This is a genomic window from Bradyrhizobium jicamae, from assembly GCF_018130695.1.
Lineage (GTDB): Bacteria > Pseudomonadota > Alphaproteobacteria > Rhizobiales > Xanthobacteraceae > Bradyrhizobium > Bradyrhizobium jicamae_B.
The window spans coordinates 230,687-288,357 of sequence record NZ_JAFCJX010000004.1 but is presented as its reverse complement, the minus strand read 5'-3'; the positions used below and the strand labels follow the sequence as shown (position 1 = coordinate 288,357).

Genomic DNA, 57,671 nt, shown 5'->3' with positions numbered 1-57,671 from the left:
CTCGGTATCGCCCACGACCCAGCGTACGGTATCTCCGGCCGCGATCGGTCCTGATCCCGTCAACTGTTCTCCCTCCTCGAGCGCGATATCAGTGATTTGCCCTGGTGCGGCGTAAATCTGGTAGAGCGCTCCAGGACTGTAGGCGTAGATTTGGGCTGCGTTGAAATATCCCCGCTTGCGTGGTTCGACCCGGGCCGCACTGTTTGCCGTTTCAACCCGGCTCACCGGCTCAACGTCTTCTTTTCCGCCCGATTTGCCGCCGAGAGAGGGCTTCCAGAGAGGTGGAACGTGAAGCGGTCGCGATCTATCGTCGAGAGCAACGGGCGTCGCCGGCAGCGGAGGAACTTCAGCGTCATAGCTAATCTCCGGCGGAATGTAGGTCGCGCACCCACCGAGCGCGGACGAACAAAGCAAAAGAGCGGATAGGATCGCCCGCTTCGAGCTCACGAACGCGGGCGAAGCCGAATTGAACCTGCTTTGCTGGAAGGCACGTTTCGGATGAACGTCAGACGGCGTCTTGATCACTGACCCAACTCCTTTGACCAGCTGATAGCGTGGACGTAGACGCCAAGGGGATTCTTGCGCAGGCGCTCGGCGTCGCGTGGTGTCTCGATCACGATCGAGAGAATTGCAGTCCAGCGCTCCGTCGAGCTCAACGAGCCGTTGTCGTAGATGCGCTGAGTCCAGGCGACCCGAAAGCTCTCGGAAGATGCGCGAATGACGCTCGATACGTCCACTGAGATTTGAGCCTTGCCCAGCCTGGCAAAGGGGTCATTGTTGCGTGCATATTCATTGAGCGCAGCCGCGCCACGATCCGTCGTAAAATCATAGGCCCGGAGCCAATTCTGGCGCAGAACGATGCCGTCGGCCGGCAGGCCTCTGACATCCTGGATGAAGCGCGCCAGATGGTAGGCGATCTGAGCGTCAGTAGGTTGATAGTCGATGTTGGCCGGTGCAATCCTTTGGGCCTGGCCGAGATGGTCGACCTCGACCACCCAGGGTGTGATCGAGCCTTGGCTCGATTGCCAAACAAGGCTACCTGCGAGACCGGCTGATAACATTAAGCAGCCGAACGCCATCAAGCGCCAGTTCTTGGCCTGCACGCGGGCAGATCCAATGCGTTCGTCCCAAACCTGCGCTGCTTTCTGATACGGCGTAACCGGCTCGGGCATGCGCCCATAGTGAACGGATGGTCGTCTGAACATCGATTGTTGCCCCTGGTCGAGTGATCGGTTTCAAGTCTTGCGATAGGTGGATTTGAGGCGCGCTGTGCGGCGGAGATGCAGTGGTGCGCCTCAGCGTTCTCCTTCGGACAAATCGACGGAGGAACCGCTGCCACCATGATCGCCCGAGCGGACAGCGTGGCCGGCGGCCGAGACTCCATGCCGAATGGTCTGAGCATGCTTCATGCGGCGAGCCCAATCAGGCTGCCCTTCAGCCGCGGCGCTCGCACCCTGATCGCCCGCTGGGCTACGTCCGAAGGCAGCCGCTGCTCGACGCAATGGACTCGTCGCAGCCGAAGCGCCCGCCTCCGCGACGCCGGCAAGGCCGCCGCTTCGATAGGCGGCTGTTGCTCCGCTTATGACAGCGCCGCCACCGCGCGCGGCGCCTGCAACCGCGCCGCCAGCGAGACCGGCACCGCCAGCGGCAAGTCCCGCGCCCGCCGCAACAATGCCGCCCGCAGCAAGGCCTGTTCCAATCGCGGCGCCTGCGCCGAGTTGAGGTCCGCCCGACACTAGCCCGTTTGCGATACCCGGACCGAAGATGCCGAGGCCCAGCAAGGAAAGCGCTGCGAGCACCAGCGTCATCGCGTCTTCGATCGTTGGCTGGTTGCCGCCAAAGCCAGCCGTGAACTGCGAGAACAGGGTGGAGCCGATGCCGACGATAACGGCCAGGACCAGAACCTTAATTCCGGAGGATATGACGTTGCCCAGAACGCGCTCCGCGGCGAAGGCGGTCTTACCAAACAAGCCAAATGGAATGAGCACGAAACCAGCGAGTGTCGTGAGCTTGAACTCAATCAGGGTAACGAAGAGCTGGATGGCCAGAATGAAGAAGGCGAGCAGTACAACGACCCACGCGAACAAGAGAACGACAATCTGGACGAAATTCTCGAAAAAGCTGATGTAACCCATTAAGTTGGAGATCGAGTCGAGCAGCGGTCGTCCGGCGTCGAGCCCGACCTGCGCGATCTTTCCCGGCCGCAGGAAATCCGATGCAGACAGGCTTGCGCCGGATGCTTTCAGTCCAAGACCTGCAAAGCTTTCGAAGACGATGCGCGCCAGGCTGTTCCAATTGCTGATCAGGTAGGCAAAGACCCCTACGAAGAGCGTTTTCTTGACGAGGCGCGCGATGACTTCCTCGTCCGTTCCCCAACCCCAGAACAACGCTGCGAGCGTAATGTCGATCGCAGCAAGGGTCGTTGCGAGGTATCCGACCTCGCTCCCCAGCAATCCGAATCCGTTGTCGATATAACGCGTGAACGTTTCAAGGAACTGGTCAATGATCCCCGTACCAGTCATGGCTTGCTCGCCTCAGGTGTCGCCGGCAGTGGATATCCTTGCGGGATCCGGCTTTGGTCCTTTGGAACTGGCGTTACGCCGGCGGCGGAATCGTCGTGGCCAGAAGCTGCGGCACCGTATTTCTTGCCAAAGAAGCGACGGCGGTTTTCGGCCCAAACTTGCTTGCAACGCTCATAACCCACCTCTTCCTCCGCAGTGACACTGCGGCAGCGCGCGAGGTCTGAGCTGGTTGCCGCTGTGTTCTGCTCCGCTTTCGTCGGCGGAGGGCCGTCTCCGCCGCGAAGCTGGATCGTGCAGGCAGTGACGACCAGCACGCCAATGGTCGTAAGCAGCGACAACGCCTTGAATGCTCTTACGTCGGTCATCAGTGAAACATCTGCACGTTGGATGATTGATAGCCCTGCCCTGGCGTAAGAAACCGCCGGAGCTGTTCGCGGCCCTGGTCCTGGGCCGCCGCGCGTTGCGCGGCTTCAAGGCTTTGCGCCCTGCCCTGCGCCGTCACGACCGCCGTAAGGTCGGCGAGCTGCTGCGCGTTCAATGCCAGAATCTGATTGCCGGCCTGTGTTGCCTGCAATGCACCGCTAGCGCCTTGGCTTGAGCTAACGAGCGCGGACGTCTGGACGCGGTTGGTATCGAGATTGCCCACGATGCCGGCCTGGACACGAAGCGCGTCTTGCGTTGCGGTATACGAATTCTGCCACCGCGCCTGAGCGTTCGAGATCAGCAATTGGTTTGATTGGCTTTTGGTCGCAGGCGCGTAGCTCGTTGAGAACGCGCGATCGATCTGTTGGACGTCGTAGGCGATCCGCTGGGCCTGGGCCAGCAATTGCTGGGTCCGCTGAATCGATGATTGCAGTTGCTGCAGCGACGAATACGGCAGGTTTGCTAGATTTCTGGCCTGATTGATTAGCATCTGTGCCTCGTTCTGCAACGAGGTGATCTGATTGTTGATCTGCTGGAGCTCCCGCGCGGCAGTCAGGACGTTCTGGACGTAGTTGGTGGGATCGAAGACGATCAGCGCCCGTGCGGGCACCGTGACGCCAAGCAACAGCGCGAAGGCGGCTGTGGTCGTCAATAAGCCAAGACGTCTCATAGCGATTTCTCCAGATTGACGAGATTGGGGATCAGATCCGTCGCCCAAGCGAGGCCACGATGCTGGAGCCAGGCAGGCACGAAGCCGTCGGGTCCATGTTCGGCGATGAGTTGCGTGATGGCGGCCTGGTCTGTCTTGGAAGAGCCCGCGGCAAATGCGAGCGCAACCTCACCAAGGCCAAGTTCGAACATCCGATTGCCCCGACGCGACTGGCAATAGTAGTCTCGCTTTGGCGTGGCCCGGCTCAGAAGTTCGATTTGGCGGTCATTGAGGCCGAAGCGGCGGTAGACGGCAGTGATCTGCGGTTCGATCGCCCGTTCGTTCGGTAGCAACAAGCGCGTTGGGCAGCTTTCGATGATCGCCGGCGCGATCGCGGAGCCGTCGATATCCGACAACGACTGGGTCGCGAAGATGACGGACGCGTTCTTCTTCCGAAGCGTCTTCAGCCATTCCCGGAGTTGCCCCGCAAAATCCTCGTCATCGAGGGCGAGCCAACCCTCGTCCACAATCAGGAGTGTCGGCCGGCCATCGAGACGATCGCCAATCCGATGGAAGAGGTACGCCAGGACGGCCGGCGCAGCACCGGTTCCGATCAAGCCCTCGGTCTCAAACGCCTGGACCGATGCCTCGCCGAGACGTTCGAATTCTGCATCGAGCAGGCGCCCGGACGGACCACCGAGGCAATATGGTTGCAAGGCGCGTTTCAGAGGGTTCGATTGGAGCAGGACTGACAGGCCCGTCAGGGTGCGCTCCTCTCTCGGTGCCGAGGCGAGAGATGTCAGCGCCGACCACAGATGATTTTTAACCTCCGGGGTGATCTCGACCTTTTCCCGTGCCAGGATCGCGCCGATCCATTCCGTCGCCCACCCTCGCTCGACAGGATCGTCGATCCAGGCCAACGGTTGTAGAGCGACGGGGTTATCGTCCCCGTCAGACAATGCTCCGCCGAGATCATGCCAGTCACCGCCCATGGCGAGTGCGGCCGCCCGGATCGAACCGCCGAAGTCGAACGCAAAGACCTGGGAGTGCGGATAACGCCTGAACTGGAGCGCCATCAGAGCGAGCAATACCGACTTGCCCGCACCCGTCGGTCCCACCACGAGGGTATGGCCGACGTCGCCGACGTGGAGCGAGAATCGGAACGGCGTTGATCCTTCCGTCTTGCCGAACAATAGGGGCGGACCCTTGAAGTGCAGATCCCTCGCCTCGCCCGCCCACACGGCCGACATCGGAATCATGTGGGCGAGGTTGAGGGTCGAAACCGGCGGCTGCCGCACATTCGCATAGACATGCCCCGGCAGGCCCCCGAGCCAGGCTTCGACAGCGTTCACCGTCTCGATCATGCAGGTGAAATCGCGGCCCTGAATGACCTTCTCGACCAGGCGCAGCTTTTCATCGGCGGCATTGGGATCGCGATCCCAGACGGTGATGGTCGCCGTGACAAAGGCTTGTCCGATCTGGTCGGATCCCAGTTCCTGCAATGCCGCGTCGGCATCAAGCGCCTTGTTGTGGGCGTCGGTATCGAGCAGCGTCGACGCCTCGTTGGTCATGACCTCCTTGAGAATGGCGCCAATGGATTTTCTCTTGGCGAACCACTGCCGGCGCATCCTGGTCAGCAGCTTGGTGGCATCGGTCTTGTCGAGCATGATCGCCCGGGTCGACCAGCGATACGAGAAGGCGAGGCGATTAAGGTCGTCCAGAATTCCCGGCGTCGTCGCGCCGGGAAAGCCGACAATCGTCAGAACCCGGACGTTGGCTGACCCCAGCATCGGCTCAAGCCCGCCGGTCAGCGGCTGGTCGGCCAACAGCGCATCGATGTACATGGGAATTTCGGGCACGCGAACGCGATGACGTTTGGTCGAGATCGTCGAGTGCAGGTAGGTCAGCGTGTCCTGATCATCGAGCCAGGCACATTCGGGCATGAACCCTTCAACAAGCTGCAGCACGCGATTGGTTTGATCGACAAACCCGCGGAGCACCTCCCGACCATCTGCACCGACGGTACGATCACGGCCCTCATAGAGCAACCGTTCTGCCCTGGCGGCGCCCTCCTCCGGCGGCAGATAGAGGAAAGTCAGGAAATAGCTGGACTCATAATGGGCGCCCGCCTCCTCAAATTGAGCTCTGCGTTCGGCATCGACCAGCGCGGACGCGACATCCGGAAATGTACTCGGAGGATAGGCCCCAGCGAAATGGCGCTGCGCCTCAACAAATACGGCCCACCCGGATCCGAGGCGACGTAGCGCATTGTTCAGACGGCCGGCGACGCCGACAAGTTCAGCCGGCACGGCGCTGTCGAGGTCGGGTCCCCGGAACTTTGCCGTCCGCTGGAACGAGCCGTCCTTGTTCAGGATGATTCCCTCGTCGACCAGGGCTGCCCAGGGCAGGAAATCGGCGAGGCGTGCGCTGGAATGGCGATATTCGGCAAGGTTCATCATGACCGAGAGCTCAGGTGTTGAGATGACCGGGAATGCGCAGATGCCGGCGCACCACGTCGACGAACGCGGGATCGCGCTTGGCGGCCCAGACGGCGGCCATGTGGCCGATGAACCAGAGGACGAGACCCGCGATCCAGAGCCGAAGTCCGAGCCCAAGGGCTGCAGCAAGCGTGCCGTTGACGATCGCAACCGATCGCGGTGCGCCACCCATCAGGATGGGCTCGGTGAGTGCGCGATGAACAGGCACAACAAAGCCCGTGATAGGTTCATCCATCAGATCACCACGCCGCCGCCGAAAGAGAAGAACGACAGGAAGAAGCTTGAGGCCGCAAACGCGATCGACAGACCGAACACGATCTGGATCAGTCTGCGGAAACCGCCGGAGGAGTCCCCGAAGGCGAGCGTGAGTCCGGTCACAACGATGATGATGACGGCGATGATCTTGGCGACCGGCCCTTCCACCGACTGCAGGATCTGATTGAGTGGCTGCTCCCACGGCATGTTCGATCCGGCAGCCCATGCTGGCGCCGCCCCCAAAACCACCGCACCGAACACGGCCAACGGCGCACCTCGAAGAAAGCTAAATTGCTGACGCATGTCAGTCTCCTGCTGTTGAAATGCTGTAGTCACCGGTGGCACCCAGCCCTGAGACGGCGGCGAGCTCAGCGAGGCGGCGGTCAGCGCCGCGCCCCACCAGCACGGCCACGATGTTGATGGTCTCGGCGATCAGGGCGCGCGGAACCGTGATGACGGCTTCCTGGATGAGTTGCTCGAGCCGGCGCAACGCGCCGAGCGCAGTGCCCGCATGGATGGTACCGATGCCGCCGGGATGGCCGGTGCCCCAGGCCTTGAGGAGATCGAGTGCTTCGGCACCTCGGACTTCGCCGATCGGGATGCGGTCAGGACGCAGTCGGAGGGACGAGCGGACGAGATCCGACAGCGTCGCCACGCCGTCCTTGGTCCGCAGCGCAACGAGATTGGGCGCCCTGCACTGCAGCTCGCGGGTGTCCTCGATCAGCACGACGCGATCGGAGGTCTTCGCCACCTCGGCCAGCAGCGCATTGGTCAATGTTGTCTTCCCGGTCGATGTCCCGCCAGCGACAAGGATGTTCTTCCGTGCGGCGACCGCGTCCTGCAGGGTCCTGGCCTGCTCCAAGGTCATGATGCGCCTGGCGACGTAGTCGTCGAGCGTAAACACGGCGACGGCGGGCTTGCGGATCGCAAAGGCCGGTGCTGCAACGACCGGAGGCAAGAGACCTTCGAAGCGCTCGCCAGTCCCGGGCAGTTCGGCCGAGACCCGCGGCGCGCCGGCATGCACCTCCGCGCCCACATGATGCGCGACCAAGCGAACAATGCGCTCGCCATCGGCTGCGGAGATTGTTTCGCCTGTGTCAATCAGGCCATTCGACAACCGGTCAATCCACAGCCGGCCGTCCGGATTGAGCATCACCTCGATGATCGCTTCGTCTTCGAGGTAGCCCGCAATCGCAGAGCCGAGCGCGCTACGCAGCATTCGCGCACCGCGCGAGCTCGCTTCCGATTGAATGGAATGGATTGCCACCGTTCGCCCCACCGAAATGAGGAGCCCAAAGAGCGCCCTCAGATGGGGATCATTAGAAAAGGCACTGATGGACTTGGCGCAACAAGCGGCTTCAGTGATCGTAGACTGGCGTAGAAAAAGAAAGACTGAGAACTGGTGTTTGAGGCCTACTCAATCGTCTCGTAATCGGCGGGCTACAGCTCACCACTCCGCATCGTCATCCGCGGGCAGGAGGACGACCGAATCCTCATACAACCCAACTGACTCGACGGCGCAGAAATCATCCCCCGGCTTGAAGAAGAGGATTGAACTCGTCCACGGAGTGATGGATCGGCGCCCGGGCAGCGCGAACCAGACCAACGCCGCGATCTGCAGTGCTACGTTGAGACCGAAAGCGACCTGATAGGCCTGGAGCGGCCGATGGCCATCATTGGCAGACCATTGGTCCAGGATCAGGCCCGTCGCGTATTGCGCCAGAAACGCGCAACCAAAGTGCAAGACGTTCAAGGCACCATTGGCACGACCAGCGAGTTCCGGAGGAAAGTAATCTGCTATTACCGCGAAGCTGACCACGGTTGCCGTTCCGGCAATTGCGACACCGGACCACGGCAAGATGGACGGCAGAGGCACTCGCAGGATCAAAGCAAGCTCGGCTGCGACAAACAGCACTGCAACCGTCGCTAACACCCTCTCCGCCCTGATTCCTCTTCGTTTGACGTAGTGGACGGTCATCCCGAACAACAGGGCGCCGCAGCTCAAGACGATCGACATTATGAACAGCTGTCTTACGAGACTTGCGCGGTCAAGCCCCTCCACGTCGGTCAACCACGGTGATGCCCAGAGTCCTTGCAGAGACCAGGCTGACCCAATGCAAGTCGCCGATAACGGAGCCATTCGCCAGAACCTTCGATCGCTGAAAACAGAGCTCAGGCTGGTGGACGCTGTTGACAGCGCGATGCTTCGTTCAGGCACTACGACGTAGATGAGAATGGCCGTCGCGCCGGTGGCGGCCGCCAGAATCTCAAAGAGCTGCCGCCACCCCATCCAGGCGAGCAGGTGTTCCACGGGAGCCGTAGCTGTCACCGCTCCTAGCGATCCCAGCATGACCATGCAGCCGTTCAACAAGACAACTCGCTCCCTGGGGAACCAGATGATGATGGACTTCAGTCCAGCAGTCAGCGCTGCAGCAACACCAAACGCGATCATTGCACGCGCGATCAAAAGGGACAGGAAGCCGCTCGATACTGCGAACAGTCCGGCGCCTACTGCTGCGAGCAAGAACAGAACACTCTGGATGCGGCGCGGACCAAAGCGGTCCAACAATATGCCGACGGGGATCTGCGCCGCCGCAAAAACGAGGAAATAGACCGAGGTAAGCAACCCGAGGTCGGCAGCCCCAAGCCCAGCATCCGAGCTGAGATGACTGGCGATCAAAGCGTTGATCGTTCGAAACAGATACGAAAGATAGTATCCAACCGCAAACGGGAAAAATACGCGCGCGGTGAGGCGCCATGCCCCTGAGATCTGCATGCTGGCCCCTCTTGTTGTCAGCTCGTGCAAGCCGATAGCGTGACCAGCTTTTCGTCGGTTCGGCTAAATCGCTGCGGTCGTAGGCTGGCGTAGAAAAAGAAGGGTCGGCGCGTTTGCGCATCCATGACGCTCGGTCAGGATTCGTCGGCCGGTTCCTGACGGCGAATATCTTCTGGAATCTCGCGCAGGAAGCTCTGTCCCTTTTGCAAACGGCGCCCAAGCGCCTCGACAAATCCTTCAAAGCGCTCCCGGCCCTTTGCCTGCGCGGCGGCCTGCGCATCGTTGGGCAATGGCGGCGTAATCGTCAGCCAGAAGCGAATGAAGAGGGCTAAGGTCTCCGCCGTCAAACCAACGTCGCGCTCCAGTCTCTGCATCTGACGCGACAGCCGATCGAGGCGCCGGGCGAACGCTGCCTCCCGCCTGTCCGGTCCATCGGGCGAAAGGAAGGAGGAGACCGCAGCTTCCACGATCGCGGACCGGGAAAGCTTCCTGCGATCGGCGAGCTCCGAGATCTGTTTCAGCAGCTCTGGTGGAAAATAGACATTCATCCGGTCGCGCATTGCCTCAGAGCTCCATACCGTCATTCGGATCCATGACGACTTGACGGGCGACACCGCGCATCTGTTGGCGTATGAGCCGGGACTGGCGGACCGCGTCCTCGTCATCGTCAAGAACGGCAGCGAATTCCTCTGCCGGGGTCGGTTCGGTCGTCTCCTTGGCGATCGCGACGTGGTCGGGAAGTTCGGGCTCACGACGGAGCCCGCTATTCGCCGTGTCTTCCTCGGCTTCCGCGGCTTTGGCGGTTGGATCTCCGGTCGGCATTGGCGTTCCGAGCGCTGACCATCCGTCCGTTCGCGATGATCTGCCGGCGCTCGTCGGATCTGGCGGCGGCAGAACCCGCTCGGTGAACCGCCGATCCTCGTAATAGCGGACCTTCTTGGCCCGGATCGGGGGCGTGCCCGCCACCAAGACGATCTCGTCCATCGGAGGAAGCTGCATGACTTCGCCCGGGGTCAGTAATGGCCTCGCCGTCTCCTGCCGCGAGACCATCAGGTGCCCCAACCATGGGTTCAATCTATGGCCGGCATAGTTTTTCATGGCCCGCATCTCGGTCGCAGTCCCAAGCGCGTCGGATACCCGTTTGGCAGTCCGCTCGTCATTGGTCGCGAAGCTAACCCGGACATGGCAGTTGTCGAGGATCGCGTTGTTCGGCCCGTAGGCCTTCTCGATCTGATTTAGCGACTGCGCGATCAAGAAACTCTTGACGCCGTATCCCGCCATGAAGGCGAGCGCGGACTCGAAGAAATCGAGCCGCCCGAGTGCTGGGAACTCGTCGAGCATCATCAGAACACGATGCCGACGGTCGCGGGCGTGGAGATCCTCGGTCAGACGCCGGCCGATTTGGTTCAGCACCAGGCGGATCAGCGGCTTGGTCCGTGAGATATCCGAGGGTGGCACCACGAGGTAAAGCGTCGTCGGGCGGCTATCTGCGATCAGATCGGCGATCCGCCAGTCGCAGCGGCGGGTCACCTGGGCGACAACAGGATCGCGGTAAAGACCGAGGAACGACATCGCCGTGGACAGAACGCCCGAACGTTCGTTCTCGGATTTGTTGAGGAGCTCGCGCGCGGTCGAGGCGACCACGGGATGCGCACCCTCTTTGCCGAGGTGCGCGGTGGTCATCATTGCCTTCAACGTCGCCTCGATTGGCCGCTTCGGGTCGGACAGAAAGGCCGCCACGCCGGCCAAGGTCTTGTCCGCCTCGGCATAGAGGACATGAAGGATAGCCCCGACCAGCAGCGAATGACTGGTCTTCTCCCAATGGTTTCGCTTGTCGAGCGAGCCTTCGGGGTCGACCAGGACGTCGGCGACGTTCTGCACGTCGCGAACCTCCCATTCCCCGCGTCGGACCTCGATCAGCGGATTGTAAGCTGAGGATTTGGGGTTGGTCGGGTCGAACAACAGGACGCGGCCATGCCGAGAGCGAAAGCCGGCGGTCAGTTGCCAGTTTTCACCCTTGATGTCGTGGACGATGGCCGAACCCGGCCAGGCCAGCAACGAGGGAACGACGAGTCCGACACCTTTGCCGGACCGGGTAGGAGCAAAACACAAGACGTGCTCCGGTCCGTCATGGCGGAGGTAGTCGCGGTCAAGCTTGCCGAGCACCACGCCATCCGGACCAAGAAGTCCGGCCGCCCGGACCTCTTCGGCATCGGCCCAGCGGGCCGAGCCATAGGTCTCGACATTCTTGGCTTCACGCGCGCGCCACACCGACATGCCGATCGCCACCGCGATCGAAATGAAGGTCCCGGATGCCGCAATGAAGGCGCCCTCGACAAAGACCTGAGGCGCATAGGCGTCGTAGACGAACCACCACCAGAAGAAGACTGGCGGATAATAGATCTTGAAGCCCAACAGTTCGAACCAGGGTCGCCCAAGCTCGGGCTGCCAGGCGAGCCGCCATGCCGTCCACTCGGTTGCTCCCCAGATGGCCAGCAAGACGATCAGGCCGACAACGATCACCTGACCCCAGAGGATTTTGGTTCCGGACATTTCGGGCGTCCTTCCGCACTGAATTGGTGAGATAGCTAGAGGCCGAGGTCGCGCTTCCGGCCAAAGCCCCATTCGATGCCACCGCCGTCCTTCACGACGCCGGTGACGTGTTGGCCGAGCCTCTTTTCGAGTTCGTGGGACCAAGGCACGAGCTGGAAACCGAGCCCATTATCAATCATGGCGAAGCGTCCCGAGGTGAGCGTTAGCCGCTGGCGATACGTGCCCGCCACGTGCTCCCCGGAGGCGGCATTCACGCGAGGCAGGCCGGTGTCAGCCGAGACCTTTGCTGCCACCTCGTCCACTTCGCGTCTGCGCAACGAGTCCAAGAGATCGCGCTGCAGGATGATGCGTTGGCCCTGCCGCCGCGCCAGACCCTGCTGGATCAGATGCTCCGTACGGGCTTCCATGGCCTCGCGGGTCTCGCGGCCGAATCCACTCATGGCGAGCGGCATGGGGTCGCGTTCGACCAGCCTGTGATCGAGCCAGGTTGCGCCCCTCGCGGTGACCTGCTCAGCAAGATCGAGATCGGAGCGGATCGCCAGCACTACTGTCGGCCGCGGATCGCCGGCTTGACCGAAGCGTCGGACTTCGACGATGCCGCCGGCCGGCGGAGCATGTTCGAAAGCCGCGACGCCTCGAAAGCGCACGTGGTGCGCCCGTCCGTCTGTTCCGTCGATCAGGGCATAGGCCTCGCCGGTCAGTTCGTCATGCAGTCCATGGTCGACCAGTCGTCCGACAAGCTGGGATGTTGGCTGTCCGCCTTCGATGACGAAGTCGGCAACGCCGCGGGCTTCCCCACGCTCCGTGAAGGCGCGGTGCATGGTCTTGATGATGTCGCCACGCATGCCGAGGTCGCGCAAGCTACGCTCCGCCTCGAGCCCGACCATCCATTCCCCTGACGCGGCGGGTGCGGCAAGGCCCATCTTCTCCAGGTGCTGAAGGCGGCCGACCATCAGGCGCCTGATCTCGGGATCGGACTTGCCGGGATTCTCCGGCCGAAGATCAATGTAGCCGGCCTCATCAGCCGCCAGTCGGATTTCTCGGTCGAGTCGCGTCCATCGTTCAGCTGTGATTTCCCTCTCCAGCGAATTGCGGATCTCGTGCTCGGGCTTTGGCCCCAGCTCGATAGCGACCAGTTCCTCGGCGCGTGAGCGCAGGCCTCGGCTGATGTAGTCGCGGGAGATCACGAGATCCGCCCCTTCCTCATCTACTCCCCGAACAAGAAGATGGACGTGAGGATTGTCGGTATTCCAGTGATCGACCGCCACCCAGTCGAGCCGCGTGCCGAGATCACTCTCCATCTGCCTGGCGAGATCGCGTGTGAAGGCTTTCAGGTTGGTCATTTCGCCGGCATCCTCGGGCGAGACGATGAACCTGAAATGATGCCGGTCGTCCTTGCATCGTTCCGCGAAAGCCGCGCTATCGGCACGGTCGCTGCCGGCATCGAACATCTCCGCCCGCTCGCCCGTCCGGGTCACGCCGTCGCGCTTCAGATATGAGAGGTTGGCGGTCAGTGGTGCTGAACGAAAGGCTCGCCCCTTGTGACGAACCACGCGCGCCTTCACCACGACGCGCCGCGTCGGGCTGAACAATCTGGCGTGGCTGAAGGCGAGGCGCCCGCGGCCAAACGTGGAGCGCCCATAGGCTGCCGAACGCCTGCCCGACCCTGTCTGACCCGAGGTGTGCCCAGCCTTCTTCGCCGCGCGCAGCACCTGGTTGATGAAGCTTTTCTGCTTCGGCGCGCGGGTGCTGCGAATGCGCCCAGGCCGAATACGCAGATCGCTGTCGCCCACGCTCACGCCAGGGCTCCCCAACGATCAAAATCGCACATGGTGCCGAAGACGCCTTTGATTGCATTCATCAAAATGCAAGGCGCGGCACGCGCCCCGACCGACCGGCACGCCAGAACCCAAGCCATGCCAATGGCTTGCGGTTCGACCGGCGAGCCTCTTTTATCTCGCCGTCCTGCCGTCGTTGTCTCCCGGTCGCCGATTCCCGAAAGTGCCGCCGCGACCTGGCAGCCAACTCGCGAAGCCCTTACTGCTTCCAAGCGCTTGCGATAGCGATCGTTACCCGAAGGGCCGAGACACCCGAAGGGTGGCTCGGTGAGGAGCGAAGCGACGAGTAGAGCGCGGGCCGAAGGCATCGCCCGTACGCCATCAGCACATGTCACCTGCTCGGTGAAGCACGCCAAAACTTGCGAACTCGCACACCTGGTCATTGCGATCCTCTCGAATCCGATCGAGCGACGAACACGCCAACAGGCCGGGGGACCATGGGCGAAACATCGGACGCCGAGATTGCGGCCGTGACACCGCTCGACGGCTTAAACGCGAGCAAGCGATCGCGCGCTTTCATGAGATCGGACCGCATGACGAATAGCGTCCCAGCTGCTGATGACTGTCCCCTGGACGTCCACTTCGGCGGCAGTTCGATGGCAAGCAGATTGGCAAGCTTTGCGACGTATGCTCGCGTCTCATCCGGCAGAGGGCCGCCTGCAAGATGCTCTTCATAGCGAGATGGTCCCGCGTTGTAGGCGGCAAACACGCCAGGCGAGCCATAGCGATCGAGCAGTTCGCGCAAGTACGCCGTGCCGGCGGTAATGTTGTCGTGCGGGTCGTAGGGATCATTCCCGAGATTGTAGCGCTCGCGAAGTTCTGCCCACGTCGACGGCATGATTTGCATCAGGCCCATTGCGCCTTTTGGCGATCTGGCGTGCACGTCACCAGCACTCTCGATGCTCTGAACCGATCGAATCCAGTTCGGCGCGATCGCAAAGCGTTGTGAGGCTTCATTGATGAAGCCGGCAAAGGGGTGAGCGGTCTGACTGATCGCCGGCTGGGCGGCTGATCCGCTCTGGGCCAAAGCAGCGCTGTCGAACGCGGTCAGAAGAAACACCAGGGAAACGACAGCACAAACGCGGGTGACCGACCGACTCAAATACGCGGTCTGGCTCGCGCCAGCCTTGCAGACATCGATCGAAACGGAGGACTGATCCCGCAACCGATCGAACTGGGGCACGGCGAGGAGAACGCATCGAATACGCACGATCACTCCTCCCACGTCCACACCGGAATCGCACGGCCGATCACGGTAGATGCCGGAAGCAATCCAAAATACCGGCCGTCAAGAGAGTCGTCCGACTGCCAGTTCATCAGAAACAGCTCGCCGTCGCGGACAACGCGGCAGCCCTGCCATTTCGGCAGCGGCCGGCCGCGTCCGTCGCGATCCCGCGCTTCGCCCATTGCAATGTCGTCGACCGAGATCGTGGACCCGCTTCTGCAGACCGTCTGCCCGGGGAGCGCAAGGACCCGCTTGAGCATGGGGACGCCGATGGGCAGATAGCCGTTAAGGTCAAGAAACGTCGCGAGCGGCTCCGGCGGCTCCACGGCGACCAACTCGGTAACGCGGAAGCGTTCAGCCGGCCGCAGGCGATAGAGACCGACCGGCACGCTTGCAGATGCATTCCAGATGCAGAGTGGAAGCGGCTGCAGGACGAGTGTCATGACGAGCGCGGCAGCGGCACCAAACGTCGCCGCAAGCGTCTTCAAGCGCCCTCTCATCGCATCACCCTCTGCCGGTGAAGCCAAGCCTGGTGGCGCGCCTTCGTGTAGGGGCGCGGGCTTTCGTTGACGGACAGGCGGTTATGAACGTGATGCCAATGATCGGGCGCGACGTCAGCCGGATCGATGCCGAGCGCCTCAACGGCATCGATCATCTGAAGCACTCGCTCGACCTTCGGCCAACCGGAGAGCCGCAGCACAATCTCTCCGCCAGGCGTCACATAAGGGATGGTCGAGCAGCGCTGGCCCGGCGCGATGGCTCGCAGAATATCAATCCGCGAAATGACCGTTCCAAAGTCATTGGACGTCCACCGAACGAAGGCAAAGATGCTGCCGGGCGCAAATGACAGGACGCGACGATGGCGATCGAGCTTTCGCTCCTCAATGATGCGACCGAACCGAATGCGGTTTTCGATGCGCTTCTCGAGCCACAACACTTCCACTTCCGTGAGATCACTCATAGCACCGCTCCCCAACGCTGGAGTTGGCAGCCGTGGGCTTGGGGCTCGGTGGAGAGTGTGTACCGCCTGCAAACGCAAGCTGGCCTGTCGGACTGCCGTTGCCGAGCACCAACGACGCAGGCTTCGGCCCGGTCCGTTAGAAGAAATCCGAAGGATTTCTGGTTAGTAAAGTTAGAGCGGCCGGAAAGCGCGGAGAAACAGGCTCTTAAGCTCGATTCCGGTCCCCGATAGCACGAGGATCGGGTCCCTGATAGCACGAGGGTTGCGGTCCCCGATAGCACGAGCTGATTCACAGGATGTCCTCCGAATTTGGAATGAGACCGCGCCGGCGCAGGCGTGCCGTTAAGGGATGAACAGGCTGAGGGGCGAAGTTCAGCCGCTCGGTGCCGTCAGGATCACGCGTGAGCACGAGCTGGTAGCCGGGCAATGTCTGGCGCTGGACGATCTGGCGAACGTCGTAAGCAAAATGCTTGAGCGGCGAGAGGATGCCGGACTTGGCATGGAGGTGCAGAAGATCAAAACTCCAGCCACCGTCCTGGCGTCCACCGTGCTTGCGCACGAGCCGGTAGAGCCATCGTTCAAGTCCGCCCGTCAGCTCGAAATAAGCGCGATCGATCGTCAGCACGAGCGCATCATCGATGACGCCAGCGTAGAACCAATCCGGCAGGATCAGCTCGAGCCCGAATGGACGGCCATTTGCATCGGCCGTCTCCTTCCACTCGTTGATCCAGGAGAAGCGATGCCGTCGCCGCTCGGCCGGCTGGCGGATCGATGTCAACACGGTCGTTGACTGGAGTCTGTCTAGGCCGGCTTTCAGCCGATCATAGTCCCTCGCGCTTGTCCCGCGCCCGACAAACGTCAGAATCTCATAAGGCGTTGCAGCCATCAGGCGCGACGTCTTCAAGCCGGCATCACGTGCTTCGACGATTTGAGACGCAGCCCAAATCAGAACGTCTGCATCCCAGATGGTCGCCAAGCCGTGTTCCGGAACAGCTTCGACACGAATTGAGATTGCACCGGCACGAAAATCGATCGGCACTACGCGCTTCGTCTTAGCGAGCGAAAAGAACGGGTAAGCCATCAGATCCTGCGCGTCGCGCGGGGCGAGATCGCCGGGCAGCGCCCGAAAGAGCTCAAGCTGGTCACGCTCGGAATGGTGTTTGCGCCGCATGGTCACTGCTCTCGCAAGGCGGTCAGCGGCGTTCCTGGCCCGCATACGGGCGCAGCGCGGGATGCTTCTTGGCAGGCAGCACGGTCCCCTTGCCGGGATCGGATGTCGACGTCTTGGCGCCGCGGTCAGCCCACGCTTTCAGGTCATCGACGGCGTAGACAACACGTCCGCCGATCTTCCGATATGTCGGTCCAGTACCGTACGTGCGGTGCTTCTCGAGCGTGCGACCGGACAGGCCAAGATAGCGCGCGGCCTCAGGCGTACGCAGGAATCGCGGGGGGAGACCGGCCATCGGATCGGGCATTTGAGAACTCCAGGATGACAGCGCACTACGCTTGGCTAGGCCGGCGTGTGTGCGGTCATCATGGAGGAGCAGGATCTCGCAGGGGGATGCCGAATATGGAGGGGGCGATTTTCGGCACCCCTCGGGGACTGCACTACTCGTCCCTGCGCCCAGGCCGCAGAAGTTTGCGGTAACCACCGCGCATCAACGCGAGGCCGCCTTGCACCAGGCGGATTGTTCGATTGCGCAGATCATGCGTCTTCCAGGCGCGATCGGGGATGCGCTTTTTTCCGAACAGCGCCTCGGCGATCGTGCGATAGCTACCGCCGGCGCTGTGAGCATCAAGCGCACGGATCGCGGCGCTCAAGCGTTCGCGTCGGTGTTTCGATAGTTGATGAAATGCAGGCCCCGGCGCGCGTCCATTCATCGCGCGCCACAGCCGCCGGGCTGCATAGGCACGCGCGTCGAAATCGCCGTCGAACGGCAAGTCGGCTGCATATGACGCGCCGAGCACCGGCGGGCCCTTGGACCAGACACGGTGGTCCGCCGAACCGATGCGCAGCACGGCGTGCCAGCCGTCGGCGGCGCGGCGCACCTGACCTGCTGCAAGGTCAAGCAGCGGTTGAGACGCTGAACTGCGATCGGCAGCCCCGGCAACCTTGACCGGAACGACCGCCGCTAGAACCTCAGGCGCCCAAAAGATCGTCTGCTCGTCGAAGGACCTCTGTGGGTCATGGGCGAAAGCAGATACCCCATTTCCTCCTGAATTCCTCGGTCACTTCACCATCTGGGCTGCTTGCGATCATCGCCTCAAAGTCGCGCCCATAGTCCGCATTGCGGCGGAGGCATTCCCAGGCGATGTCGGTGATTTCGGCGTGTTGTAGACTCTTGTAAGATTCCGGCGACCGCCAGTCGAATTCAGGCATTGCTTCCGCCCCATTGCACGCAGCTAACAAGGATTGCGGCGCAATAGGTATGAACGAAGCGGTTGTAGGAAGCCCCTAGTTTGGCACCACGTGGTGCACCGGAATGACCACTGATTGGCAAAAGAAAATAGTTCTGCCTGCAAGTCGGCGGCCGCGATTTTCTTCTATTTCGAGCCGGTGCCGCGCAAGAGGCGCCCTTGCTCGGTCATCCATTTGGCGCGCGCAAGATGACTCTGATATGCGCGCCGCGCACGATCTGGCTCTCGCTCTGGGTCCATATGCAAGACCACTCGAGCAACTTCGCGCCAGTCGGCGCCCTCACCCTCCGCCTGCAGAAGCCGAATGTACGTGACGACGTGCTGTTCGTCATAGGCCGTCGGCGCCGGCTCATTCGGCGCACTGTCCGCAACGTCTGGATCGAGGGATGGCTTCTGCATCATATCCACTTTGGAATGCCAGGAACCTACGCCATGGTCTGGTCGCGAGCTAGACCCACGTTGCCCGGTAGAATCCCGGATTTCTTTTGAATCCGTTCCGGTAAGTACGCGACAAAGATCGGCCGCGCATAGCGTGGTCATCATTAGCACATTTGGATGCGAATAGGAACGATCGTTCCTAGAACGATCGTTCCGGCTCAGTTCCCATATCGCCATGGATCTCAAAGAGATCATGGCTGTGAACCTGCGTCGGAAACGCCACGATCTACAAATGACGCAGGAGGAGCTGGCCGAGCGTGCGGGTTTAAGCGCCCGTTATGTCGGCGCCATCGAGCGCGGCGACGTATCAGCAAGCGTCACCGTCCTCGGGCAAATTGCTGAAGCACTAGGGGTCGAACCCGGAGACCTGCTCAAAAGGGTTGCGCGGCTTAGCAAATCGTAAGCCGCCTCAGGCCTGCGGCGAAGCGCCCCGCCCGGCGGACCGGACGGGGCTTGGTGGGCGCTCTTACTCGCCGTTCTTGCGCGGCCGGGACCACAGGAGCGTGTAGCCCTCTCCGCCTTCGTCGTCGAACAGGTTCGCGTAGATCGGTGCGTTGAAGGAGGGATCGTCGAGCTTGAGCGAGAGGTAATCGCGGCCCTCCTCGGAGCGCTTCGACCAGGCGGCCCCGATCTGGGCACGGCCCACGTAGATGCGGTGGCTGGGAGCGTTGTCGTTGGAGCGATTGGTCTCGGCGACGATGCGGACGCCCTTGGCCTGCAGGCTCAGAGTGACGATCTCGCCCTGGAAATCGTTGCCGACCTTCTTGAAAGAACCGATGTTAGCCATGTCACTTCTCCAGTTGTGTTTCGAGCCCGCGACCACCGCGGCCTCGATGGCGATCTGAAGGCCGAAGACGATCGGCGACGCACCCGCTCGCGGGCCGGAGCGCAGCGGAGGACGCCGGTGCAGCGACTTTCTTGTCTCGCGAGGAATGGGCAAAGCCCAGGGGAAGAAAGTCGCAGCAACGGCGTTGCGGCTCAGACGATCGAGGCGAAGCCGGTCTTCGGCCAGATCAAGCCATCAACGAGGCCACGTGCGTCCGCGTGCTGAACCGCAATCTCGGGAGAAGACGTGGCTTATCTCGGTTTTGATGAACAAGAGGTCGGAACGATTCAGCGCAGAAAGAGAAACAATCTACTGCAAAGGGTGGTATCGCCTCCCAAGAACGGATCGAGGCAACACCGCTCCGCCGCGGCTGCGTGAGCCAGGCCGAAATGCCGGCGGCTTGATCGAGGAGCTCCGAGGAGGACTGCCTCTCCCGCGCTCGGTCTCGACCGTCCCCCGTTTCAGCGCGCCGATCTACGTTTTCGACGATGAAGGCGATAAACGGACATCCCTCGGGCCTTCCGGCCGTAAGAACTGGTTAGGATGGACTCTCCGCTACCCCACCCGGCTCGAACTGGCGGGTCTCCACCAGAACGATCAAGCGCGTCCATGACATGACGCCAATGCAAACCGCGCCCAGACAAGCGAAGACCTCACGCCAAGCCAACGAAGGCGCCCCGATCTGGGACAAGGCGAACACCACATGATAGCCCGCAACGGCGGCGGGAATAGCAAATGCCGTCGCGATTGCGATGCGCAAGGCAAAGGACCGGGTAATTGCGACGGCGACTTGGCCGATGACGAGCGTCAGCGCTCCGCCGGCCGTCGCGATAAGCAGCGCACCTATGAGGCCAGCGCCGCTCTGAAACGCTATCATCCCGATACTCAGCGCGATGAAAAACGGGAGGGCATACACTGCGAGCGCGAAAATCGCCCAGCAGAACAGGCCGATGCCGAGTGTGTTGAGAACAAGCCCAATAGCGAGCATGGTGGTGGCTCCATGTGCATAGATGTACCGGTTGCGCCTTCCACCACCACCACGGCGCAACTCTGGATATGAGACCGAAACGAGGCGGAGTTGCGGCGTGAGCAATTTCGCCTCAAAGACTTCGGTCGAGCAGACTGCGCTCACGCGCCGCCGAACATCCAGACCGGGATGCCGAGCCGCTTTGCTTTATCGGCCATGTTGTCCTGGATTCCAGTGCCCGGGAAGTGCATGACGCCGATCGGTAGGATTTCGAGTATGGCATCGTTGCGCTTGAAAGGTGCTGCCTTGGCATGTTTCGTCCAGTCGGGCTTGAAGGCGATTTGGGGCACCTTGCGGGTGGTCGCCCATTTGGAGGCGATCAATTCGGCCCCCTTGGGTGAGCCGCCGTGGAGGAGGACCATGTCGGGATGCTTGGCGTGAACCTTGTCGAGGCGATCCCAGATCAGATGATGGTCGTTGAAGTCGAGCCCTCCCGTGAGTGCGATCTTCGGTCCTGGTGGCAACATGACCTCGGTCTCGGCGCGGCGCTTGGCGGCGATGAAGTCGCGGGAGTCGATCATCGCTGCGGTCAGCGTTCGGTGGTTGACCAGCGATCCCGATCGAGGGCGCCAGAATGAGCCGGTGTGTGTCTCAAAGCGCTCGATGGCCTGGTCGCGGAAGAGCTCCAGGCAGTCGCGCCGCTCGATCAATGTGATGCCTTCCGCCGTCACGCGCTCGAGTTCGACCGATCGAATTTCGGAGCCGTCCTGCTCGCGCTGGCTCTTCTGCTGCGCCTGTTCGTTGTCGTCAAGTTGGCGCCCGATGCGGTCAACGGCACGATGGAACAGGTTGACAGTCGACCAGAGCAGATCGGCAAGGTCCGGCTCGAGCCGTGTGTCGCTCAATGTTGCGACCAGGGCATCAAAGATGTCGGCAACGGCCCCGGCGACGATCTTGCCCTCGGGAAGTGGCCGTGGATCGGGCTGGTCGTCGAAGGGACGGTAGCCGAAGAGCTGCAATTCCGTGAGGATGTGATCGGTCGGAGAAGAAGCGTGCGGCGCTTCGATGTCGTCGTGGTCGGTCATTGGAGGGATCCTTTGCCGGATCGGCCGCGCCCATCGCGGCCTTCGTGGCGATCACTCAGACGGCGGGCGGAACGGGCCAGAACCCGCAAGGGCCGAAGCGGTAGCGGAGGATGGCGGAGGCCGGCTATTTTGCTTCGCGATGCAAAGCGCGCCGGCCAGTTAAATAATGTGTTCTCATGGCCGGCGCGCGGCGGAAAATAGCCGGGCGTAGCCATTGCCGGCCCGAGCCGCTTGCCGTCTGATCGCCCTCTAGAAGGCCGTGGTCGCGTCCTCTTCCGGCAGTGGCCGCACCGCGACCGACCTGTCGACGCCCATCGAATTGCCGGGGCTATTCCGCGGTTGCCGTCGACGAATGCAGGAAACGAACGACGTCCTCCGGTACGAGTTGAAGTAGCAACGCTGCTCGGAGGGCATCGAGGCCGAAGATGTGCAGATCTTCGTTGAAGTCGCCCAGCCGAGGCGACAAGGCGATCGCTTCAATGCCGGCGTCCTCCGCGCGCTGGGCGAGAACTGCCTGTACGGCGTCTCCGGCGGCATCTGCGTCGCGGGCGATATAGAGTCGGCGTAGGCCAGAGGGCAGCAACATGGCTGAGAGGTGATTGGCCGAGAGAGCAGCGGTCATGGGCAAGGTCGGCAGTACATAACGCAGCGACAGCATGGTCTCGATGCCCTCGCCCGCAGCGAGCACGTCGTCCACCACGCCGAAGCGAACGGCGTTACCAAGCAGGTCGCCCATGGCCCGTCGTGGCGTGTCGATCGGGGCCTTGCCGAGCCGCACGCGATCAAAGCCGTGTGGATCGAGCCAGGTGCGATGCACGCCGGTGATCCGTCCCTCGAGGTCCGTGACAGAGCCTATCATCGCCGGCCACGTTTCAGTCGGCAAATGCTCGTCCGGTCGGTAGTAGCAACGTGGGTGGAAGCGCAGGCTACCACCATGCTGGATTTGGCTTATTCCACGACGTTGCAAATACGTTTCCACCAACGTCCCTTCGATCGGACCGGATATCGCAAAAAGTCGACGGGCGGCTTCTTGCGATCCGGCCGGCACGACTAGACGAACGGGTCTCGGGAGTGATTGCTCCTCAGAACGAGGCAGCTTCAGAAAGCGCCTCGCCTCCTCGGCGACCTCGCGAAAGTCTCGCAAGGCAAGGCTTTCGCGGATGATGTCGAGGAGATCGCCATGCTCCCCGGTCGCGGCATCGGTCCATTTGCCGGCGGGGCCCTTCGACGATTCTTGGAGCCGCACAAATAACGAGCGGCCCGGGGTGTTGTGGACGTCGCCCACCACCCAGTACCGCCCCGCCCGCTTACCATTGGGGAGATAGTGTCGGCACACCGCCTCGGCCTCGCGCGCGAGGCGGCGTGCCAGCTCGGAGATATCGCCGGACATCACGCGGCCTCCCGCTCACTGACGCCCGTAACCGGATAGGTGTCGAGCACCCTCGACAGGACCTCAATGCCGCTCGCGTCCGTGGGTACGAACATGCGCAGCTTCCAGGAGATGATCTCCCCAAAGAGGCCGTAAGCACGGAGGCGATCGCGCATCGTGTCGTTGAATCCCGACAGCTCGATGCGATATGCACCCATCACCCGGACTCGACGAAGCTGGAGGCCCTCCGTTAGATCGAGGACGGTCCGTCCTTCCACCAGCGCGGCAAAGGCAGCATCCGGCGTCAGCGAAGGCGCGTCCGCCGCAAGGACGCTTGCGACCCAGACAGCAGAGACCTTGCGTCCGATGATGCGTTCGCCCGCATCGGTTTGGAGCCGATAGACGCGGGTCGACTCGTTCGGCAACCGCTTCCAGATCGGTAACAGCAAGCCCGCCACAACGTGGATCGTGGTTTCCGTGAACTCGGGCACCTCGGCAAGCTCCGCCAGCCAGGTCGAGGCAAAGCGTTCACGATCCGCTTCGTCCCAATGACTTTCGGCCATGGTGGTCAAGGGGACCGTGTGCTGATCCATCGGCCGGATCAGACGGACGCGCCGCTCGATCTCGCCGTCATCGAGCATGACGCTCGCCGCGGGGACCTGCACGGCAGCTCGTCTCGAGCGCTCATTGACGAGCAGGACGGCCCGACGATCGGAAAGACGAGCAAGAGCATCATCCAGACTCACCGGATGATTGCGCTGGCGCTGGGCGACCGTGAGCAGCCGGGTCTCGGCGCCGGTCCCCGGATGGTCATAGATCGTCCGCCGGTCGGTGACGACAAAGCTCTCGGCACGGAGGGTTTCCAACCCCACGTCGTAGGTGCCGGATGCAACCGCGCCTTCGATCCGAGCGGTCAAGAGCTGCTCGAAGGCGGTGAACAGGACATTCTGCAGGTCAATGGTGAGCGCCAATAACCTGTTCAGGAAGGTCGTGATCGGCGGCAGGTCATCCCTAAGGCCATTGATATCCGTCAGTTTCAGGCCGGTCGCATCCTCGAACCTCTCGAGCGAGCAACCTTCGACCTTGCCTCGGACGAGCAGCGTGTAGAGTTGACGCAACGCATCGCGCCCGTACTGACTTTCGAGATTGTCCTCCGGCCGGAATAGACCCTGCCCTCCGGTCTGGCGCTGGCCGCGCGTGATGGCCCCCAACGTGTCGAGCCGGCGGGCAATGGTGCTGAGAAAGCGCTTTTCGGCCTTCACGTCGGTCGCGATCGGCCGAAACAGCGGCGGCTGCGCCTGATTGGTCCGGTTGGTTCGACCGAGACCCTGGATCGCAGCATCCGCCTTCCAGCCGGGTTCGAGCAGGTAATGGACCCGCAAGCGGCGATTCCGGGCCGACAACTCGGCGTGGTAGCTCCTCCCGGTGCCGCCCGCGTCGGAGAACACAAGGATGCGCTTGACGTCATCCATAAACGCCGAGGTCTCAGCGAGATTGGCCGAACCGGCGCGGTTCTCGACCACCAAGCGGTCGCCCTTTCGGATGACCCGTCGCGAGCGGCCAGTCACTTCGGCGACCGTGTCGGTGCCGAAGCGCTGCACTATTTGATCCAGCGCGCCGGGTACCGGAGGCAGCGAGGCGAGTTTCTCGATGAGGCGATTGCGGCGTGCGACGGCTTCCCGGCTCTCGACTGGCTGTCCGTTGCGATAGACAGGCCGAGAGCATAGGTTGCCCTCAGAGTCGGTGAACGGCTCGTAGAGCTGGACCGGGAAGGAATGGGCGAGATAGTCGAGCACATACTCGCGCGGGGTGATATCGACCTGGACGTCGCCCCAATCCTCGGTCGAGATCTCGGCGAGCCGGCGCTCCATCAGCGCTTCGCCCGTTGAAACAATCTGGATGACAGCGGCATGGCCGGCGTCTAGATCGCGGTCGATCGATCGGATGAGCGACGGCGTCTTCATCGAGGTCAGCAGATGGCCGAAGAAGCGCTGCTTGGCGCTCTCGAAGGCGGATCGGGCCGCGGACTTTGCCTGCCCGTTCAGCGTTCCGGTTTCGCCGGTGATGTGGGCGGCCCGCATCGCAGCGTCGAGGTTGTTATGGATGACGCTGAACGCACTGGCATAGGCGTCGTAGATGCGGACCTGCTCCGGCGTAAGCTGGTGCTCGAGGAGCTCATACTCGACGCCTTCGTAAGAGAGCGAGCGGGCCGCGTAGAGGCCGAGCGCCTTGAGATCACGGGCCAGCACCTCCATCGCCGCGACCCCGCCCTGCTCGATCGCTTCGACGAACTCGGCGCGCGTGGCGAATGGGAAGTCGGCGCCGCCCCAAAGGCCCAGGCGTTGGGCATAAGCTAGGTTGTGGACCGTGGTAGCGCCCGTCGCCGACACATAAACCACGCGAGCATTGGGCAGGGCGTGCTGGAGCCTCAGGCCCGCGCGCCCATGCTGAGAGGCCGCCTGGTCGCCGCGCTCGCCCTTGCCGCCGACCGCATTCTGCATGGCATGGCTCTCGTCGAAGACGATCACTCCGTCGAAGTCGGAGCCCAACCATTCAACGATCTGACTTACGCGCGAAAGCTTCTCGCCACGCTCGTCGGTGCGCAGCGTGGCGTAGGTGGCAAAAAGGACGCCTTCCGAAAGCCGGATCGGTGTGCCCTGGCGGAACCGGGACAGGGGCGTAACGAGCAGTCGCTCCATGCCGAGCGCGGACCAGTCGCGCTGGGCATCTTCGATCAGCTTGTCGGATTTGCTGATCCAGACAGCACGGCGGCGGCCCTTGAGCCAATTGTCGAGCAGGATTCCGGCGACCTGCCGCCCCTTGCCCGCGCCGGTACCATCGCCGAGAAACCAGCCGCGGCGAAAGCGGACGGCATCTTCTGCGTCGTCGCGCGCGGCGGCCACAAGGTCAAAGGTCGCATCGACGGTCCAGGAGCCTGCGAGAAATTCGGCGTGCGCCTCGCCCGCATAAATGACGCTCTCGATCTGGGCGTCCGACAAAACTCCGTCTGCCACCAGACTTGAAGGCAGGTGCGGACGGTAGGACGGCTTCGGTGGCGCAACGGACGCCATCGCCGCGGACTGCACGAGCTTGGTCGGATGCGCGTACGATCCGGGAATACGGATCGACTGCAATCCGTACTCTTCATAAAGCGCATCGGTGAGGCGGGCGCCTTCCGGCGGCGACCATTCGACCGTCTCGTACGTGAGTTCTATGCCTTCTGGCGCTGCGCCTCCTGAAGTGAACGGTGCCCGTGGTGCAGCGGCGCCGGACGATCGGGACATTGCAGGGCGCCTAATGACGTCGGCTACGACCGGCGCAGCGACGGGCAGCCTCGGAGGCACATGCTGGGTTACCCAATTGAGCAAGGTGGCGACATCGCCGGCCATGCCTTGCGAGGCAGGAAAAACCTTCGGATCGGCAGCGGGCAGCTTGTCGATCACAAGCAGCCGCGTGTCCATCTGAGTGCCGTGCTTGGCGTAAACGGAACCGTCAATGGCGGCAGAAAACACGACCCGTCCGCGCTCCTGGAGGCGAACAAAGGCATCAGTCCTCGCCGGGTTATCCGGTCCAAGACCTGCGCCAGCGATGGCGACGAGGCGTCCACCGTCGTAAAGACGCGCGAGCGCCGAAGCGATGTGCCGGAAAGCGGCGTCCGCCATTCGTCGATCCACATTCGCCACAGCGGAAAACGGCGGGTTCATCAGAACGACGCTCGGTACGACACACGCGTCGAGGTGATCATTGATCTGGGCGGCGTCGAACCGCGTGACCTCAACATTGGCGAACAAATGATCCAGCAGCGACGCGCGGCCTTCGGCCAACTCGTTCAATATCAGGGAGCCGCCGGCGAGCTCGGCAAGGATAGCGAGCAAGCCGGTCCCCGCGGACGGCTCCAGAACGCGGTCGGCCGGCGTAATGCCGGCGGCGGTGCATGCGACCAGCCCAAGCGGGATCGGCGTTGAGAATTGCTGAAACGCCTGACTGTCCTCGGAACGCCGCGTATGGGTCGGCAGACAGCTCGCGATTTTCGCGAGCATTGGCAGCATCGCGGCCGTCGAGCCAGCCTTGGCGCGCATGGCCGGACCGAACTTGCGAAGGAAGAGAACGGTTGCCGCCTCGCAGACGTCATAGGCGGTCTTCCAGTTCCAGGCACCGGTCGCGTCCGAGGTGCCGAAGGCAGCCTCCATGGCGCCGCGCAGGACGGCGGCATCGATGCGACGGCCGCGTTCGAGATCAGTCAACAGCTGTCGGGCGGCCCTGAAGGCGGCGGAGGTGAGAGTAGCAGCGGCACGCATCGAGAGCGGCGCGGCGGCAGCGCCGCCGGCAAGAGATTCGGTCATGACAGGATTTCTTTCGGAGAGCGGGAACGGGTCGAACCATCAGGCGCTCTCCTTTGACCCAACGGCTCAAACCCTTCCCGGCCCGGCTCTCCCTCTCAGCGCTCACTCAATAAAAATGGGGACCGGCGCTACTCACCGGTCCCCAAGCAACTGCAGGACAGCCTCAGCCGTCCCGCCACATGATGTCACTCAGCCGCATCGAGTTGTTGCGGATCATCGTCGCCGGCTTTTTCCGTATCCTCCTCGTCGGCGAGGAATTCAGGCAGCGGGCCGGCTTCGCCCTCCTGCGCCACTGGCGCCGCATCGGGATCGACGAGGCGCAGCGGCTCCGGCAGCCAGCCCGAGCCATCGAGTAGACGCTCGGCCTCCTTTGCCATCTCAGCCTTCTTCAGATGGTCGATCAGTTGTGCCGACGATTCGCCCTTGGCTTCCCGCACCGCCTCCAGAATTCGCGGCTTGGTGACCCGGCCGAGATAGTTGTCGACGGTCGGCCGCCAGCCAACCTGCACCATGTCGAGTCCGACCGCGCGCGCAAGCACATCAGCCTGGTCGAGACGCGTGCGGACACCGTGAGCGGAGACACGGCTCTGATTGTAGCGGTTGGCCGGCTCGTAGACGGCGTTGACCGCAAATGATGCACAGTGGGAGAACAATGATGCCTGTGCACCACCATCAAGAGCCGTGAGCGCATCCCAGAGATCGTTTTCGTTCTTCGGCAACCGTGCCTTCCAGGACTCATGCCGCGCCTCGACAGCCTTCGCAGACGCGCTTTCCCTCAGCCCGGGAGCTTGGGCAGGAAAGGTCGGTGTACGAAGGCCGACCTCCAGACAGCTCCCGGACGATGCGAACCGATAAAAGGCCGTCAGCACGAAGTTATGCAACACCGCCTGAAACGCGATCGCGGGATTTTCTGCCAGCGCATCCCGCAATGCCAGCGTACGATGCGCCGTCAGTTCGGTGATGAGCCGATCCGGCAGAGGTTTGGCCGCGTCCTCATCATCCTCTTCCGCATCAGGAGCGCCACCTGCGACTGCGATGATCGTGCGCTGTACTGAAGTGCTGGGCTCCTGCCCTTCAGTCGACGACACGTCGGCGTCCTGCCCGACATCAGGATCAATTTCCTGCACATCGTCCTCCGGCCGGACGTAACCCCGGTCCACGGAGAGGCGTCCTTCGGAATCGATGCAGATGAAGACGCCAGCTCGGGCGATCTCGGTCGGTTCGTAAAGCATTGGCCGGTCTTCGAATGCCGCCAGTGCCAACTCGATTTCGCCAAGACGTTGATCGACCTCTTCGGGCAATTCGTCGGCATCCTGGTAGTCGGTTTCCAGCTTGGCCCGCTCGGCATTCAGCGCATCGATGGTGGACTGCTCCTCAGGCGAGAGATCGACAGGTCTGCCTTCGATTGCTCGTAGGCCTTGAGTGTGACCGTAGGAGAAGTCTACGGCGACTGAGATCCACTTCCAGCCTTCGGCAGCAATCGTCTCAGCTTCAGCTTTGAGCTTTTCGGTTACGAGGCGGTCGAGCAACACGACGTCCTGAAGCCAGCCGCCGTCGTCGTGCTCGAACAAATCCCGCAGAACGCCGCCACCCGCGTGCTGATAAGTATCGAGGCCCACAAACTGCGCCCGGCGATCGGACCCGCGCACGGTGTTCTCAGTGAGCAGCCGACGGATCTGGTAAGGCTCGTCATAACCGGAACGGCTGACGTTCTCCCAGACTTGCTCCTGACGGGCGTGATCGGCTGTGACCGAGAACGCCATGAGCTGCTCGAGCGTCATGCCGTCTTCGGCATAGACCTCATGCAGCTTCGGCGACACCGACGCCAGCCGCAGCCGCTGCTTCACGATTGCAGGGTTCACGAAGTGCCGCGCGGCGATGTCTTCCTCAGTCATGCCGAGATCGCGGAGGGTCTGGAAGGCCCGAAACTGATCGAGCGGGTGCAAACCGACCCGCTCATCGTTCTCCGCCACCGAATCGTCCGCGGCGATGCCCCCTTCACGCACAACGCACGGCACCGCCTGCGTCTTTGACATCCGCTTTTGTTTCACCAGAAGCTCGAGGGCGCGATAGCGCCTGCCGCCCGCCGGCACCTCGAACATGCCGGTCTCGTTGCCATCCGCATCAACGACGGCCCGGACACTTAGACTTTGCAGGAGGGTACGCTGTGCGATGCTCTCGGCTAGCTGCTCGATCGAGACACCGGCCTTGACTCGGCGAACATTCGACTGGCTGAGCACGAGCTTGTTGAACGGAATGTCCCGGGAAGGCGACAGCGTGATCTTTTGTACGGCTTTCGTCATTTCGGCTCTCCACGACGGGCGGCCGTGAGACTCTCTCTCGGCTTCCAACCCGTCGCGAACAGCCTTCCCTCCTCTCGCTCTCGCGCGAGGCCGAGCATCACGCCGCCTCGTGATCGGCGACAACCGTTTCCAGCGACGCAGAATCAACGGGCCGGGGAACGAATCCGAGCAAATAGTCCGCGGCCTTGCTCGCCTGCGAAGCGGCACGCACGATGGCCCTGACGTCTTCGCGCAGGACTTCAAGCCATGAGCCGATATAGTCGGCATGACGCACGGTCGGGACGATCCCGAGCGAGGCGCAACTGAATGCGGAGCTCAACTCGGCAACCAGTTCTTCGAAGGCATATTTCTTCGTGCCGTAGGATCCGCTCTGGTCGCGGTTGAGACGCGAGGGATGCCCGGTCGCATGACCGAGTTCATGCAACGCAGTGCGGTGCCAATTGATGGGTTCGAAATAGGCCTGCGGCGGCGGGACCTGCACATAGTCTTCGGCTGTTGCATAGAATGCGCGATCTCCACCCATCCGAAACGGAATTCCGCTGGCCTTGATCAGGGCGTCGACCGTGGGTTCGATGAGGCCAGGCAGCGGTGGCGGCGCAGCGGTGGTAATATTGTCGGGCAGTTCATCGCACTGATCGGTGTTGAAAACGGTAAATCGTTTGAGGAATGGAATCGCTTGCGCGTCTTCGCCGGTCTCAGCGGCGCGTCGCTTTTCGTCATTCGGCACGAAACGATCAGCATAGACGACTGTGGTGCCGCGTTCTCCCTTGCGAACGTGGCCGCCGAGCGAGAGGGCCTGACGAAAGGTGAGCCAACTTTGACCTGTAAACCCGCGTTCGATCACGGCTCCCCAGAGGATGAGGATGTTCACCCCACTGTATTGCCGGTTGGTCGACGCGTTTTTCGGCATCGCCAGTGGCGCTTTCGCCGCGGCAGTACCCCAGGGCTGAACCCAGGGGACGCGTCCGGCCTCAAGCTCGGCAATAATCCTGTCGGTGATTTCGTTATAGAGATTCGTCCGGTCCTGGCCGGCGCGCGCGCAAGCATTAGGGTTTGACATCGCGGGTCTCCGCGACGGGCACCGCGAGCCTCTCTCGCAGCTTGTAACCCGTCACGGAAAACCCCAGCCTGCACTCTTACTCTCAGCCTCGTCGCAATCTGCCTCAGGGCCGCAGGCCCAACCAGGCGTGCGCCAACGGCGCATCGCCTCAACGCAAAATGGCAACCGGAGAGCGTGAGCATAGCGACCCGAAGGGGCACGCGGGTCCGAGTGCAGCGACGAGACCGGTTAAGAAGGCACCCGACCCGAAGGGCAGTGATCGCGACGCCGGAATGCAATGACGGCGGGACCCGAGAGCGAGTGCCTCCGGCGAGCGACTCAATGCGGATTTGCGTCTCCTTGGTATCAATTTTGCTTTTGTGATATCGTCTCACTCGTGTGCATGTCTATGCACGGCGTGGGCATGTTCACTGAGAGCCAATTCTTACAGAGGACGACATGGCCAAGAAAGCGAAGAAGGCAAAGAAGACCGCGAAGGCAGCTACCAAGAAGGTGGCAAAGAAGACTTCAAAGAAAAAGAAGTAGTCGTATCGGCTACTGATCTATTGCCGCCTCCGGGTCGAAAACCCGGATGAAAAGCGAGACCTCCCAAAGGATATGAAGCGTCCTTTGCAGCCATTTGGTATCGCGGCAAGCTGAGATAAGGCCGGACCTTTGTGCAGGTGGCTGCTGCATAAAGGTCCGGTTTTTCGTTTCTGCCCCGCGAGGCCGTGATCTGCTCGTGCGCGAGGGATCGAAGCCGCAGGGGCGAGACGCTGCGCGGCTCGGTCCACGAGAGCCCGGTGCGCGACAGCCGCACGCGCAAAATCGGACAAGGAGCAACCACCTGAACTCGGACGTCGTCTGAAGTAAAAACGGTTTCTTCAGTTCGTCCTTGCCCACCCTAGCACCTTTGGCCTTCGAAAAACCACGAGATCCCACGATCCCGAATCCCAGTCGTGTGTTAGCGATGGGGAACGTCTGCGGGACTAAACGATTCGTCTCAGCGTGGGAGAACCTTTCAATGCTGATGACCAAGCAGAGACGGCCGGCGATCCGCACCCTGCGCGGTTGGGCGATCAACGTGCTGAACGAAGCCGGCGCCATCCGCGAGTGCGAGGAGCACGGTTGGATGCAGGACCGCGCCGATCCGCATGCACGAGAGCGCGCCTTCGATATCGCCCGTCAGGACCCGCCAGCAGACGTCTCCCCTCAAGCAGCGGAGGCCGCGGTTCGCGACATGCTGGACTCGATTGGTGATACCTGCCCAGAATGCGCCCCTGACGAGGAGGACCGGCGCTAAGCATCGACGCCACCCCGTCCCTACTCAGCGGCCTAGCCGTTTCTCCACACGCTTGCGCGCGTTGCCGACCTTTTTGACAGCCTTTTTCACCGCCGGTGCCGACCTTCCGGTCTTCTTGGCCTCGTACTGCACCTCGTAGTCCTGCCCCCCGGCCACCCGTGCCCGGTCCTGCTTGCGTCCGCGGGACGTCTTCGACTTCTTCGCTGCCGCCATGGATACCTCCTGTTCGTGGCGTCGAGGCAACGCAACAAGGATTCGCCGGTTCCGGAACGATTCGATCTGTGCCAATTTGAATCGGCTGTAGCGTGGAGTTCTTCAGTGGCGTTTCAGCGTAAAATGCCGCCGGCTATCGGCGTCAAGGCGCCCTTCCCCGGCTTTATCGAACCGGCCCTGGCCACCTCGATCGAGAAGGTGCCATCCGGAGAGCGCTGGATTCACGAGATCAAGTTCGACGGCTACCGAGTTCAGGTCCATCTGGCCAACGAAACGGCGAAGATCTTCACCCGGCGCGGCCACGATTGGACGCATCGCTTCAAGAAGGTCGCTCATGACGCCTGGCGGATCAAGGCGAACTCGGCAGTAGTGGACGGCGAGATCGTGGTACCTGCCGCCGATGGCACGACCGACTTCTCGGTTCTGCAGAACGAGCTCAAGGGCAAGTCGAAGAGCATCGTGCTCGTCGCGTTCGATCTGCTCTATCTGAACGGCCGAGATATCCGGAAGCTACCGCTCTTTCAGCGCAAAGCCGAACTTAAGAAGATACTAAGCGGCACCGACATCCAGTTCAGCGAAAGCTTCGAGATAGACGGCCGCGAGATGTTCGCGCACGCCTGCAAGCTCGGCCTCGAAGGCGTCGTCTCGAAGGTCCGGGGCAGCGCCTATCCAACGGGACGCACGAATGATTGGGTCAAAAAGACCTGCGAACAGCGTGAGACGTTGACCATTGCGGGTTTCGCACTCGATGGGACGAAGTGGGACGGCATCTACGTCGGCCGGCGCAAGGGCGACGATCTGGTCTATGCCGGCAAAGTCGACCACGGCTTCGACAAGGTCTCGGCAGCCGATCTGCAGAGACGGCTTAAACCCCTCATCCGAAAGACCCAGCCTTATACCAAGCGCATCGGCCACAAGGGCATCTGGGTCGAACCCAAGCTTCTGGCCGAGATCGAGTATCGCGCGAAGTCGGCTGAGGGAAAGGTCCGCCACCCGTTCTTCCGGGGCCTGCGAGAGGACTTGTGATGGATGCGTTCGATCGCTTCTGGCAGTGGGCGAACAAGCCCCCGGAAAGTCCGCTGACGATCCCGGCCGAGCTGCATCGAGCGGTCATGGAGCTCACTCCTGAAGACCGACACGACCGCACCGCGGTGAACCGAGCCGCAGCGCGCATACCAGACGCCGAACGATGAACGCTTGACGGCACCTCTGGCTTTCCTCGGTGCCTCGGAGCAAGAAACGTCAAGAGACTAACTCCGGGCGCGCCGCAGCGCAGCTTCCAAACGCTCCTTCTCTTTATTCCAGCGATCGTCTTCGGTTTGCGATCTATTCGCGAGAGCGTCAACCTCGGCCTGGATGGCGGCGGCCCGCTTCGTGTGCTCCTGCTCCGCCTTGTCCAGCGCAGACTGCGCCTTGTCGACCGCCTGCTGACGGCGCTCACGCTCTTTCTGCCTAGCGGCCTCTTCCCTCGCCCGTTCATGCGCGCGGCGCTTCTCCTCGCGTTCGTAGGCGAGCGCAGCCGTCCGCTCCGCCGCCTTGTCGACGGAACGCGAGGCAGGCTTCTTCGCCACAGCGCCTTTCGATTTGCGGGCGGCTTTCGTCGATCTTCTGCCGCCGTCAAGATCGGTGGGCAGTTCGGCTTGCTCGCTGAAGGATCGGTCGGATCCGACCGGGCGCCTGAGAACGACGCCAGGCTTCTTCATGGCCGCAGCGATGACGTCCGGATCGTCGCTTTCCTTCGCCGCGCCCTGGTGGAAGAGATTGCTGTTGGCGCCCCAGGCTTCGAGGGCAGCTTTCATGGAAGGAGCGGCGATCGCCAGATCGAAGAAGCCCAGCGAAGTCTGAAAGGTTTTCAGTTTTCTCGCCATCGGTCTGATCCGCCCTCCTTAATCGAGCGTCAACGTCGCATGCCACGGAGCCTGCGGAACACGCCGCGGCCCCGAAGCGTTCCCTAATCCTTGAAGGACGTCCATGCATTTCGCAACGTGCTCTTAAGGATTGGCCTCGAATGAGCCGGACGTCGACCCTGCCCAAGCGCCTGCAGCCGATGCTCGCTACGCTCACCGACGCGCCGTTCGACGATTCCGGCTGGGTTTTCGAGGACAAGTATGACGGCTTCCGGATGATCGCGGAAATCCGGCGGGGCAAGGTTGCGCTCTACAGCCGCAATGGCAAGATCATCAGCCGCGGCTATATCGAGGTCGCCAAAGCGCTGGAGGGCGTGAAGGGCGATGCCGTGATCGACGGGGAGCTCGTCGCGATCGGAAAGGACGGCGTCTCGCATTTCCAGTTGCTTCAAAACGCGCTGCGCCATGAGGCGAAGCTCCTGTATTGCGTCTTCGATCTCATGTTTGAGAACGCAACAGACTTGCGCAAGCGGCCTCTTCTCGAGCGTAAGAAGCGGTTGAAGGCAATCCTGCCGCGCGACAAGCTGATCGCCTTCAGCCCTCACCGTAAAGGGAACGGCACGAAATTCTTCGCCGAGGCAGGGCGGAAGGGTCTCGAAGGCATCATGGCCAAGCGGGCCGACAGTTCGTATGCGTCCGGAAGCCGGACCCCGGATTGGCTGAAAATCAAGACGGCAAAGCGACAGGAAGTGGTGATCGCGGGCTTCACCGTGCCCAGGCGCACCAGGCCGTTCTTCGGCGCCCTGGTCCTCGCCGTACGGGAAGACGACGCCTGGCGCTACATCGGACATGTCGGGACTGGCTTCAGCCACAAGGCCCTGGAAGACCTCCATGCCAAGCTCTTGAAGCTGAGGGTCTCTAAGTCACCCTTTCCTGCCAAAGTGAAGGACGAGGCCGCCACGACCTGGGTCAGGCCTTCGCTGGTTGCCGAGGTCAAATTCGCGGAGTGGACAAGCAAGGGCGAACTGCGCCAGCCGGTCTATCTCGGCCTCAGGTCTGACAAGCGGGCCAAGGATGTCGTGCGCGAGCGAGAACGTTCGCGCAAATAGCGCTTCCGTTCGGGCGTAACCCGCCAACGGAACGAGTTGACGCATTCGCCTTCTCCGCTGTGAACTCCCTCCGTGGCGGTGCGTTCAATCGCCTCCAAGGACGTGGATCTCCGGTCGCATGCCCCCAGGCGTGATTTCGAGCGTCGCAAGGGTGATTGGCAGCTGGAAGCGCCGTGGTCCTGCGCTGCCGGGATTCAGGTAGAGAACGCCATCGACCGTGTCGATCTTCGGCACGTGGGAATGCCCGGAGACAATGACGTCGATGCCCGCGCGGGGATCGACCTGCAGTGTCTTCAGGTCGTGCAGAACGTAGATCGATTTTCCCGCCAGGCGCACAAGGCTCGTGTCGGCGTATTCGCGAGCCCACTCGCCATTGTCCACGTTTCCACGGATGGCAGTGACAGGCGCGATCTGGCGAAGCGCGTCGACGATCTCGGGGCGTCCGATGTCGCCGGCATGGATGATGTGATCGACGCCCGTCAGGCCTCGTTCCGCCTCGGGCCTCAACATGCCGTGCGTGTCCGAAATGATTCCAATCCTGAACATCATTTTCCGTCGCTCTCAGCCGCGATCGCCAAAAGACGATCGAGAAGTTCGACCTGCCCGGACAGTATCTTGGTCCGCGCGAACTCGATATCAAACCATTCCGCGCGGTCGACTTCGGGAAAGCTCTGCCGTCGACCGCTTCGTGGCGGCCATTCGATATCGAAGGTATTGCTGGTCAGCGCCGCCGGGTCAAAACGGCCTTCTCCGGCGAATGCAATAACGCGCATCCCTCCTCGCTGTCGGACCTCCCCCAGCGCACGAAGTGGACCAATCGAAGCACTCGGGCCGAGTTCTTCGGCAAACTCGCGCCGCGCGACCTGCTCGGGAGCATCCGCGCCATCGATTTCGCCCTTCGGAATGGACCAAGCGCCATTATCCTTCTCGCGCCAGAACGGACCGCCGGGATGAACGAGCAGAACCTCGAGCCCGCGAGCGCCCTTGCGGTATGCGAGAATGCCCGCACTCAACATCGATCTCCTGGAAGTCTTTTTCGGCGCAGCCATATCGCTCCCCGCCGCGGACAACGAGCTAACGGCCGTCTGGCATCACGGGATGCTTCACGACACGCTAGGCCGACTTCCGCTGCGGTCTGGCCGCCGGCTTCTTTGCCGCGGCTTCCTTCGCTGGCTTCTTGCCGGCAATCGGCATCAGCATTTCCTTCTGCCCGGCCGCTGCCTTGCGCGCCTTCTTGGTTGGCTTCTTCGGCGCCTCCGTTGGGCTCGTTGCGTCTCGTCCGATGCTCTTGCGCAGCGCGTCCATCAGGTCCACGACGTTCTCACCGCGAGGACGCGCTTTCGCGGTGATGGGCTTGCCGGCGCGCTTCTGGTTGATGAGATCGATGAGGGCGGTTTCGTACTGGTCTTCGAACTTGTCCGGCTCGAAATGGCCCGCCTTCTGATTGACGATGTGCTTGGCGAGATCAAGCATGTCCTTGGTGACTTTGACATCCTGGATATCGTCGAAATACTCATCCGCGGAACGGACCTCGTAGGGGTAGCGCAGTAGCGTGCCCATCAGTCCCTTATCGAGAGGCTCGAGCGCGATGATGTGCTCGCGATTGGTCAGCACCACGCGGCCGATTGCGACCTTGTTCATCTCGCGGATGGTTTCGCGGATGACGGCGAAGGCATCGTGCCCGACTTTGCCGTCCGGACGCAGGTAGTAGGGGCGAATGAGATATCGCGGATCGATCTCGCTGCGGTCGACGAACTCGTCGATCTCGATGGTTCGCGTCGATTCCAGCGCGACGTTCTCAAGTTCCTCCTTGGTCACCTCGATGAAGGTATCGGTATCAATCTTGTAGCCCTTGACGATGTCCTCGTTGTCGACCTCCTCGCCGGTGTCGGCGTCGACCTTGGCGTATTTGATCCGATGGCCGGTCTTTCGGTTCAACTGGTTGAAAGAGACCTTTTCGGATTCCGACGTGGCCGGGTAGAGCGCAACCGGGCAGGTGACGAGGGAAAGACGCAGGAAGCCTTTCCAGTTGGCACGGGGGGCCATCGCGGGGAACTCCATTACTGATGCCGGATTCAAGACGAACCAACCGGCTTGGTTCCGACATCGCGACGGGTCCCTTAGGAGGATTTTTCTTAGCAGCGGCCCTGGTCGGACTCGACATTCGTTCTTGTTATGTTCTAATTCAGGCATGACCGACCGACCCGCGAGCTGGCGCATGCCGACCCCGAAGCAGATGGAAAAGCTGGCCGCTGAAGCCGCCCGTAGGCCGAGCCCTTCCACCGCGGCTCCAGAGGCGCCGCTTCCAGCCGAATACTGGGAATCGGTCCTCAAAGACCCTCGGGCCGACACGACCGGGGCCCAGATGCGGCAGCGACGCCTTTCCGAAATTCAGCGTCACGTACTCCGCGTCTCCTGCCGCCGCTGCGAGCGGACCGTGGAAATCCAGACCGCCGATGCGGTCCGCTTGTATGGCGCCAACGCGGTTTGGAAGGACGTGGCGGAGCGGTTGCTCGACAACACCTGCCAGCAGCGCACCGGCAGGCATGAAGAAGACGGGTGCTGGCCAGCGTTCGAGACGCCGTAGTCGCTCAGGATTTGCCGATCCGATCTCTTTGCGCCTGGATGCCCGGATGGCCCCGAAGTATCACCCCACGCCCCTGTCGGGCGGCGATCGCAAGGCTCTGGCAAAAGAGCTCGGCAAGGCGCGCGCAATGGCTAACATCCTGGCTGCCCAGTCTGCGGAGATGCGGGCCAAGGGCGAGGCAATGATCCAGCAAGCCGACAGGCTGCTTTGCGAAAGCTGGAACGAGCGGATGTGGAGTGACGGCGAACCGATCGATCCGTCGCCGACCATCGATCAGGCCGTGAACGGAGGCTTCCCCTGGCTGGAGATCAGGTGCGCGCGCTGCAAGACGCCAAGCGACGTGGACCTCGCGGCGATGAAGCACCCGCCGACTACCTTCGTGCACGATCTCGCCAGTCGGCTGCGCTGCCGCAAATGCGCCAAGGCGGGCCGGCGTCCATCCGCGACTCTGCTACAGTTGACGTGGCAGCCGCGCCACCCCCGGACCGAATCCTGACCGATGTGCAATCTTTATTCAATCACGACCAACCAAACTGCCATTAGTGCTCTGTTCCGCGTCGTGAACCGATACGTTGGAAATCTGGCGCCGATGCCAGGGGTTTTTCCGGACTACCAGGCGCCGATCGTACGAAACGGAGCCGAGGGCCGCGAGCTCGCTACGGCGCGGTGGGGAATGCCATCGTCGTCAAAAGCGCTGATGGACGCCACGAAGAAGCGAGCGGAGAAGCTGCAGGCAAAGGGCAAGGCAGTGGATTTCAAGGAATTGCTCAGAATGGAGCCGGACGGCGGCACGACTAACATCCGCAATGTGAACAGCAAACACTGGGCCCGTTGGCTCGGCCCCGAGCATCGCTGCATAGTGCCGTTTAACTCGTTCAGCGAGTTCAACAAGGCCGAGGGCGGAGATATCTGGTTCGCGCTCGACGAGACCCGTCCCCTCGCCTGCTTCGCCGGCATCTGGACCAACTGGACGTCCGTCCGGAAGGTCAAGGAAGGCGAGACCACCAACGACCTCTACGCTTTCCTCACGACGGAGCCAAACACCGAGGTCGCCGCCATCCATCCGAAGGCGATGCCCGTGATCCTAACGACGCCGGATGAGGTAGAGGCCTGGATGACGGCTCCTCCGGACGAGGTCCTGAAGCTACAGCGGCCGCTTCCCGACGGCAGTCTTCGGATCGTCGCCCGCGGCGTCAAGGAAGATCCGGCCGGGCAGACAACGTGACCGACGAGGACGACGACCAGGCAGAGCCCTCACCCCGCCAGCGGAAGATCATCCACGTCGACATGGACGCCTTCTATGCGTCCGTCGAGCAGCGGGACAATCCGGATCTTCGCGGCAAGCCGGTCGCCGTCGGCGGATCCCGGGAGCGCGGCGTCATGGCGGCGACCAGCTACCAAGCGCGCAAGTTCGGCGTCAGGTTAACCGAACGCTTCGGTTGCCTTGTTCAAAGCAGCCCCAAGCTTCGCGGCTACCTCGGGAGTTGGCGTTTCATCTTCGGCGAACTCCACCGTCACTTTGAATCGGAGGGTCAGATTGCCTGCCGCGGCCAAGACGTCTCCCATCGCTTCGACCAGCTCTGTCAGCTGGCTGCTATCCAGCACCCCAGATCGAAATCCGGCTTGGCCGTAAGTCGATTTTGGAACCGCCTCTTGCATCCCCGGTGAATTTGGCCCGCCAGCGGGCGTAACCTCAGGCAACCCAAATACGACAGCGGCTGCCTCATGAGACTGACATGGCCATGATGCCGCCCCCGGACTTACACGCAGAAAGCCACTATTCAGCGCACCGGTAATGGCCGCCTCGACTAACTTCCAAGGCATCGATGTCACGCCACGCTGCGCAGCGACTGCCTGCTCGATTGAATGCGCTGTGGCCCTTCTCCCGCTCCATGCATCAGGCAACGCCTCAGGGGTAAGTGAAGAAACGTCTATTGGCTGCGGGGGAGTGCGAAGGACAGCTGTTTTTGAAACAATGCCGGGCGGTGGTAGTTCGCCCCAAATTGAAGCAGCTCCGCTCGTCAACCAAGCAGAACCTGCCTTAACCGCAATTCCAACAGCCTCAAAAATTTTGCCCTCAGGGCAGCGCGGAATGGCCTTTTGTTCGGTCCAGCCTTCTTCCGGGTGATCAATCGTAAGCACGTAACCATCAAAATACGAAATAAGATCAGCGATCTTGACTCCATTTTTCCAGTCGAGGCCTTCCAGCTTCGATGGCGCCAGTAGGTTGGAATCCAAACTATCAAGGATTGCCGCGGGGTTCTGCACGGCTTCCAATGCATCGTCGTTGAGCGCCTCCTCGTCGATCTGTGTGCGCCACCAGGTGCGCGCGCTTCCGTCGGGTCGTTGAAGCGAAAGTACAAACAGGCCCTGCTCGCAACCGTTTGCCACAGTATCCAGCAAATCTTTACGGCGAAGCATTTTTGGAAGCTTTGGCTGTTCGGCAAAAGCACCCACGATGGTTTTTACTCTCCGCCTATCCTCATCTTCGCGCCACAGATCGAAACCACTTCCCGAACCGGGTAGTAGTGCATCGGGCGCCAAAGCTACGTCAGTAATGCGAGATTTCGAATCTTCCTTGATCGTGGTGAACAGCGGCTTGGCCGGATCTACTGTTACCTTGAAAGCAAGGACTGAATCGTCACTGCCTCTTGTAACCACGATGCAATATGCCTGCCTGATAGCGTCGGCGATGTCTTTCTTCGCCCCAGAGACGGCACTGTCCAACATTGAAGATCGAACCGGATCAACTGCCTGGGACGAAAGCTGCGCTTTCACCTCTAGCCAAGCTAGATAATCTTTCACCCTTTCCTGAGCCTGGGCCATTCCCGCACGATCCGGCGCGGCAATCACTATGGCATTCTTGGCAGAACGCGGATTGTGAGGACCAGTTACCTCTTCGCAGAAGCGCACCGCTGATGCAGACGGTTTTCCGGATTCGGACTGTGAATTCGGACCGAGAATAACATACCGAAACTCACCATCGTTCGGCACTTGATCCGGACCAGTCGGCAGCTTGTGAACGCGCGCGCCTAGCGTTGACGCTCCGGCATCCAGCCACTTAGCAGTCTTTATTTCATCAAGAAGCATCTCGTCTACAGCAGATTTGCCGACTCGATTCACTCGGGCGTCATCATGCATCTGCTTGAGATTGGGTTGGAAGCCGAGTCTCCAGGTTTTTGGAACGCCCCGAGATCCGTCTGCGCGCTTATCGGCGCTGTCGAGATGCATTTCATCCAAGAACCAAGAACGAGTGGCCCAACTCTGCAGACCTTTCTCTAGCGCAATTTTGTCTGGTTTCGATATGCCCACAAGTGAATAAAGATCTGTGATGCGCGCGTGGTTAGCGCCTTGAGGCTGCGAATGCAGGAACGTACCGGCTACAGCCTGCTCTACCTCACGCCCCTTGAGCGCCGGCAACTGTTCTTGAGCTTCCCGAGCAAATCGTAATTCTCCCTGCAGAATCGCAACCCAATCTTGCGGGGGGCCGTCTACCTGATCGACCCGTGCTACCCCCGCTAGGTCGCTGAGCGCCGGTGAAAGCTTGTCTTCTCCCGGCTGCGCCAAAAGAATGGATGCCCCCGCGATCGGTGCGGTGTCCCAAGTCTCAGCATCGCGCAACGCGACGGCAAAACTACGAAGCACACCTCGAGTGCGCTGGAACAACGGTAGGCCACTTGTCCACTTTGTGTAGAAGATCTCCATCATCGCCGGATCAAATGGAAAACTCGCGAGGTACTGCTTCTCTCTGTCGTCCCGTTGTTTTGCTGTTTTGGCAAATTCCGGATCGGTTGCAGACAAAGCCTTTACTACGGCAACAACGTTCGGGCGAAATGCCTCTTGGTCTTTTATTGTGTCTGGGTCAAGGAGACGGCGTCGAAGTATCTCAGCGACGTCATCTTTTCCGACCGGTTGAAACGGCTCATCCTCCTTGCGTCCCATAATGTTCGACATATCGGAAAGAAGCTGACGTCCAAACGGATCATCGCGCTTAGGGTCTGACGCAAGGAGCGAAACGATCATCGAAGCAGTGCTCACCTTTGCTACAGCCTGGGTCAACGACTGGAGAAAATTCAAGAACTGCTCACGAAACTGCTCACCCCGGATTGGATCCTTCGCCATCTCGCCCGCATACATGAGCACTTCATCGAATAGAATAAGTGTAGCGAGGCCTTCCTTGCCAGGCATCTCAAGTAGCTTTTCCAATGCCAAGTCACGCGGAGGAGTGTCCCGTTCTTCGTCCTTTCCATCGGCGCGTAGGACCCGCAGGCCATCAGCGCCGGCGACCTGAAAGGCGATAATGCTCCACGGATGCTTCAGGGTGCGCTGCTCACCCGACGGACTCCGCACAGGCACGCCAAGCTCCGGGTCGAGTTTGTCGAAGCACACGGCCGCCACCCGTGCTTTAGGCAACTCCCCACCCATCGCGCTCACAAACTCCTTCACGGCAGGTAATTCCGGAAGAGCCGCGGACTCTCGAAAGAGATGGGTTAACGTGACTAGCGTATGCGTCTTGCCACCGCCGTAGGTCAACTCCAACTGACGTATCGCCTTATCGCTCTTCCCGCGAAGGCGTTCAGCCGTGGCAGCCGCGATGTCACGTTGTGCGCCCGTGGCGTAGCTAAGCGAGAAGAATTTAGTTGGATCTTCATAGAGCGGACGTTTACCCGTGCGATTAACAACGTCAAACAGATCCGCGGCAAATTCTTGCAAGGAAAGTTGTCCAGTTCGCACATCTTCGCGGACCTTAACAATTTGTGCCCAGGATTTAACGGTATTCGCCGACATGATCATTCTCCTGGGTTGTCAAAAAATAAGGGGCGCTTGTGCAAGCATGGAAATGCCAGCACGCGACCTCAGATGATTGCTAATAGACTCCAGAATTGGCGCTTCATCACCCTTGTCATCGCGGCGAGCGAGTTCGATCAAGGCCTGCACGAGTTGGGCGAAAATTGTGTCGCGCGCTAATCCGTTTTGGTCGAGATATCCATTTACCTTCGATAGGTCCCCGACTTTCCACAATTGCATGAGTCGGTGCACGCGATCTATCATGGGCACCGGAAGGCCACCGACTCCCTCCAAACCCAGAGACTTACGTTTGCGCTGATCCCAACGCCGAAGCCGCACTTTGCTCCCAGTGCCGCCGCTCTCAGCATCCGCCGCTTCTTCGTCCTCTGAATCCTCGTCCTGCTCCGCGTCCGCATCAGTAGATTCGGTTGTGCCCTTGCCGCCAGCGCGCGAGAGTATATCGAAACGGTCAGCAAGATCTGCGTCCGAAAGCCCGCAGGACAACGCATAAAGAATACAAGCGCCGATCGGAGCTTCAGTCATACCGAAGCTGTCGCGGTGCAAAACGTAGTAAGTTGTGATGTCGTCCATGCCGACACGCTGCACGTCCTCATCAGATCCTGTAGCAGGCTTAAGTACGCGACCAACAGCAAATTCTACCACAAGGCGACGCACCTCGCGAAGAAACTCAGAAACTGGCATTTGCTCGCGTTGGCCAGAGTTAGACGTTTCGCGGTAGACTACTGGATGACGGCTGAACGCTTCGAGTGCCGGCCCCGTGGCAGCCCAAAGAAAATCAGGGCCACGGATTCCAGCGTCCCAGAATCGATGCATCTGTGTACGGATCTTTTCTCGCATTTGCGATAACACAGGACCAGCGAAACCCGGACGCGCAATAGCTGGACGTTTGCGACATACGAGCCAAACGGAAGAAGATAGCGCGGCCGCAGATAGCGCGTTCGGACGACTAGATCGTTCCGTTTGAATAGGCAGACTTCCTTCAACAACAAACCCTGCCCGAATAACCGCGTTGACAAGGGTTTCCCATGCATCAGGATTCTTATTGGCAAAGACAATAACGAATATGCCATCTGGACGTAAGCACGAGCTGCATTTCCGAAATACAGCGGCCATCCCGTCTTCGAAATTTCGTTTCGAAGCTTCCTTACTACCGCCGAAGCGGCTCGCCTCATCAATCAGCTCACCATCGCCTTCTGCGTGATTCCACTTTGGGCCTGTTGGCGCTCTGAATGCCGCATCGATTTCGGGAGATAGGCCGACCAACGATCGCCGCAGCCAGACGTAGAAGAAATCCATCAGGTCGGAATAAGGAATCGCATCGTAGTAAGGCGGGTCGGTAATAATCGCGTCGAATTCGCCATCTACTTGAGTCGCGCTACTGCACAGAACTTTAGGCGGCGATGCACATTGAAGAGATTCGGAGTTACGGAGAACGACTTTCGAGATCCAATCGATACCACCGAGATAGTTCCCGGTACTACTGGATAGCGGGCTAGTTTCGGTAAAGTCCCACACAATCGGAATCGCATAGCGTGCAAACGTTCCGCGAAGCGTTTCTCGTTTGTTATTCCAGCTGCAAATCACGCTTCCGTAATCAGCCAATCGGTCAATTGCAAGGGCGAGATATGCCGTCAGGATCTCAATCCAAGCAGGTGGATACCCGTGGTCGCGGAGCACAGTGGGGGCGCGTCGTATGATGCTAACAAAGGTACCCAAAGAAACTAGTTGGCGCGGCAGAAAGAGATGCTCCCAACGCGTCAGTCCATATGGCGGCGTTGAGAACCGAGTACCGCCGCCACCTCGACTGCCACCCAGGGGTATAAGCTCTGTTGGCATACCGAATGGAACGGTCTCGAATACTTCGGGCAGGTCCGCGACCGCCGAGGCTGCGGCCTGTTCTTCCTCAGGTTGAGGACTCCGGTACTCTTTGCCGTGATGCCCTTCGACGATCACGGCGGTCATCTTCGTTCCTAGTCGCCCCCCTACCGATTCGTACTTCAGATTTTCTAGTGCTGTGATGTGATTGCAGCACGGACACGTTGCGCCAGCCCGCGATAACGTCCCTTGACCCGCGATCCGATCTATCTCATTCCGCTGGTTAGCGGTGCCAGATGGCAGAGGAACTTCGGGATAGACACTGAGGTTTACTCCGTCTCGTTCTCCATTTGGCTCCATTTTCAATAGCGCTCGCTTATTCCGCTTTTGGCAGAGCCACCTCGTTTTGAGGAGCGGGAAAACTGCGCGGCAAGCGGGACAGCAAAGAGTGCGAGCCCAAAGGTATGCTACGGTCGGTTTCGAAACCCATCGTGGAGTGCGAGCATCACGTAGCTCTGAGCCAGTGAGGTCCCTATTAAGTTCGTCTATCGCAACTGAATTTTTAGCATCTGGTGGCAGACGCTTGAGTAATTTCGGTTCAACGGCCGTCTCACTATCCAACGCTTGCCACTCTGCGAACGTAGGATAGCGTGCAGCGAGTTGCCGCCGAGCTTCCGTTAAAACCCATCCGCCCCAAGCGCGGATATGCCACCCTAGGGGTGCCTCTTCCCAAGGATGATCGTCTAGCAGACCATGCTGTATCGTTTCGCCACGTCCAGCTGCGGACATCGCTTCCACTGCTTGTTCAAGTCTGGTGCCCTTAAGATCCAGAGCCTTCAAGAAGTTTGTAGCGAAGTCCGTGTCTCGCATGGCGTGTTTCGGCAACGGAAGCTTCTGACCCGCCAACCGCTGTGGATAATCAAGAGTGCACTTTAGGATAAGCCACGCGACAGGATTGAGGTCGTTAGCCACGACGTCACAACCGAGCCTCATTGCCTCTAATGGGATGGCGCCGCCTCCAGCGAAAGGGTCAAGAACACGGGGACGCCGTCCGCCGCTTGCTGCGGAAATCCTTTCGCGAAACCAAGCTACATCAGGCGAAGATTCCTGCCCCCACCATAATATTCCACCATCCGCTTCGACCTTCGCGGCCTCAACCTTGCCGCCGGCTTCAGTCTTCGTTTGCTTCTTCAGCTTAAGCCGGCCGCCTAGCCGACGGACCAGTTGATTTCGTGCCTCGTCATCAACTGGATCGGGAAGGAGCGATGCCGCGATTGCCGCGCGCGATGCCGCCAACGGCCGTCTAGCCGGCCACAGATGCAGCGTGGAAATGTGGCCATGCCGCATGTTCTTCTCATGCAGAGAAGCGGCCGATGCCTCCGCCAGCGGGAACGCGGTTTCGATCAATCGTTTGTCTGACATTGGCTCGTCTCAATCCTGTTCCGCGAGGGCGCGAATGTCCCCGGCAGTAAACGTCATTCCGCTCTTAGCTGCACCAAGAAGTCGAGTGAAGGGATCCTGCACCCGAAATAGACTTGGTTTAGGTGAGGCACAGTCGAGAACAACGTAAAGCCAATAGCGTTCGCCGAGATTTGCGGCCTTGGCCCATTCGTTCTGCGTCATGAAGACTTCGCCGCGATCTGCCCTACCCTTCACCTCAATACATCGAGGTGCAGAGCTTGGGCGTTCAGACAGGAGATCGAAGCCAGGAAAGTCCGATAGACCAGCGGCCCGAGCGCGCGCCGCTGTTGAGACATCGCGGACCATCCCCCGAGCATTTTCTTCATGCGAAATCGATAGCTTCACAGCGACGGCCTCGACCTGGGCGTCAAATCGCTTTTCGTCTTCGGCGTCGACCGATGGCACGATCAAGGCGTGCGCGACGAAGCGTACGGGCCCGAGCACGATCTGATCCGGCTCGGCCTTGATCGCTGCAAGCCGGCTCTCTCGGACTCTGGAAAGCGCTGAGTGCCGGTTTTTGACAAGTTCCAACTGAATCGACGCTTGCTTTTTACCCTCCTGAGCAGCTTGACGGAGACGATTGCGCGCGCGTGTCAACTCCGCTTCCTGACGGTTGAAACCTGCCTTCACGAGATCGAGGCGTTGCGGAAGATCGTTCTCAACAATCGATCGATGCGAAGCAACCAAACCCGCACCGAACACGTCGGACAGCCACTCGCCGGCCTCGCGCAACAGCCTAAGGCACTCACGGCCGACAGGATACGCTCCCGGCTTGACGTCCTTCACGCCCCGAAGAAGCAGCAACCACTCGACGGGGCACTCTCGGATCGATCCGTCCGAATCCTGGCGAAGACCAACCAGACGGTGTTCCAGCACATCCTCCCCAGTGGGACTTCGGTGGAGAACGGTGCATGTCGCGAGATGGAACAACGACGCTTCCTTAGCGTGCGGGTCTACAAATGCGGCGCCACGAAGCGCATCGGAACCGAAGCGCTCTTGCAGTTCACCGGAGATCGCGTCGAAGACAGGCTCGCCCGGGTGTAGCCAGATCGCTTCCTCGCCAAAACCTGGACGATGGACCATTAGCTTCTGACGTGCTTCGTAGGGATATGTTTCGATCTCAGGCGCAATAGCGTCCATAGCGCCGTGCTGCCGCACCTTAAAGCGAAAGCCGGATGACACATCTCCATCGATTCCGAGCCCAAGCAAAGGCGCCGACCTTTCGACCAGCCGTTGCACATAGCCCGGCATTAAGCGGAGATAACGTTCGCGCTCTAAATCCTCGCGCATGGAAGGCAATTGGGCCTTCACGTCACCGCCGTTGCCATACAGCGTGCGCTCCTTAGCTTCGAGTGCGCGTAGCTGTTCTATCGTCAGCACGCCCTCGATTCCGTCGGCGACAGCTTCGCCTCGAATGGCCGCGTCAAAATAGGATTTCAGCGAGACGTTCTCGAAGAGCCGTCCGATGACGTCGAACACCTTGTCCGAACCGAGTTCCTTACGAATTGTCTCCAACTTGTCGAGTAGGGTCTTCATGACCTTGCCTTCGCGAGTTTTCCACGCCACAAGGTTGGCGATGTAAACAGCGTCTTTCTTCTGACCGTAACGATGGATGCGCCCCATGCGCTGCTCAAGTCGGGCAGGATTCCACGGAACGTCATAATTTATCATCAGCCAACAGAACTGAAGATTCACGCCCTCGCCCGCTGCGTCCGTGCCGATGAGATACTTAGCACCGCCACTGTCGATGGGTTTTCGGAAAAATTCGACCTGTCTATCTCGTTCTACGTAGTCCATAGCTCCGTGCAGCTGAGCCACTTGCCCGGCGAAGCCGAGACGCTCTAGTTGTTCGGTAAGGTAATTCGCAGTGTCGCGGTGCTCGGTAAAAACGAGCATTTTTTCGTTCGTAAAACGCGGGTCTTTCATGGTCTCAAGCAGCTTCGCGAATTTGGACTCTCGTCCAGCGTCCAGCAGGCCCTGTGCCATCTGCCGCAGACTGAGGACGCGATCCCGCTCATGGATCAGGTCTGCAAGGTTCTCGGTGACCAGCGCGCCAAGCGTCTCAGATTCTCCAACTTCAACTGCCTCGCCACCATCTCCGGCATCGTCATCTGCCGTGGCATTGGCAAAGAGATCGAGTTCGTTATTCTCGGCCTTCTTTTGAAGGTCTCGTTGCGCCTTCCTTACTGCTTCAAGGCCATTTTCCTCGATCGCTTTGATAGCTGCAGAAAGCTTTTCCGCGCGCCGTTCGAACGATCTTTTCAGTGCGAATGTCGAGGACGCAAGACGGCGCTGGAAAACCGCCATCGCAAGCCTAGCGGCCGATCGATTCAGCGTGGATGCTTTGTTGTAAATATCGCGAATATACTTGCTCGTCTCGTCGTACAGTTCTTGTTCGCTGCCCGACCCTTGGGTTAAATCGAAACCAAGAGTGTCGCAAAGGCGTTGCGGATACAGCGGCGTTCCATCGAGCTTCACCATCTCTTCTTTGGTACGTCGAATGAAATGGCGTACCCGACGCTCCCTCGGAAAATCAGCCAACGCCTCAGGCGTGCTTAGTGCATCCGGTTCGAGTAGACGCCATAGTGCAAAGTACGGATATGGCTTACCCATGTGCGGCGTAGCGGTCAGCAGCAGCATAGATTGAGGCGCCCAACCCAAGTCGAACTCGGGATCATCCGAAACAATACCGGCGAGGGATTCTGCCAGCCTGTAGCGCGCTGTCTTGCGAACGGTCATATCGATCGGATCACGATCGGCTGAGAGCTTGTGAGCTTCGTCGAAGACGACAATGTCGTAACCGTGGCCGGCTAAACCTGCTTCGCGAAGGCGCGCAAAGGTGCCCTTCGATCGAAGCGTGTCGAGGCTGACAATCGCAAAATTCGCATCGGACTCTAAGAAGGGATTGCCCTTTGCCGCCTCGTTACCCCGGATGATGCGCGCTTGAATGCGAAAGAGAACACGCAGTTCGCGCTGCCAGTTTCCCACCAGTCCGGCTGGAGGAACAATAAGCACCCGCTGGATCAGCCTACGCGAGAGAAGCTCGCGGATGGTAAGTCCAGTCATGATGGTCTTACCTGCGCCCGCGTCGTCGGCCAGCAGGAAACGGATAGGCCAAGACTTCAAAATTCGGTCGTAAACGGCGACCCTTTGATGGGGCAGCGGATCGATTAGCGAGATTTCGGTAGCGAAAGTCGGGCTGGCAAGATGTCCACTAAGCAAACGAACAGACTCAGCAACCGCGGCAACGGCCTCAGGATCAGCTCCAAAGTCGATTTGGGGGCTGTTCAATGAATTTTCACCAAGCGTTCCCGCGGGCACGGCAGCCCGGCTCGCGAGACTTTCGATCCGAGTCCACGCCAGATCTGTGGGATCGTTTTGGCCGTTTTCCCAGCGGCTGACGGTGATGGGGGATACCCCGACTAAAGCAGCGAACTCAGGCTGCTTGAGCCGCAGGGTTCGGCGGAGACCTCGGATTCGTTCCCGATAATCAAAAGGAAGTGCCATGTCCCTCTCCTGCGCGCCAGGACGGAAAATTAGCACTTGCTAAATTTGAACGCAATGGCGACAATTCATCACTTGTTAAAACACGACGGGAGCTTTCTCGGCCGGAAAATCCCACAGATTATGGGCTGAACTACCAGATATTGGGGATAAGGGTGACTACTCGGCTAGTCCGTTCTCTTTATGTTCAGTATCGATTAAAAAAATTTCGGCACGCGCTTCCGAAAAACGCTGGGTGCTTTCGCTCAGGTCACTAGGGACGCGCCGCAGAGCGGCCGCCGCCAGTGACCACGCGCTTAGATTGGGGGACTCGTTTTGCAGTCGTTTCGCTTCATCCACACTGGCGACATCCATCTCGACAGCCCATTGAAGGGACTTTCCGGACAGCAAGGCGCGGCGGCCGAACGGATCCGCACAGCAACGCGTTTTGCGCTCGACAATCTCGTCAGCCAGGCAATCGAGGAGCGGGTCAATTTCATCGTTATCGCCGGTGACCTGTATGACGGCGATTGGCGCGACTATCAGACCGGCCTTTTCTTCGTAAAGCAGATGGGCCGATTGGCCCAGGCCGGCATTCCGGTCTTCCTGCTCTATGGCAATCACGACGCGGAAAGCCAGATCACGCGCCGTCTGAGCTTGCCGGCCAATGTGAGCGTGTTTTCGGCCCGCAAGCCCGAGACGTTCCGGCTGCAGCAGCTCGGCGTCGCCCTTCACGGGCAAAGCTTCCGGCAGCGGGACGTGACGGACAATTTGGTCACGGCTTATCCTGCGCCGATCCCCGGCTGTTTCAATATTGGCGTTCTGCACACCGGCTTGGGCGGGATGCAGGGGCACGCAAACTATGCGCCCTGCGCCATCGAAGATCTGATCAACAAGGGCTACGACTATTGGGCGCTCGCGCATGTACATCAGGCCGCCGTTCTAAACGAGCGGCCGCATGTCGTCTTCTGCGGCAATCTTCAAGGCCGGCACATCCGGGAAAACGGCCCGAAAGGCGCATCGCTTGTTGCAATCGAGGATGGCCAGGTCGAGGCGATCTCGCCGCTTCACGTGGATTGCGTGCGCTGGATTCATTTGCCGGTTCCGGTGGGCTCTTGCAACGCATCGGCCGACGCCATCGATTGCGTGCGCGCGGCGATCGAGGACGCCGTTGCGCGCGACGCGCAAGGCCGCCTTCTGGCCTGCAGGATTGAGTTGACCGGGCAGACAACGCTGCACGGCGAGTTGCTCGCATCGGCGGATCGTCTCCTTGCGGAGGCGCGGGCCGCCGCATTGGGCTTGGGCGAAGAGACGGCCTGGATCGAGCGCCTCGTTATCGCGACCGCAAGCCCTGACGCCTCAGCCTCCCGCAAGGACGCTCTGGGCGATTTGCAGCGGATGATCCAGGGCGCTAGGGGCGATGCCGAGCTTCAGGCGCGGCTCGCGTCGGAGCTTGGCGATCTCGTCCGCAAGTTGCCCCACGATATCCGAGCAGAGTCGAGCGACGCGGCATTGAAGGCCGCCATCGATGCCGACATCGCGGGCGTCATCACGCATGCCGGCGCGTATCTCAACGCACGCCTGGCAGCAGAGAAGGTGTAATCCGATGCGCATCAGACAGCTTGATCTTCTCAAGTACGGGCATTTCACGAACGCCACCATCGACCTTCCCGCTGGGAAGCCGGACTTCCAGATGCTGCTGGGCGAGAATGAAGCCGGCAAGTCCACGACCATGGGCGGTGTCGAAGATTTGCTCTTCGGCATCCCGGCCAATTCACCGCGCAACTTCCTGCACGAATACAACGCCATGCGGGTGGGAGCGCTCCTGGAGAAGGGAGCCGAGACACTCAAAGTGCGCCGCCGCAAAGGCAACAAGGACACACTGCTGGGCGATGACGACATGCCCGTCCCGTCGGGCGAGGCGATACTCGCCCCATTTCTCGCGGGCGCGGATCGTCGCTTCTACACGCGGATGTTCAGCCTCGATCACCCACGCCTGCAGCAGGGCGGCAAGGACATCTTGCAGGCCCAAGATGATGTCGGGCAAATGCTGTTCTCGGCAAGCGCTGGCATCACGGGCCTGCGTGAGACGCTTAAGGCCATGGAGGCTGAAGCCGATGCGCTTTGGGCCTCTCGCCGCGCGGCGCACCGAAAGTATTTCCAGGCAGAAGAACGCCTGAAGGCCGCCGAAGCCGGCTTGCGCGAGAATGTCGTGACCACGAGCAAGTGGCAGCTGCTCAAGAGCGCCTTCGAGACATCGAACGATGCTCACACCGCCATCGAGCAGGAAATCGAGATCCAATCGGCGGAGCTGCGCAGGCTCAACCGCATCCGCCGCGTTTGCCGCGACGTGCGAAAGCGCACGGAGACGCAACGCACCATTGAGACGCTCGGGACCGTGATCGCGTTCGATGCCGATGCCGCCAATGTTCTGGAGAGGGCGGCGGCTGATGAAGCCGCGGCCACTGCGCGCATCGCCGCGTTGAGCGAGCAGATCGCGGCCCTTGAGGGTGAACGGGCAGCGCTCAACTTTGATGACAGCTTGCTCGCGCGCGCCGAAGACATCGCGCAACTTCGTGATCGCCGGATCCAGGTCCGGGCTGGCAAAGCCGATCTTCCCAAGCGACGCGCCGAACTGGCGGCGGCCGAGGCCGCGCTCCTTCGACTGGCCGCCGAGCTCGAATGGAACGGTAACGTCGAGCAGGTGATCGCGCGGATTCCCGCTAAGGCGAAGGCGGCCGCGCTTCGCGGCTTGCTCAATCGACGAGGCGCGCTGTTCGGCGCGGTTCAGAATGCAAAAGCGGCCGTCGCCGAAGCGCAAGAGGAACTCGCCGAGATCGGGGCCGATATTGAGGCGTTCGGCGCGCTGACAGATGTTTCCAAGCTCGCAACGGCCGTCAAAGCCATCCGCGAACTCGGCGACCTGACCGGCCAGATCGCCAATTCCAAGCGCGACGAGCAGGAGGCGCGGGCCGCGATTGAACGCGCGCTGACAACCTTGCGCCCGGCCGTGGCGGAGACTGCCGATCTTGAGTCGATGCCCGTTCCGCCGCTGGCTGCCGTTGAGGCCCACCGCGACGCTTGCCGCGGCCTCGAACAACGGCAGCAGACCTGCCGCGAACGCATCCGCCATGCGCAGCAAGAGCGCGCCCGGCATCGCAAAGCCCATGAGCGCCTTATCACCGACGAACAGGTCGTCGCGGCCGATCAACTTGAACGCTTGCGCAGTCGGCGTGATGCGGGCTGGTCGATTATCCGGCGGCGCCATCTTGAGGGCGCCGTGGTTCCGGAAGATGAGGTCGCGGACTTTTCGCCGTCGGGTGCGCTCGCGGAAAACTTCGAGACCGCGATCCGGGTTGCGGATGTGGCTGCGGATCGGCGCTTCGAGCATGCTGGCGCGGCCGCGCAACTCGCGGTGATTGGGCGGCAGATCAGCGAGCAGGATGATTTGTTGGAGTCCTTGGGCCTGGAGGAGACGGCGCTGGAGGAAGAGCGCACGGCGCTCGGTGTTGCCTGGGCCAAACTTTGGGCTGGAGTCTTCGTCGCGCTCGAGACCCCCGACGTGATGATCGAGTGGCTGCGCGCGCGCTCCGAAATCCTGGAGCTCATCGGGGAGCGCGGTGCGGCCGAGCGGCATACCGGCGATTACCAGCAGCGTGAGGCCGAGGCCAAGCGATTCGTCCTGGCCGAACTTGATGCACTCGGCACCTCTACGGCTGCGCTGGCCGGCCAGCCGCTTCTTCTGGTCGTGGAGGCGGCCGCGACGGTAGAACGCACGCATGAGACGGCCGCCAAAGCCCGGCGCGATCTTGATGCCGCGCATCACAAGGCGGCAGGCGCCTTGACGCGCAGGCGCAAGGATCTGGAAAAAGCAGACGGCGAATGGAAAGCATGGACGACCGATTGGACGTCAGCTCTCAAGGCGCTGCAATTCCCCCTGACGGCCGCGGCCGAGACCGCGGAAGCCCAAATCAATGCAATCGACGATATGCGCGAGGCGGCGGTCCGCATCAATGACCTGAGACATGAGCGGATTGAAAAGATCGAAAGGGATACGACGGCATTCGAGGCCGACGTAGCCGCCTTGGCGCAAGCCATTGCGCCGCACCTGCACGGCATCGATGCCGAGGAAGCCGTCTTGGAGCTCGATCGGCTCGCGGCCGAGGCCGCGCGCGTTCGCGATCTCAAGATCGCCAAGGAGGCAGATATCGGCGGCGTGCAGAAGAAGATTGAGGAATGCCGCGCATCGAGCGCCGAAGCCCGCGACATTATCGCGCGTTTGCAGCGGACGGCTTCGGTCTCAGCCATCGACGACCTTCGCATCGCGATCCGGCGCTCGGATGAGATGCGTTCGCTGACGGCGGAATTGGATCGCCTCACCAAAGCGCTTACTCAGGATGGAGACGGCCTCTCGGTCGCGGACTTGACCGCCGAGTGCGCGGGCATCGATCTCGACGCCACCGCCGCGAAAGAGCAGACGATCAACGACGAAGTGCAGGAATTGCGTAACCGCCTGATGGAGGCGCGCGAAACCCGCAACGCCGCACGCCAGGCTTTCGAGGCCATCGGCGGAGACGACAAGGCGGCGAGGGACGCGGCGGATCGCCAAGCGGCGCTTGCCGAAATGTCAGAGATTGCCGAACAATACGTCCGGCTGCGCTCAGCCATCGTGTTGTTGCAATGGGCGATCGACCGCTACCGGCGCGAAAAGCAAGCGCCATTGCTCAAGCGCGCGGGCGAGCTGTTTGCCATGCTCACCTGCGGATCGTTCAAAACCCTTCAGCTCGAATTCGACGACTACGACAATGTGCAGCTCGCCGGCATCCGCGACGACGGCCGCCGAGTAGCCGTCGCCGGAATGAGTTCCGGCACCGCGGACCAGCTCTATCTCGCGCTGCGCATCGCCGCGGTCGAAGACTATCTCGACCACGCCGAGCCCATGCCGTTCATCGCGGACGATCTGTTCATCAACTTCGACGACAAGCGCGCGGCAGCCGGCTTCCGCGTGCTGGGTGAGCTGGCGAAGAAGACGCAAGTTCTATTCTTCACGCACCACGAACATCTGCTGGAGGTTGCACGAAAAGCCTTGGGTGTCCTGATTGCCGGCGTTACGCTGCCGGCGGCCGCGGGCCCGCCGACGCCGCAGTCGGAGGCCGCCTGAAGCCAGGTTATTTCCCGTAATTTATGTTGTCGATCTTGGTTTTTTTATTCATCTTCAATGACTTACCAAGCTACAAATCCACATTTGAAAGAAATGTTCGGACCCCGCTTCCGGAATTTTGGATGTGCGGTCGCTTCCTAAATAGGGCCGCCCCCTGTTCGGATCGCGAGGTTGAAACATGAAGCCAGGTGCCAAGACGTCTGAGGAACCACCCTCGCCATCCGACTTGGAAGGCTGGAGGCGCGTTGCCGCCGCCAACGGCCTTCGCCGCCTGCGGCCGGAAGACATCGTGGCCACGATACAGCACATCGGCCCGAACGGCGACCAACGGCTCCTTGCCGCCCTGAGCACCCACATCTCGGATGAGCTGTTGCGCCGCATCAAGCGACTGGTCGGCAAGAACCACCGCAATGAGGGTGAGGACATTATCTGGCGTGCACACCACCAGTTGATCGTGGCCGTGCTCACGCCGAACTCGAAGGACGGGCAAGCGCTCTGCAAGACCTTTAGGACATGCGTCGAATTCCGCGTTGCCGACGCGATCCGCGCGGAGCGCAAATACGCCTACCGCAACAAGCCCTTCAAGACGCAGCCCGGCGTCGCCGATGACGGCGAGGAAATCGTCGTAACCATCGAGCCGCCCGAGGAAGGCAGCGAACAAGCGGCCGAGGTCCAACAATTGCTGAACAGGATTCCTGATCCGAGAAAGCGCGAGGCGTTCCGCCTGCATATGCACGGATGTCCCCTTGGTCCCGGGATCGGCACGACGTCGATCGCGGAGCAGCTCGGAATCAGCGCTAAAACCGCGGGAGAGTGGATCGCCGAGACCAAAGCTCTCCTCAAGATTGAGATAGGAGCCGCCCATGATTGAACAAGACAGAAATCCCGAACGGGACGACGTGTTGTTCGCATTCCACCAGACTTGCGACAACCCGACCGCCGAGCAGGTGTCCGAATGGACGCGCCGGTATCCGCAGTATGCCGACGATATCCGCGAGCATGCCGCCTTGCGCGCGCAGTGGGCTTCGGAGTCCGACGAAGCTGGCGCCGAGCCCGACGAGAGCATGCTTGCGCGCGGACGCAGCCATGCCCTCAATCTGCTTCACAGCGCACGTCAGGAAGCCGCTGCCACCCAGAACGTCTCTGAAAAGACATGGCCCCAGGCCGTGTCGGCGGCCGGCTTCGATATTCCGCGGCTTGCCCGCTGCATCAACATCGATCGCATGGTTCTGGCCGAGCTGAATGCCGGCCGCATGCGCTTGCCGTTGGGCCGGCGCTTGACGGATGCGCTGACGGACGTGCTCGGCATGAGCGCCGCTTGGCTTGAGCGCGTGGTGTCCGACCTCTTGTCAGGGCCCCGCAGATTGGGCCATGCCAAGGCGGATGAGGCGCCCACCATCAATACGCGGTCCTATGCGGAAGTCATTCACGCCAGCTCCATGTCGGAGGCTGAAAAACACTACTGGCTTGGAGAGGACTAACGCATGGACGCTTGGCGGGATATTCGGCTCAAGGCGCGCGAGTGTCACCGCCAAGCCCTTCTGAAGTCCAAGGACGTCCGTAAGGCGCCGGCGCTGCTCGCAGCCGCGCTGGAGGACGAAGACCTTCAACTCACGCATTACGCACCGGGATCGGTCGTCAGCAAAGGCGTTCATGGATTTCTCGACCGTCCGTCGAAGATCATCAACGTCGCGAGCGGACAGAGCCCGGAAAACGAAGCCGTCGTGACCGCGCATGAACTCGGCCACTACAAACTCCACCGCGATCCCCGCAACGAAGTGACCGCGATCGCGCCTGGCCTTGGCGGCGATCCGATCGATTCAGGCGCAGGCCGCGTGGAGGGGTATTCCCCGCGCGAGCGCAAAGAAGTTCAAGCCGATATTTTCGCGGGCGAGTTTCTCTGCCCGGCCGATTGGCTGCGCGAAGAATTGCTCGCGCATGGTCGCAAGCCCGCGGACATCGCCAAAGATATCGGCGTGCCGCCGGGGCTTGTCCTGAATCAGGCCATCCGCGGCCTGCTCCTGCCGGCACTGGAAGCCCCCGCCCCGGCAGGCCCCAGTCTGAGCTACGCGCTCGATCCGGGCCAGCTTGAGGCTGCGACCTGGAGCGGCGGGCCGCTGCTCGTCGATGCCGGGCCGGGCACAGGAAAAACAAGAACACTTGTCCACCGCATCCAACACCTGCTGGACAACGGCGCCTCGCCCGCCTCGATCCTCGCCCTCACCTTCTCCAATAAAGCCGCCGAGGAAATGCGCGAGCGGCTGTCCGTCAGCAACGCGGATGCTGCGATCGAAATGTGGGTCGGCACGTTCCACGCATTCGGGCTGGAGCTGATCACCAAGTATCATCAGCGCATCGGCCGCACGATGAACGTGCGCATTTTGGATGAAGCGGGCTCGCTCGCGCTGCTTGAGGCCAACCTTATCCGCTTGCCGCTGCGCCATTTTCAAAACCTCTACGAGCCCGCCTATGAGCTGGTGCCCGTCCTGCGCGCGATCTCGCGCTGTAAGGACGAACTCATAAGCCCGGCGGCGTACCGCGCCGCCGCCGAGGCCGCGCGCAGCGCGGCGACGAGCGAGGACGAGCGCGAAGCAGCCGGCAAGGCACTGGAAGTCGCCGACATCTACGAGATCTATCAGGATGAATTGGCGAAAGGCGATGCGGTCGATTTTGGGGATCTTGTTCTGCTCGCGGCGCAGGCGCTCGAGCAGAACCCCGACTTGCGCGCCGAGTACCAGGCACGGTTCGAGCACATCCTCGTTGATGAATATCAGGATGTGAATCTGGCGAGCGCGCGGCTCTTGCGGGCGCTCGCAGCGCCACAAGCAGATGTGTGGGTCGTAGCCGATGAGCGGCAGTCCATTTACCGCTTCCGCGGCGCGGCGCCCAGCAACGTGCAGCGTTTCGTAACCGAATTTTCCGGGGCCCGGCGTTCGCTTGGCATCAACTACCGCTCCGGCTCGCCGGTGGTGCAGGCGTTTCAAACCTTCGCCGCCAGCATGCAGGCCTCCCCCGGCGGGCGCTGGACCGCTCAGCGTGGAAGCGTCGGCGCAATCCGCCAGATCGTGGCGCCTTCAGTCGCGGCGGAGGCGGCTGCGATCCGCGACCACATCGAGCAAGCGCGCGCCAACGGCATTCCCTATAGCGAACAGGTCATCTTGGCGCGCAGTCATCTCACTCTCGCGCGCATCACCGGCGCGCTCGAACAGCTTGGCGTGCCTCTCCTTTATCTTGGCGATCTGTTCGAACGCGAGGAAATCCGCGATCTGCTCGCTCTGATCTCGATCGACGCCGAGCCCGGTGGAATCGGTCTTGTCCGCGTCGCGCAGTTGCCGGAATACGGCGCGTCCAAGTCCGACGCGCTTGCCGTCATCAAATGGGCCGAGGCCAACAAT

The 57,671-nt window shown here is 61.2% G+C and carries 49 protein-coding genes and 2 pseudogenes (2 of these 51 running past the window's edge); 14 read left to right on the top strand and 37 right to left on the bottom strand.

The window, feature by feature from the left end; translation table 11 throughout:
• From trbG to JQ604_RS41500, 21 genes are all read right to left on the bottom strand, one after another.
• Positions 1-525 carry the 5' portion of a P-type conjugative transfer protein TrbG gene (gene trbG, locus JQ604_RS08180; protein WP_212355174.1) on the bottom strand. 510 nt of this gene lie to the left of the window's left edge, so the window shows 525 of its 1,035 coding nt (coding positions 1-525); it begins with the start codon at positions 523-525; its stop codon lies beyond the left edge, outside the window.
• A complete protein-coding gene (trbF, locus tag JQ604_RS08175; protein WP_212355173.1) occupies positions 522-1,205 on the bottom strand; it encodes a conjugal transfer protein TrbF in 684 nt (227 codons plus the stop codon). Before trbF ends, trbG begins: the two co-directional genes overlap by 4 nt.
• A gap of 90 nt (positions 1,206-1,295) precedes the next feature.
• Complete coding sequence (gene trbL / locus JQ604_RS08170) at positions 1,296-2,522, bottom strand: P-type conjugative transfer protein TrbL (protein ID WP_212355171.1); 1,227 nt, start codon at positions 2,520-2,522, stop codon at positions 1,296-1,298.
• Positions 2,519-2,887 (bottom strand): putative entry exclusion protein TrbK-alt, encoded by a 369-nt coding sequence (gene trbK-alt / locus JQ604_RS08165; RefSeq protein ID WP_212355169.1) that lies wholly within the window; start codon positions 2,885-2,887, stop codon positions 2,519-2,521. Before trbK-alt ends, trbL begins: the two co-directional genes overlap by 4 nt.
• Positions 2,887-3,615, bottom strand: coding sequence for a P-type conjugative transfer protein TrbJ (gene trbJ / locus JQ604_RS08160; RefSeq protein ID WP_212355167.1), 729 nt, complete (start codon positions 3,613-3,615; stop codon positions 2,887-2,889). Before trbJ ends, trbK-alt begins: the two co-directional genes overlap by 1 nt.
• The gene (trbE, locus tag JQ604_RS08155; protein ID WP_212355165.1) at positions 3,612-6,053 is read right to left on the bottom strand and encodes a conjugal transfer protein TrbE; all 2,442 of its coding nucleotides are present in this window, start codon (positions 6,051-6,053) and stop codon (positions 3,612-3,614) included. Before trbE ends, trbJ begins: the two co-directional genes overlap by 4 nt.
• 10 nt (positions 6,054-6,063) lie before the next feature.
• Positions 6,064-6,327, bottom strand: a complete 264-nt coding sequence (locus JQ604_RS08150; RefSeq protein WP_212355162.1) for a VirB3 family type IV secretion system protein — start codon at positions 6,325-6,327, stop codon at positions 6,064-6,066.
• Positions 6,327-6,650 carry a TrbC/VirB2 family protein gene (locus JQ604_RS08145; RefSeq protein ID WP_128932623.1) on the bottom strand — a complete coding sequence of 108 codons (324 nt, stop codon included), beginning with the start codon at positions 6,648-6,650 and terminating at the stop codon, positions 6,327-6,329. Before JQ604_RS08145 ends, JQ604_RS08150 begins: the two co-directional genes overlap by 1 nt.
• A gap of 1 nt (position 6,651) precedes the next feature.
• Positions 6,652-7,566 carry a P-type conjugative transfer ATPase TrbB gene (gene trbB, locus JQ604_RS08140; RefSeq protein WP_212355161.1) on the bottom strand — a complete coding sequence of 305 codons (915 nt, stop codon included), beginning with the start codon at positions 7,564-7,566 and terminating at the stop codon, positions 6,652-6,654.
• A gap of 228 nt (positions 7,567-7,794) precedes the next feature.
• Complete coding sequence (locus tag JQ604_RS08135; protein ID WP_212355159.1) at positions 7,795-9,123, bottom strand: MFS transporter; 1,329 nt, start codon at positions 9,121-9,123, stop codon at positions 7,795-7,797.
• 134 nt (positions 9,124-9,257) lie between these two features.
• Entirely contained in the window at positions 9,258-9,683 is a 426-nt protein-coding gene (locus JQ604_RS08130; protein ID WP_212355150.1) for a CopG family transcriptional regulator, read from the bottom strand.
• 4 nt (positions 9,684-9,687) lie between these two features.
• Positions 9,688-11,676: a conjugal transfer protein TraG gene (locus JQ604_RS08125; RefSeq protein ID WP_212355142.1), complete on the bottom strand. Its 1,989-nt coding sequence runs from the start codon at positions 11,674-11,676 to the stop codon at positions 9,688-9,690.
• A gap of 35 nt (positions 11,677-11,711) precedes the next feature.
• On the bottom strand, positions 11,712-13,475 hold the full coding sequence (locus JQ604_RS08120) for a relaxase/mobilization nuclease domain-containing protein (RefSeq protein WP_212355140.1): 1,764 nt from the start codon (positions 13,473-13,475) through the stop codon (positions 11,712-11,714).
• 418 nt (positions 13,476-13,893) lie between these two features.
• A complete protein-coding gene (locus JQ604_RS08115) occupies positions 13,894-14,724 on the bottom strand; it encodes a lytic transglycosylase domain-containing protein (RefSeq protein WP_212355272.1) in 831 nt (276 codons plus the stop codon).
• Between the two features lie 2 nt (positions 14,725-14,726).
• The gene (locus JQ604_RS08110; RefSeq protein WP_212355138.1) at positions 14,727-15,239 is read right to left on the bottom strand and encodes a S26 family signal peptidase; all 513 of its coding nucleotides are present in this window, start codon (positions 15,237-15,239) and stop codon (positions 14,727-14,729) included.
• The gene (locus JQ604_RS08105; protein WP_212355136.1) at positions 15,236-15,700 is read right to left on the bottom strand and encodes a DUF2840 domain-containing protein; all 465 of its coding nucleotides are present in this window, start codon (positions 15,698-15,700) and stop codon (positions 15,236-15,238) included. Before JQ604_RS08105 ends, JQ604_RS08110 begins: the two co-directional genes overlap by 4 nt.
• Positions 15,701-15,989: 289 nt before the next feature.
• Positions 15,990-16,871 carry a replication initiator protein A gene (locus JQ604_RS08100; protein WP_212355134.1) on the bottom strand — a complete coding sequence of 294 codons (882 nt, stop codon included), beginning with the start codon at positions 16,869-16,871 and terminating at the stop codon, positions 15,990-15,992.
• A 22-nt stretch (positions 16,872-16,893) separates the two neighbouring features.
• Positions 16,894-17,175 (bottom strand): helix-turn-helix transcriptional regulator, encoded by a 282-nt coding sequence (locus tag JQ604_RS08095; RefSeq protein WP_008561544.1) that lies wholly within the window; start codon positions 17,173-17,175, stop codon positions 16,894-16,896.
• A 133-nt stretch (positions 17,176-17,308) separates the two neighbouring features.
• Positions 17,309-17,749, bottom strand: coding sequence for a DUF2285 domain-containing protein (locus tag JQ604_RS08090; RefSeq protein WP_349631070.1), 441 nt, complete (start codon positions 17,747-17,749; stop codon positions 17,309-17,311).
• Positions 17,750-17,885: 136 nt separating this feature from the next.
• A complete protein-coding gene (locus JQ604_RS08085) occupies positions 17,886-18,080 on the bottom strand; it encodes a transcriptional regulator domain-containing protein (RefSeq protein ID WP_212355132.1) in 195 nt (64 codons plus the stop codon).
• A 164-nt stretch (positions 18,081-18,244) separates the two neighbouring features.
• The gene (locus tag JQ604_RS41500; protein ID WP_249158107.1) at positions 18,245-18,517 is read right to left on the bottom strand and encodes a DUF2285 domain-containing protein; all 273 of its coding nucleotides are present in this window, start codon (positions 18,515-18,517) and stop codon (positions 18,245-18,247) included.
• A 214-nt stretch (positions 18,518-18,731) separates the two neighbouring features.
• Here JQ604_RS41500 and JQ604_RS08080 point away from each other — a divergent pair, with 214 nt between their 5' ends.
• Complete coding sequence (locus tag JQ604_RS08080; RefSeq protein WP_027531631.1) at positions 18,732-18,959, top strand: helix-turn-helix domain-containing protein; 228 nt, start codon at positions 18,732-18,734, stop codon at positions 18,957-18,959.
• A gap of 63 nt (positions 18,960-19,022) precedes the next feature.
• On the opposite strand, the gene JQ604_RS08075 is transcribed toward JQ604_RS08080, so the two are convergent.
• The 7 genes from JQ604_RS08075 to JQ604_RS08045 form a co-directional block, all read right to left on the bottom strand.
• The gene (locus JQ604_RS08075; protein ID WP_212355130.1) at positions 19,023-19,343 is read right to left on the bottom strand and encodes a DUF736 domain-containing protein; all 321 of its coding nucleotides are present in this window, start codon (positions 19,341-19,343) and stop codon (positions 19,023-19,025) included.
• Positions 19,344-19,920: 577 nt separating this feature from the next.
• Positions 19,921-20,514, bottom strand: a complete 594-nt coding sequence (locus JQ604_RS08070) for a hypothetical protein (RefSeq protein WP_349631069.1) — start codon at positions 20,512-20,514, stop codon at positions 19,921-19,923.
• Complete coding sequence (locus JQ604_RS08065; RefSeq protein ID WP_212355128.1) at positions 20,511-21,434, bottom strand: DUF2493 domain-containing protein; 924 nt, start codon at positions 21,432-21,434, stop codon at positions 20,511-20,513. The genes JQ604_RS08070 and JQ604_RS08065 overlap by 4 nt, the downstream gene beginning before the upstream one ends.
• Positions 21,435-21,762: 328 nt before the next feature.
• The gene (locus JQ604_RS08060; RefSeq protein ID WP_212355126.1) at positions 21,763-22,824 is read right to left on the bottom strand and encodes a DUF7146 domain-containing protein; all 1,062 of its coding nucleotides are present in this window, start codon (positions 22,822-22,824) and stop codon (positions 21,763-21,765) included.
• Positions 22,824-27,146, bottom strand: a complete 4,323-nt coding sequence (locus JQ604_RS08055; protein ID WP_212355124.1) for a strawberry notch-like NTP hydrolase domain-containing protein — start codon at positions 27,144-27,146, stop codon at positions 22,824-22,826. The genes JQ604_RS08060 and JQ604_RS08055 overlap by 1 nt, the downstream gene beginning before the upstream one ends.
• A 185-nt stretch (positions 27,147-27,331) precedes the next feature.
• On the bottom strand, positions 27,332-29,449 hold the full coding sequence (locus JQ604_RS08050; RefSeq protein ID WP_212355122.1) for a ParB/RepB/Spo0J family partition protein: 2,118 nt from the start codon (positions 29,447-29,449) through the stop codon (positions 27,332-27,334).
• A gap of 97 nt (positions 29,450-29,546) precedes the next feature.
• The gene (locus JQ604_RS08045) at positions 29,547-30,509 is read right to left on the bottom strand and encodes an ArdC family protein (RefSeq protein ID WP_212355120.1); all 963 of its coding nucleotides are present in this window, start codon (positions 30,507-30,509) and stop codon (positions 29,547-29,549) included.
• Positions 30,510-31,512: 1,003 nt separating this feature from the next.
• Here JQ604_RS08045 and JQ604_RS08040 point away from each other — a divergent pair.
• Entirely contained in the window at positions 31,513-31,791 is a 279-nt protein-coding gene (locus JQ604_RS08040) for a hypothetical protein (protein WP_212355118.1), read from the top strand.
• Positions 31,792-31,815: 24 nt separating this feature from the next.
• Here the strand turns inward: JQ604_RS08040 and JQ604_RS08035 are convergent, their stop codons facing one another.
• On the bottom strand, positions 31,816-32,004 hold the full coding sequence (locus tag JQ604_RS08035) for a DUF3606 domain-containing protein (protein WP_128931710.1): 189 nt from the start codon (positions 32,002-32,004) through the stop codon (positions 31,816-31,818).
• 105 nt (positions 32,005-32,109) lie between these two features.
• Here JQ604_RS08035 and ligD (JQ604_RS08030) point away from each other — a divergent pair, with 105 nt between their 5' ends.
• On the top strand, positions 32,110-33,030 hold the full coding sequence (gene ligD / locus JQ604_RS08030) for a non-homologous end-joining DNA ligase (protein WP_212355116.1): 921 nt from the start codon (positions 32,110-32,112) through the stop codon (positions 33,028-33,030).
• Entirely contained in the window at positions 33,030-33,197 is a 168-nt protein-coding gene (locus tag JQ604_RS08025; RefSeq protein ID WP_212355114.1) for a hypothetical protein, read from the top strand. Before ligD (JQ604_RS08030) ends, JQ604_RS08025 begins: the two co-directional genes overlap by 1 nt.
• 57 nt (positions 33,198-33,254) lie before the next feature.
• Here JQ604_RS08025 and JQ604_RS08020 read toward each other — a convergent pair whose 3' ends face one another.
• Positions 33,255-33,872, bottom strand: a complete 618-nt coding sequence (locus JQ604_RS08020) for a cell envelope biogenesis protein TolA (RefSeq protein ID WP_212355112.1) — start codon at positions 33,870-33,872, stop codon at positions 33,255-33,257.
• A gap of 140 nt (positions 33,873-34,012) precedes the next feature.
• On the opposite strand from JQ604_RS08020, the gene ligD (JQ604_RS08015) reads away from it, so the two are divergent.
• Positions 34,013-34,960, top strand: a complete 948-nt coding sequence (gene ligD, locus JQ604_RS08015) for a non-homologous end-joining DNA ligase (protein ID WP_212355110.1) — start codon at positions 34,013-34,015, stop codon at positions 34,958-34,960.
• 84 nt (positions 34,961-35,044) lie between these two features.
• On the opposite strand, the gene JQ604_RS08010 is transcribed toward ligD (JQ604_RS08015), so the two are convergent.
• The 3 genes from JQ604_RS08010 to JQ604_RS08000 form a co-directional block, all read right to left on the bottom strand.
• Positions 35,045-35,509: a metallophosphoesterase family protein gene (locus JQ604_RS08010; protein ID WP_212355108.1), complete on the bottom strand. Its 465-nt coding sequence runs from the start codon at positions 35,507-35,509 to the stop codon at positions 35,045-35,047.
• Positions 35,506-36,009, bottom strand: a complete 504-nt coding sequence (locus tag JQ604_RS08005) for an NUDIX domain-containing protein (RefSeq protein ID WP_212355106.1) — start codon at positions 36,007-36,009, stop codon at positions 35,506-35,508. The genes JQ604_RS08010 and JQ604_RS08005 overlap by 4 nt, the downstream gene beginning before the upstream one ends.
• Before the next feature lie 64 nt (positions 36,010-36,073).
• Complete coding sequence (locus JQ604_RS08000) at positions 36,074-37,006, bottom strand: Ku protein (RefSeq protein WP_212355267.1); 933 nt, start codon at positions 37,004-37,006, stop codon at positions 36,074-36,076.
• 145 nt (positions 37,007-37,151) lie between these two features.
• Here JQ604_RS08000 and JQ604_RS07995 point away from each other — a divergent pair, with 145 nt between their 5' ends.
• The 4 genes and pseudogenes from JQ604_RS07995 to JQ604_RS07980 form a co-directional block, all read left to right on the top strand.
• Complete coding sequence (locus JQ604_RS07995; RefSeq protein ID WP_212355104.1) at positions 37,152-37,547, top strand: hypothetical protein; 396 nt, start codon at positions 37,152-37,154, stop codon at positions 37,545-37,547.
• A gap of 46 nt (positions 37,548-37,593) precedes the next feature.
• A complete protein-coding gene (locus tag JQ604_RS07990) occupies positions 37,594-38,043 on the top strand; it encodes a hypothetical protein (RefSeq protein ID WP_212355102.1) in 450 nt (149 codons plus the stop codon).
• 3 nt (positions 38,044-38,046) lie between these two features.
• Positions 38,047-38,772, top strand: coding sequence for an SOS response-associated peptidase (locus JQ604_RS07985; protein ID WP_212355099.1), 726 nt, complete (start codon positions 38,047-38,049; stop codon positions 38,770-38,772).
• Between the two features lie 62 nt (positions 38,773-38,834).
• Positions 38,835-38,969: pseudogene (locus JQ604_RS07980) on the top strand (DNA polymerase IV); the annotation flags it as partial.
• Here JQ604_RS07980 and JQ604_RS07975 read toward each other — a convergent pair.
• The 4 genes and pseudogenes from JQ604_RS07975 to JQ604_RS07965 all read right to left on the bottom strand — a co-directional run bounded on the left by JQ604_RS07975 (position 38,970) and on the right by JQ604_RS07965 (position 49,139).
• Positions 38,970-42,335 carry a DUF499 domain-containing protein gene (locus tag JQ604_RS07975; protein ID WP_212355098.1) on the bottom strand — a complete coding sequence of 1,122 codons (3,366 nt, stop codon included), beginning with the start codon at positions 42,333-42,335 and terminating at the stop codon, positions 38,970-38,972. It lies immediately after the preceding pseudogene.
• A gap of 18 nt (positions 42,336-42,353) precedes the next feature.
• The gene (locus JQ604_RS41495) at positions 42,354-44,318 is read right to left on the bottom strand and encodes a hypothetical protein (RefSeq protein ID WP_249158106.1); all 1,965 of its coding nucleotides are present in this window, start codon (positions 44,316-44,318) and stop codon (positions 42,354-42,356) included.
• A gap of 1,107 nt (positions 44,319-45,425) precedes the next feature.
• A pseudogene (locus JQ604_RS42120) lies at positions 45,426-45,593 on the bottom strand (DUF1156 domain-containing protein); the annotation flags it as partial.
• 9 nt (positions 45,594-45,602) lie between these two features.
• Entirely contained in the window at positions 45,603-49,139 is a 3,537-nt protein-coding gene (locus JQ604_RS07965) for a helicase-related protein (RefSeq protein ID WP_212355094.1), read from the bottom strand.
• Positions 49,140-49,451: 312 nt separating this feature from the next.
• On the opposite strand from JQ604_RS07965, the gene JQ604_RS07960 reads away from it, so the two are divergent.
• The 5 genes from JQ604_RS07960 to JQ604_RS07940 all read left to right on the top strand — a co-directional run.
• The gene (locus JQ604_RS07960) at positions 49,452-50,717 is read left to right on the top strand and encodes a metallophosphoesterase family protein (RefSeq protein WP_212355092.1); all 1,266 of its coding nucleotides are present in this window, start codon (positions 49,452-49,454) and stop codon (positions 50,715-50,717) included.
• 4 nt (positions 50,718-50,721) lie between these two features.
• Positions 50,722-54,276: a YhaN family protein gene (locus JQ604_RS07955; protein ID WP_212355090.1), complete on the top strand. Its 3,555-nt coding sequence runs from the start codon at positions 50,722-50,724 to the stop codon at positions 54,274-54,276.
• Positions 54,277-54,454: 178 nt separating this feature from the next.
• Positions 54,455-55,147 (top strand): RNA polymerase sigma factor, encoded by a 693-nt coding sequence (locus tag JQ604_RS07950; protein WP_212355087.1) that lies wholly within the window; start codon positions 54,455-54,457, stop codon positions 55,145-55,147.
• The gene (locus tag JQ604_RS07945) at positions 55,140-55,757 is read left to right on the top strand and encodes a hypothetical protein (protein WP_212355085.1); all 618 of its coding nucleotides are present in this window, start codon (positions 55,140-55,142) and stop codon (positions 55,755-55,757) included. Before JQ604_RS07950 ends, JQ604_RS07945 begins: the two co-directional genes overlap by 8 nt.
• A gap of 3 nt (positions 55,758-55,760) precedes the next feature.
• Positions 55,761-57,671, top strand: the 5' portion of a protein-coding gene (locus JQ604_RS07940) for a UvrD-helicase domain-containing protein (RefSeq protein ID WP_212355083.1). It continues 1,449 nt past the right edge of the window; 1,911 of the gene's 3,360 nt are visible here — the first part of the coding sequence; the start codon lies at positions 55,761-55,763; its stop codon lies off the right edge, out of view.

Bases quoted from the DNA above. Each gene is read 5' to 3' on its own strand.
- trbF (WP_212355173.1), bottom strand. From the start codon at position 1,205: ATGTTCAGACGACCATCCGTTCACTATGGGCGCATGCCCGAGCCGGTT.
- trbL (WP_212355171.1), bottom strand. From the start codon at position 2,522: ATGACTGGTACGGGGATCATTGACCAGTTCCTTGAAACGTTCACGCGT.
- trbK-alt (WP_212355169.1), bottom strand. From the start codon at position 2,887: ATGACCGACGTAAGAGCATTCAAGGCGTTGTCGCTGCTTACGACCATT.
- trbJ (WP_212355167.1), bottom strand. From the start codon at position 3,615: ATGAGACGTCTTGGCTTATTGACGACCACAGCCGCCTTCGCGCTGTTG.
- trbE (WP_212355165.1), bottom strand. From the start codon at position 6,053: ATGATGAACCTTGCCGAATATCGCCATTCCAGCGCACGCCTCGCCGAT.
- JQ604_RS08150 (WP_212355162.1), bottom strand. From the start codon at position 6,327: ATGGATGAACCTATCACGGGCTTTGTTGTGCCTGTTCATCGCGCACTC.
- JQ604_RS08145 (WP_128932623.1), bottom strand. From the start codon at position 6,650: ATGCGTCAGCAATTTAGCTTTCTTCGAGGTGCGCCGTTGGCCGTGTTC.
- trbB (WP_212355161.1), bottom strand. From the start codon at position 7,566: ATGCTGCGTAGCGCGCTCGGCTCTGCGATTGCGGGCTACCTCGAAGAC.
- JQ604_RS08135 (WP_212355159.1), bottom strand. From the start codon at position 9,123: ATGCAGATCTCAGGGGCATGGCGCCTCACCGCGCGCGTATTTTTCCCG.
- JQ604_RS08130 (WP_212355150.1), bottom strand. From the start codon at position 9,683: ATGCGCGACCGGATGAATGTCTATTTTCCACCAGAGCTGCTGAAACAG.
- JQ604_RS08125 (WP_212355142.1), bottom strand. From the start codon at position 11,676: ATGTCCGGAACCAAAATCCTCTGGGGTCAGGTGATCGTTGTCGGCCTG.
- JQ604_RS08110 (WP_212355138.1), bottom strand. From the start codon at position 15,239: ATGAGAGGGCGCTTGAAGACGCTTGCGGCGACGTTTGGTGCCGCTGCC.
- JQ604_RS08105 (WP_212355136.1), bottom strand. From the start codon at position 15,700: ATGAGTGATCTCACGGAAGTGGAAGTGTTGTGGCTCGAGAAGCGCATC.
- JQ604_RS08100 (WP_212355134.1), bottom strand. From the start codon at position 16,871: ATGCGGCGCAAACACCATTCCGAGCGTGACCAGCTTGAGCTCTTTCGG.
- JQ604_RS08095 (WP_008561544.1), bottom strand. From the start codon at position 17,175: ATGCCCGATCCGATGGCCGGTCTCCCCCCGCGATTCCTGCGTACGCCT.
- JQ604_RS08085 (WP_212355132.1), bottom strand. From the start codon at position 18,080: ATGCCTGAATTCGACTGGCGGTCGCCGGAATCTTACAAGAGTCTACAA.
- JQ604_RS41500 (WP_249158107.1), bottom strand. From the start codon at position 18,517: ATGCAGAAGCCATCCCTCGATCCAGACGTTGCGGACAGTGCGCCGAAT.
- JQ604_RS08080 (WP_027531631.1), top strand. From the start codon at position 18,732: ATGGATCTCAAAGAGATCATGGCTGTGAACCTGCGTCGGAAACGCCAC.
- JQ604_RS08075 (WP_212355130.1), bottom strand. From the start codon at position 19,343: ATGGCTAACATCGGTTCTTTCAAGAAGGTCGGCAACGATTTCCAGGGC.
- JQ604_RS08065 (WP_212355128.1), bottom strand. From the start codon at position 21,434: ATGACCGACCACGACGACATCGAAGCGCCGCACGCTTCTTCTCCGACC.
- JQ604_RS08060 (WP_212355126.1), bottom strand. From the start codon at position 22,824: ATGTCCGGCGATATCTCCGAGCTGGCACGCCGCCTCGCGCGCGAGGCC.
- JQ604_RS08055 (WP_212355124.1), bottom strand. From the start codon at position 27,146: ATGACCGAATCTCTTGCCGGCGGCGCTGCCGCCGCGCCGCTCTCGATG.
- JQ604_RS08050 (WP_212355122.1), bottom strand. From the start codon at position 29,449: ATGACGAAAGCCGTACAAAAGATCACGCTGTCGCCTTCCCGGGACATT.
- JQ604_RS08045 (WP_212355120.1), bottom strand. From the start codon at position 30,509: ATGTCAAACCCTAATGCTTGCGCGCGCGCCGGCCAGGACCGGACGAAT.
- JQ604_RS08040 (WP_212355118.1), top strand. From the start codon at position 31,513: ATGCTGATGACCAAGCAGAGACGGCCGGCGATCCGCACCCTGCGCGGT.
- JQ604_RS08035 (WP_128931710.1), bottom strand. From the start codon at position 32,004: ATGGCGGCAGCGAAGAAGTCGAAGACGTCCCGCGGACGCAAGCAGGAC.
- JQ604_RS08025 (WP_212355114.1), top strand. From the start codon at position 33,030: ATGGATGCGTTCGATCGCTTCTGGCAGTGGGCGAACAAGCCCCCGGAA.
- JQ604_RS08020 (WP_212355112.1), bottom strand. From the start codon at position 33,872: ATGGCGAGAAAACTGAAAACCTTTCAGACTTCGCTGGGCTTCTTCGAT.
- ligD (WP_212355110.1), top strand. From the start codon at position 34,013: ATGAGCCGGACGTCGACCCTGCCCAAGCGCCTGCAGCCGATGCTCGCT.
- JQ604_RS08010 (WP_212355108.1), bottom strand. From the start codon at position 35,509: ATGATGTTCAGGATTGGAATCATTTCGGACACGCACGGCATGTTGAGG.
- JQ604_RS08005 (WP_212355106.1), bottom strand. From the start codon at position 36,009: ATGGCTGCGCCGAAAAAGACTTCCAGGAGATCGATGTTGAGTGCGGGC.
- JQ604_RS08000 (WP_212355267.1), bottom strand. From the start codon at position 37,006: ATGGCCCCCCGTGCCAACTGGAAAGGCTTCCTGCGTCTTTCCCTCGTC.
- JQ604_RS07995 (WP_212355104.1), top strand. From the start codon at position 37,152: ATGACCGACCGACCCGCGAGCTGGCGCATGCCGACCCCGAAGCAGATG.
- JQ604_RS07990 (WP_212355102.1), top strand. From the start codon at position 37,594: ATGGCCCCGAAGTATCACCCCACGCCCCTGTCGGGCGGCGATCGCAAG.
- JQ604_RS07985 (WP_212355099.1), top strand. From the start codon at position 38,047: ATGTGCAATCTTTATTCAATCACGACCAACCAAACTGCCATTAGTGCT.
- JQ604_RS07975 (WP_212355098.1), bottom strand. From the start codon at position 42,335: ATGTCGGCGAATACCGTTAAATCCTGGGCACAAATTGTTAAGGTCCGC.
- JQ604_RS41495 (WP_249158106.1), bottom strand. From the start codon at position 44,318: ATGACCGCCGTGATCGTCGAAGGGCATCACGGCAAAGAGTACCGGAGT.
- JQ604_RS07965 (WP_212355094.1), bottom strand. From the start codon at position 49,139: ATGGCACTTCCTTTTGATTATCGGGAACGAATCCGAGGTCTCCGCCGA.
- JQ604_RS07955 (WP_212355090.1), top strand. From the start codon at position 50,722: ATGCGCATCAGACAGCTTGATCTTCTCAAGTACGGGCATTTCACGAAC.
- JQ604_RS07950 (WP_212355087.1), top strand. From the start codon at position 54,455: ATGAAGCCAGGTGCCAAGACGTCTGAGGAACCACCCTCGCCATCCGAC.
- JQ604_RS07945 (WP_212355085.1), top strand. From the start codon at position 55,140: ATGATTGAACAAGACAGAAATCCCGAACGGGACGACGTGTTGTTCGCA.